48 protein-coding genes are annotated in these 53,155 nt (G+C 69.5%); 19 read left to right on the forward strand and 29 right to left on the reverse strand.

Annotated features, from left to right (window positions below; genetic code table 11):
* Positions 1 to 181 precede the first annotated feature (181 nt).
* Positions 182 to 1,498 carry an MFS transporter gene (locus HQQ88_RS18905; RefSeq protein ID WP_173171040.1) on the forward strand — a complete coding sequence of 439 codons (1,317 nt, stop codon included), beginning with the start codon at positions 182 to 184 and terminating at the stop codon, positions 1,496 to 1,498.
* Positions 1,499 to 1,508: 10 nt separating this feature from the next.
* Here the strand turns inward: HQQ88_RS18905 and HQQ88_RS18910 are convergent, their stop codons facing one another.
* Positions 1,509 to 2,852, reverse strand: a complete 1,344-nt coding sequence (locus tag HQQ88_RS18910) for an FGGY family carbohydrate kinase (protein WP_173171043.1) — start codon at positions 2,850 to 2,852, stop codon at positions 1,509 to 1,511.
* Between the two features lie 276 nt (positions 2,853 to 3,128).
* Here HQQ88_RS18910 and HQQ88_RS18915 point away from each other — a divergent pair, with 276 nt between their 5' ends.
* The 4 genes from HQQ88_RS18915 (at position 3,129) to HQQ88_RS18930 (ending at position 7,853) form a co-directional block, all read left to right on the forward strand.
* Positions 3,129 to 3,968, forward strand: coding sequence for a class II fructose-bisphosphate aldolase (locus HQQ88_RS18915; RefSeq protein WP_131921179.1), 840 nt, complete (start codon positions 3,129 to 3,131; stop codon positions 3,966 to 3,968).
* 41 nt (positions 3,969 to 4,009) lie between these two features.
* Positions 4,010 to 5,455, forward strand: coding sequence for an L-fuculokinase (locus tag HQQ88_RS18920; protein ID WP_165901031.1), 1,446 nt, complete (start codon positions 4,010 to 4,012; stop codon positions 5,453 to 5,455).
* Positions 5,456 to 5,505: 50 nt separating this feature from the next.
* On the forward strand, positions 5,506 to 6,960 hold the full coding sequence (locus HQQ88_RS18925; RefSeq protein ID WP_173171046.1) for an FGGY family carbohydrate kinase: 1,455 nt from the start codon (positions 5,506 to 5,508) through the stop codon (positions 6,958 to 6,960).
* Between the two features lie 119 nt (positions 6,961 to 7,079).
* Positions 7,080 to 7,853, forward strand: coding sequence for a GntR family transcriptional regulator (locus tag HQQ88_RS18930; protein WP_123340211.1), 774 nt, complete (start codon positions 7,080 to 7,082; stop codon positions 7,851 to 7,853).
* 58 nt (positions 7,854 to 7,911) lie between these two features.
* Here the strand turns inward: HQQ88_RS18930 and HQQ88_RS18935 are convergent, their stop codons facing one another.
* A complete protein-coding gene (locus HQQ88_RS18935; protein WP_123293791.1) occupies positions 7,912 to 8,769 on the reverse strand; it encodes an enoyl-CoA hydratase/isomerase family protein in 858 nt (285 codons plus the stop codon).
* Between the two features lie 111 nt (positions 8,770 to 8,880).
* Between HQQ88_RS18935 and HQQ88_RS18940 the strand changes: the two genes are divergently transcribed.
* Entirely contained in the window at positions 8,881 to 9,492 is a 612-nt protein-coding gene (locus HQQ88_RS18940) for a TetR family transcriptional regulator (RefSeq protein WP_123293792.1), read from the forward strand.
* A gap of 173 nt (positions 9,493 to 9,665) precedes the next feature.
* Here HQQ88_RS18940 and HQQ88_RS18945 read toward each other — a convergent pair whose 3' ends face one another.
* From HQQ88_RS18945 to HQQ88_RS18970, 6 genes are all read right to left on the reverse strand, one after another.
* A complete protein-coding gene (locus tag HQQ88_RS18945; protein ID WP_216835150.1) occupies positions 9,666 to 11,084 on the reverse strand; it encodes an amidase in 1,419 nt (472 codons plus the stop codon).
* Positions 11,081 to 11,260 (reverse strand): hypothetical protein, encoded by a 180-nt coding sequence (locus tag HQQ88_RS18950; protein WP_123293793.1) that lies wholly within the window; start codon positions 11,258 to 11,260, stop codon positions 11,081 to 11,083. The genes HQQ88_RS18945 and HQQ88_RS18950 overlap by 4 nt, the downstream gene beginning before the upstream one ends.
* A gap of 86 nt (positions 11,261 to 11,346) precedes the next feature.
* Complete coding sequence (locus tag HQQ88_RS18955) at positions 11,347 to 12,402, reverse strand: ABC transporter substrate-binding protein (protein WP_173171049.1); 1,056 nt, start codon at positions 12,400 to 12,402, stop codon at positions 11,347 to 11,349.
* Between the two features lie 69 nt (positions 12,403 to 12,471).
* Positions 12,472 to 13,308 carry an ABC transporter permease gene (locus HQQ88_RS18960; RefSeq protein WP_123340214.1) on the reverse strand — a complete coding sequence of 279 codons (837 nt, stop codon included), beginning with the start codon at positions 13,306 to 13,308 and terminating at the stop codon, positions 12,472 to 12,474.
* A complete protein-coding gene (locus tag HQQ88_RS18965) occupies positions 13,305 to 14,090 on the reverse strand; it encodes an ABC transporter ATP-binding protein (RefSeq protein ID WP_216835153.1) in 786 nt (261 codons plus the stop codon). Before HQQ88_RS18965 ends, HQQ88_RS18960 begins: the two co-directional genes overlap by 4 nt.
* Entirely contained in the window at positions 14,087 to 14,974 is an 888-nt protein-coding gene (locus HQQ88_RS18970) for a carbon-nitrogen hydrolase family protein (protein WP_123293797.1), read from the reverse strand. The genes HQQ88_RS18965 and HQQ88_RS18970 overlap by 4 nt, the downstream gene beginning before the upstream one ends.
* A gap of 235 nt (positions 14,975 to 15,209) precedes the next feature.
* Between HQQ88_RS18970 and HQQ88_RS18975 the strand changes: the two genes are divergently transcribed.
* Entirely contained in the window at positions 15,210 to 15,908 is a 699-nt protein-coding gene (locus tag HQQ88_RS18975; RefSeq protein WP_173171052.1) for a GntR family transcriptional regulator, read from the forward strand.
* A 273-nt stretch (positions 15,909 to 16,181) separates the two neighbouring features.
* Here HQQ88_RS18975 and HQQ88_RS18980 read toward each other — a convergent pair whose 3' ends face one another.
* Positions 16,182 to 16,826: a TetR/AcrR family transcriptional regulator gene (locus tag HQQ88_RS18980; protein ID WP_123671905.1), complete on the reverse strand. Its 645-nt coding sequence runs from the start codon at positions 16,824 to 16,826 to the stop codon at positions 16,182 to 16,184.
* A 169-nt stretch (positions 16,827 to 16,995) separates the two neighbouring features.
* Here HQQ88_RS18980 and HQQ88_RS18985 point away from each other — a divergent pair, with 169 nt between their 5' ends.
* The 3 genes from HQQ88_RS18985 to HQQ88_RS18995 all read left to right on the forward strand — a co-directional run bounded on the left by HQQ88_RS18985 (position 16,996) and on the right by HQQ88_RS18995 (position 21,259).
* Positions 16,996 to 18,465 (forward strand): MFS transporter, encoded by a 1,470-nt coding sequence (locus tag HQQ88_RS18985; protein WP_123340218.1) that lies wholly within the window; start codon positions 16,996 to 16,998, stop codon positions 18,463 to 18,465.
* 79 nt (positions 18,466 to 18,544) lie between these two features.
* A complete protein-coding gene (locus HQQ88_RS18990) occupies positions 18,545 to 20,572 on the forward strand; it encodes an alpha/beta hydrolase domain-containing protein (RefSeq protein ID WP_123340219.1) in 2,028 nt (675 codons plus the stop codon).
* A gap of 288 nt (positions 20,573 to 20,860) precedes the next feature.
* Entirely contained in the window at positions 20,861 to 21,259 is a 399-nt protein-coding gene (locus HQQ88_RS18995) for a hypothetical protein (protein ID WP_173171055.1), read from the forward strand.
* Here the strand turns inward: HQQ88_RS18995 and HQQ88_RS19000 are convergent.
* The 4 genes from HQQ88_RS19000 to HQQ88_RS19015 all read right to left on the reverse strand — a co-directional run bounded on the left by HQQ88_RS19000 (position 21,252) and on the right by HQQ88_RS19015 (position 25,378).
* Positions 21,252 to 22,190: an ABC transporter substrate-binding protein gene (locus HQQ88_RS19000; protein ID WP_173171058.1), complete on the reverse strand. Its 939-nt coding sequence runs from the start codon at positions 22,188 to 22,190 to the stop codon at positions 21,252 to 21,254. The two genes, HQQ88_RS18995 and HQQ88_RS19000, sit on opposite strands and share 8 nt — an antisense overlap.
* A complete protein-coding gene (locus tag HQQ88_RS19005; RefSeq protein WP_123310133.1) occupies positions 22,190 to 22,969 on the reverse strand; it encodes an ABC transporter permease in 780 nt (259 codons plus the stop codon). Before HQQ88_RS19005 ends, HQQ88_RS19000 begins: the two co-directional genes overlap by 1 nt.
* A 2-nt stretch (positions 22,970 to 22,971) precedes the next feature.
* Positions 22,972 to 23,598: an ABC transporter permease gene (locus HQQ88_RS19010; protein WP_307860918.1), complete on the reverse strand. Its 627-nt coding sequence runs from the start codon at positions 23,596 to 23,598 to the stop codon at positions 22,972 to 22,974.
* 178 nt (positions 23,599 to 23,776) lie between these two features.
* Positions 23,777 to 25,378: an alpha-L-fucosidase gene (locus tag HQQ88_RS19015; protein WP_173171060.1), complete on the reverse strand. Its 1,602-nt coding sequence runs from the start codon at positions 25,376 to 25,378 to the stop codon at positions 23,777 to 23,779.
* Positions 25,379 to 25,457: 79 nt separating this feature from the next.
* On the opposite strand from HQQ88_RS19015, the gene HQQ88_RS19020 reads away from it, so the two are divergent.
* Positions 25,458 to 26,831: an MFS transporter gene (locus tag HQQ88_RS19020; protein ID WP_216835155.1), complete on the forward strand. Its 1,374-nt coding sequence runs from the start codon at positions 25,458 to 25,460 to the stop codon at positions 26,829 to 26,831.
* 24 nt (positions 26,832 to 26,855) lie between these two features.
* On the opposite strand, the gene HQQ88_RS19025 is transcribed toward HQQ88_RS19020, so the two are convergent.
* From HQQ88_RS19025 to HQQ88_RS19040, 4 genes are all read right to left on the reverse strand, one after another.
* On the reverse strand, positions 26,856 to 27,755 hold the full coding sequence (locus HQQ88_RS19025; protein WP_173171063.1) for a helix-turn-helix transcriptional regulator: 900 nt from the start codon (positions 27,753 to 27,755) through the stop codon (positions 26,856 to 26,858).
* A gap of 128 nt (positions 27,756 to 27,883) precedes the next feature.
* Positions 27,884 to 28,258 (reverse strand): DUF2255 family protein, encoded by a 375-nt coding sequence (locus tag HQQ88_RS19030; protein WP_173171066.1) that lies wholly within the window; start codon positions 28,256 to 28,258, stop codon positions 27,884 to 27,886.
* Between the two features lie 136 nt (positions 28,259 to 28,394).
* Positions 28,395 to 28,733: a hypothetical protein gene (locus HQQ88_RS19035; RefSeq protein ID WP_173171069.1), complete on the reverse strand. Its 339-nt coding sequence runs from the start codon at positions 28,731 to 28,733 to the stop codon at positions 28,395 to 28,397.
* A gap of 28 nt (positions 28,734 to 28,761) precedes the next feature.
* Positions 28,762 to 29,709, reverse strand: a complete 948-nt coding sequence (locus tag HQQ88_RS19040) for an NADP-dependent oxidoreductase (RefSeq protein ID WP_173171072.1) — start codon at positions 29,707 to 29,709, stop codon at positions 28,762 to 28,764.
* A gap of 104 nt (positions 29,710 to 29,813) precedes the next feature.
* Between HQQ88_RS19040 and HQQ88_RS19045 the strand changes: the two genes are divergently transcribed.
* Positions 29,814 to 30,653, forward strand: a complete 840-nt coding sequence (locus HQQ88_RS19045) for a helix-turn-helix domain-containing protein (protein ID WP_173171075.1) — start codon at positions 29,814 to 29,816, stop codon at positions 30,651 to 30,653.
* Between the two features lie 46 nt (positions 30,654 to 30,699).
* Here HQQ88_RS19045 and HQQ88_RS19050 read toward each other — a convergent pair whose 3' ends face one another.
* The 4 genes from HQQ88_RS19050 to HQQ88_RS19065 all read right to left on the reverse strand — a co-directional run bounded on the left by HQQ88_RS19050 (position 30,700) and on the right by HQQ88_RS19065 (position 34,358).
* Positions 30,700 to 31,452, reverse strand: coding sequence for a CPBP family intramembrane glutamic endopeptidase (locus HQQ88_RS19050; protein WP_216835159.1), 753 nt, complete (start codon positions 31,450 to 31,452; stop codon positions 30,700 to 30,702).
* A gap of 77 nt (positions 31,453 to 31,529) precedes the next feature.
* Complete coding sequence (locus HQQ88_RS19055; protein WP_173171078.1) at positions 31,530 to 32,399, reverse strand: PrsW family glutamic-type intramembrane protease; 870 nt, start codon at positions 32,397 to 32,399, stop codon at positions 31,530 to 31,532.
* Positions 32,400 to 32,430: 31 nt separating this feature from the next.
* Positions 32,431 to 33,408 (reverse strand): SDR family NAD(P)-dependent oxidoreductase, encoded by a 978-nt coding sequence (locus HQQ88_RS19060; RefSeq protein WP_131921153.1) that lies wholly within the window; start codon positions 33,406 to 33,408, stop codon positions 32,431 to 32,433.
* Positions 33,405 to 34,358: a chlorophyllase gene (locus tag HQQ88_RS19065; RefSeq protein ID WP_173171081.1), complete on the reverse strand. Its 954-nt coding sequence runs from the start codon at positions 34,356 to 34,358 to the stop codon at positions 33,405 to 33,407. Before HQQ88_RS19065 ends, HQQ88_RS19060 begins: the two co-directional genes overlap by 4 nt.
* Positions 34,359 to 34,490: 132 nt before the next feature.
* Here HQQ88_RS19065 and HQQ88_RS19070 point away from each other — a divergent pair, with 132 nt between their 5' ends.
* On the forward strand, positions 34,491 to 35,126 hold the full coding sequence (locus HQQ88_RS19070) for a TetR/AcrR family transcriptional regulator (RefSeq protein WP_123293812.1): 636 nt from the start codon (positions 34,491 to 34,493) through the stop codon (positions 35,124 to 35,126).
* A 31-nt stretch (positions 35,127 to 35,157) separates the two neighbouring features.
* On the opposite strand, the gene HQQ88_RS19075 is transcribed toward HQQ88_RS19070, so the two are convergent.
* The 4 genes from HQQ88_RS19075 to HQQ88_RS19090 all read right to left on the reverse strand — a co-directional run bounded on the left by HQQ88_RS19075 (position 35,158) and on the right by HQQ88_RS19090 (position 37,841).
* The gene (locus HQQ88_RS19075; protein WP_173171084.1) at positions 35,158 to 35,988 is read right to left on the reverse strand and encodes an SDR family NAD(P)-dependent oxidoreductase; all 831 of its coding nucleotides are present in this window, start codon (positions 35,986 to 35,988) and stop codon (positions 35,158 to 35,160) included.
* Positions 35,989 to 36,125: 137 nt separating this feature from the next.
* A complete protein-coding gene (locus HQQ88_RS19080) occupies positions 36,126 to 36,677 on the reverse strand; it encodes a cysteine hydrolase (protein WP_173171087.1) in 552 nt (183 codons plus the stop codon).
* Between the two features lie 62 nt (positions 36,678 to 36,739).
* Positions 36,740 to 37,264, reverse strand: a complete 525-nt coding sequence (locus HQQ88_RS19085) for a hypothetical protein (RefSeq protein WP_173171090.1) — start codon at positions 37,262 to 37,264, stop codon at positions 36,740 to 36,742.
* A 16-nt stretch (positions 37,265 to 37,280) separates the two neighbouring features.
* Positions 37,281 to 37,841, reverse strand: a complete 561-nt coding sequence (locus HQQ88_RS19090; RefSeq protein WP_173171093.1) for a hypothetical protein — start codon at positions 37,839 to 37,841, stop codon at positions 37,281 to 37,283.
* Positions 37,842 to 37,987: 146 nt separating this feature from the next.
* Between HQQ88_RS19090 and HQQ88_RS19095 the strand changes: the two genes are divergently transcribed.
* Positions 37,988 to 39,166: a sensor histidine kinase gene (locus tag HQQ88_RS19095; protein ID WP_123293818.1), complete on the forward strand. Its 1,179-nt coding sequence runs from the start codon at positions 37,988 to 37,990 to the stop codon at positions 39,164 to 39,166.
* Entirely contained in the window at positions 39,163 to 39,825 is a 663-nt protein-coding gene (locus tag HQQ88_RS19100) for a response regulator transcription factor (protein WP_123293819.1), read from the forward strand. The genes HQQ88_RS19095 and HQQ88_RS19100 overlap by 4 nt, the downstream gene beginning before the upstream one ends.
* On the opposite strand, the gene HQQ88_RS19105 is transcribed toward HQQ88_RS19100, so the two are convergent.
* The 3 genes from HQQ88_RS19105 to HQQ88_RS19115 form a co-directional block, all read right to left on the reverse strand.
* The gene (locus HQQ88_RS19105) at positions 39,718 to 40,521 is read right to left on the reverse strand and encodes a hypothetical protein (RefSeq protein ID WP_173171096.1); all 804 of its coding nucleotides are present in this window, start codon (positions 40,519 to 40,521) and stop codon (positions 39,718 to 39,720) included. The genes HQQ88_RS19100 and HQQ88_RS19105 overlap by 108 nt on opposite strands.
* A complete protein-coding gene (locus tag HQQ88_RS19110) occupies positions 40,521 to 41,537 on the reverse strand; it encodes a zinc-binding dehydrogenase (protein ID WP_173171099.1) in 1,017 nt (338 codons plus the stop codon). The genes HQQ88_RS19105 and HQQ88_RS19110 overlap by 1 nt, the downstream gene beginning before the upstream one ends.
* A gap of 266 nt (positions 41,538 to 41,803) precedes the next feature.
* Entirely contained in the window at positions 41,804 to 42,904 is a 1,101-nt protein-coding gene (locus HQQ88_RS19115; RefSeq protein ID WP_173171102.1) for a VanZ family protein, read from the reverse strand.
* 74 nt (positions 42,905 to 42,978) lie between these two features.
* Here HQQ88_RS19115 and HQQ88_RS19120 point away from each other — a divergent pair, with 74 nt between their 5' ends.
* The 4 genes from HQQ88_RS19120 to HQQ88_RS19135 all read left to right on the forward strand — a co-directional run bounded on the left by HQQ88_RS19120 (position 42,979) and on the right by HQQ88_RS19135 (position 50,128).
* Complete coding sequence (locus HQQ88_RS19120; RefSeq protein ID WP_173171104.1) at positions 42,979 to 43,866, forward strand: serine hydrolase domain-containing protein; 888 nt, start codon at positions 42,979 to 42,981, stop codon at positions 43,864 to 43,866.
* A gap of 78 nt (positions 43,867 to 43,944) precedes the next feature.
* Positions 43,945 to 44,655 (forward strand): 5'-methylthioadenosine/S-adenosylhomocysteine nucleosidase, encoded by a 711-nt coding sequence (gene mtnN / locus HQQ88_RS19125; protein ID WP_173171107.1) that lies wholly within the window; start codon positions 43,945 to 43,947, stop codon positions 44,653 to 44,655.
* 181 nt (positions 44,656 to 44,836) lie between these two features.
* Positions 44,837 to 46,822, forward strand: a complete 1,986-nt coding sequence (locus tag HQQ88_RS19130) for a potassium transporter Kup (protein ID WP_173171109.1) — start codon at positions 44,837 to 44,839, stop codon at positions 46,820 to 46,822.
* A gap of 204 nt (positions 46,823 to 47,026) precedes the next feature.
* Positions 47,027 to 50,128, forward strand: a complete 3,102-nt coding sequence (locus HQQ88_RS19135) for a choice-of-anchor G family protein (RefSeq protein WP_173171112.1) — start codon at positions 47,027 to 47,029, stop codon at positions 50,126 to 50,128.
* Positions 50,129 to 50,578: 450 nt separating this feature from the next.
* On the opposite strand, the gene HQQ88_RS19140 is transcribed toward HQQ88_RS19135, so the two are convergent.
* Positions 50,579 to 53,005, reverse strand: a complete 2,427-nt coding sequence (locus tag HQQ88_RS19140; protein ID WP_173171115.1) for an excinuclease ABC subunit UvrA — start codon at positions 53,003 to 53,005, stop codon at positions 50,579 to 50,581.
* Positions 53,006 to 53,155 lie beyond the last annotated feature (150 nt).

Genomic DNA, 53,155 nt, shown 5'->3' on the forward strand with positions numbered 1-53,155 from the left:
ACTCGCTCGTGCTGCGGTCGCGCTCGAACACCATCCGCCGCATCCAGGCGGACCACCGTGCGGAGAAGTGGTTCTAGCTCTCAATACTGGCGAGTCCGATCAACCGTGACTCGTCGGGGGCCGCGCCTCCGTGGTGTCCGGCGCGGCCCCCACCCCACATCCGTTCGAAGGAGAACGCGCGATGACCAACGAGTCCATGACCGCCAGCGCAGCAGTGCCGACGGGTCGAGGGCTCCTCGACCGGCTCGGCCTGCCCGCCCCACTCGCACTCGGGTTCATCGGCGTCCTGCTGTTCATGATCGGGGACGGAGTCGAGTCGAACTACCTGTCGCCGTTTCTCGTGGACACAGAAGGCTTCAGCGAGTCCGCTGCCGCGGTGACGATCAGCGCATACGGCATCTTCGTCACCATCGGATCGTGGCTTTCTGGCACCCTCTCCTCGGTCCTCGGCCCCCGCAAGGTGATGATCATCGGCGCCGTGACTTGGGTCGTGTTCGAGGCGCTGTTCCTGACCGTCGGCGTCGGTGCTGACGTGCACTGGGTGGCCGTCGTCGCGTACTCGATTCGCGGCATCGGGTACCCGTTCTTTGCCTACGCGTTCCTGGTGTGGATCAACACCGCGACCCGACCGGAGCAGCGCGGAAGCTCCGTGGGCTGGTTCTGGTTCGTATTCGGAGCTGGACTGCCAACGCTCGGATCGCTGCTGGCCAGTTGGACGATTCCGGTCATCGGTGAAGTCGGCACCTTCTGGCTTGCGACGGGCCTCGTGGTCCTCGGGGCACTCACCGCCATCCTCGGCGTCCGAGACCGACAGCACGCCGGACCCGCGCACAACGGCGACAGCGCGATCGCTGAGCTTGCCAAGGGACTCACGATCATCTGGCGTCAGCCACGGGTCAGTGTCGGAGCACTCGTACGGCTCATCAACACGGCGCCGAACTTCGCGCTCTTCGTCGTCGCGCCGTTCTTCTTCACTGAACAGATCGGCTTCACGCAGTCTCAGTACCTGCAGATCGTGACGATCGTCTACACGGCGAACATCTTCGCCAACCTCTTCTTCGGAGTCCTCGGCGACCGGTTTGGGTGGCAACGCACAGTGCTTTGGTTCGGGTGTGTCATGAGCGCGGTCGGGGCCGCCTCGCTGTACATCGTGCCGGTGCTGGTTGGCCCGAACTTCTGGCTCACCGTCCTGTGCTGGGCGATTCTCGGAATCGGTCTGGCCGGCTTCGTACCTCTCACGGCCTTGGTCCCCTCGTTCGTCCCGGCGGAAGATCGCGGGAGCGCGCTCGCTGTGTACACGCTCGCGGCAGGCCTCTCGGCGTTCATCGGCCCGGTCCTTGTCGGTGTCCTCGGCGGAGCAGCAAACGTTCCCATCCTCATCGGCACCTTCGTGGCTATGTACGTCGTCGGGGCGCTGCTGTGTCTCGCGCTCCGAAGCGAGGAAGATCCCCGCAACCTCCGGATCGCGGCTGCGGACAGGCACGGTGACCTGCCCTAGGGACGGGGCATCACCGGGCGCTCTCGTGGCTGGTGTCGGCGCGCATCACGGTATCGGCGTCGACTACCCAGTCCAGCGCGGCCGCCGCGAGCATCGCTGCGCCGACGGCTGCGACTTCCGGCTCGTGCACGATCTGCATCCGCCGTCCGCTGACCTGTTCCTTGATCGCGAGCCAGCCGGGCGCACGTGACCATCCACCGGCCACGTACACGTGCCCTGGTGCGGGCATCAGCGCGGTGACTTCGTCGATCGCATCGGCGCCGACCCGCGCGAGGGCGCCGAGTACTGCCGCCGCCCTCGATGTCGCCTTCGCGGGAGCTCCGACGGAGTACTTCGGTCGGCCTCCGCCGCGATCGCCCGCGACGAACACGTCCGAGTCCACGTACCCGTCCGGCTTCCTTCGACCGCTCGCAATGAGTCGCAGTTCCGACGCAACCTCTGGGTCGAGCGACGCCCATTCGACGTTCCGGGTGAACTCCTCGACCGACAGGAGTGAGGTGCCGGTGTTCCGGATCCCGGGCGCGACGTCGACTCCTGTGGTTCGGTTCACCTGCTCCGGCGCCTGCGCCACGACGACTTCCGCGGTTCCCATGGAGTCGAGTACTGCTCCTTGGTCTAGCCGGTCCACTGCCCACCCGCCGATCGGATGGTCGTGGCCGCCAGCGATCGCGAGTGCGCCTGGGGCAAGCACTCCGGCCTCGTCCAAGCGCCTCGACAGGATCGGTCCGACGGCCTCACCTGCGGTGAGGACCTTCGGCAGGAGCGTCGGATCCCGCAGCGTGCTCTCCACTCGCGCCAGCACCCATGAGCGAGTTCTTCCGTCCCAGGCTGCGGTCCGCGCCGCGATCGAGTCGCTCATGAAGGCGGTGCCGGACCAAGCGCTGGCTGCGTAGTCAGTGAGTGATACCCAGCCTGCTGCGGATTCGAGCTGTCCTTGCTCACGGGCCCAGAGCCAACCGACGAGCGTTCTTGCGGCATCGTCGCCGACGCCGACTCCGTCAGCTGCAGCGAGCTGCGGGGCGACGGCGGTGAACAGCCTGGCTCGTCGTGGATCGAACCAGGCGAGCGCCGACGCCGTTGGGCGCAGTTGTGCGTCGACGGGGATGCCGTCCTCGCCGACACCGACGGCGCAGACCGCATGAACGGCGAACTCTGTCCCGCAGACCTCGAGGAGCATGTCCTCGATGAGCCGAAGCAATTGCTGCGCGTCGATGGACAGATCGGTGTCGTCGCGCGGGGTCTGTCGCTGGGCTCGGCTGACGACTCGACTGTCAGCACCCAGACCGACGACCTTCGTGTTGGTACTGCCGATGTCGACCCCGCAGACGATCGGACCCCGGTGTGCGCGCTTCACGAGCGTCATTCTGTCCCATGAGCGGGACCGCAACAGCCCGATGTGGACAATTCGCTGGACTGTACATATGGACTAGACAATCTGTACCAACCTGCCTACCATGGACGGGAACCCAGGCGGTTCGGCCGAGACGGATCTCCGTCGCAGCGACGCGATGACGCAATCATCCGCGCCGCCGCGTGCGCCCCTTGGAAGCCGCCGAGACCACCGAAGCGCTCCGAAAACACGGCGACTTGCACGTCGCGACGCCGTCGGTGCAGGCCGAAAGGAACCCTCTTGCCTCTTGTCAGCGGTATCGACGTCATCAACGAGTGCACTTCACGCGGGCTCGTCGCCGGCGCGTTCAACACCACGAACATCGAAACGACGATGGGGATCGTCGCAGCGATCGAGAAGGTCGGCGTTCCGACGTTCATCCAGGTTGCTCCGACCAACGCGGCGCTGTCAGGGTTCGAGTACATCTACGACATGGTCAGCCGCCGGTTGGCAGAGTGCGACGTCCCGGTGGCGCTGCACCTCGACCACGGGAAGTCGCTCGATGCTGTGAGGGATGCGCTTGCGGCGGACTTCACCTCGATCATGATCGACTACTCCGAGTACGACTACGACGAGAACGTGCGCGTCTCGAAGATCGCACGAGAGCTGACGCCGTCGTCGCTCGCTCTCGAAGCAGAGCTCGGCAGCATCGGCGGCAAGGAGGACGACGTCGCTCCCGAGTTCGCGGCACACACCGACCCCCAGCAGGCCGCCGAGTTCGTCGCCGCGACCGGGTGCGACATGCTCGCGGTATCGGTCGGGAACCAGCACGGGTACGTCCCGAACGCCGCGATCGACTTCGAGCTGCTCGCCGCCGTCCGCGACGCCAGCCCGGTCCCGCTCGTCATCCACGGCGGTTCCGGACTGCCCGATGAGCAGCTCGCGCAGCTACACGAGTACAACGTCGTGAAGGTCAACGTTGCCAGCGATCTCCGGAACGCGATGATCCGCTCGTTCGGCGAGGCCTACAACGCCAACCCGAAGGAGGCGTCGCTGATCCGAGTCTCCACGGACGCGGTCGCCGCCATCACCCAAGTAGTCGAGAAGCGTATCCGCACGCTGAACCCATCCGTCGCCTGACCTGTCACCGCGTTCAGCGCCGAACCGAAGGACCTCACCCCGTGCTCCCTACCATCACGGTCGACATCGGCACGACCAGCATCAAGCTGTGCCTGTTCGACGACGTGGGCGGCGTCGTCGTCTCGACGAAGCACCCGACGCCGACGACCCGGGACGCTTGGGGAGAGGTCTACCAGGTGGAGGCGCTGCTGCAGCAGATCGCCGACTTCGTCCGCGGCCTCGACGATGCGGCACGACGTTCGGTGCGTCGCATCGCGATCGCCGGTGTGGGAGAGTCCGGCGGGCTGGTCCGCCCCGATGGGTCGTTGGCATCGCCGATGATCCTCTGGCACGACCACCGTGGAGCGGACTGGCTCGAGGACTTCGATGTCTTCAGCCGCGATCGCGTGTACGCGATCACTGGACTCCCGGTGAACCCGAACTACGGCATCTCGAAAGTGGCGTGGGCCGTGGACAACGCTGGCTCGGGGGCTGCTGATGCGCAGTGGTTGAACGTGGCGGAGTTCGTAGCGGCCGAACTGACCGGCGAACGATGGTCGGAGTTCTCCCTCGCCAGCAGGACGATGGCGCTCGATCTCGCGGCCAGGACGTGGTCGGCCGAGATGTGCGACTTCTTCGATCTGGACGTCAGCCGGTTCCCCGACCTCCGCACCGCTTCCGAAGGCACGACGCTCTCGCCCGTTCGGGCCGCGGAGCTCAGACTGGACACCTCTGTCATGGTCCACGTCGCCGGCCACGATCACATGGTCGGTGCCGTCGGCGCCGACCTTGAACACAACGAGCTGCTGAATTCGACCGGGACGACCGAGGGCTTGCTGTTCCTGACCGACGCACCGACTCTCGGTCCGGCAGCAGGACGCGCGAAGCTCGCGAACGGAATCTCTTGCACCGGGTCCGACTACACGCTGTTCGCCTCGATCCCGACTGGTGGCTCGGCGTTCGCGACGTTGCAGGGACTGCTCGGTCGTTCCGCATCGGAACTCGCTGACAGCATCTCCGGCATCCACCAGGAGTACGTCGCCGGCGACGTGGCGCTCGACCGCTTGCCCGTGATCCTCCCGCAGTTCCGCGGGAGCCCCCCGCCGACGAAGAACGCTCGAACACGCGGCGCGATCGCCGGGCTGCAGACCGACACGACCGCCAACGAACTCATCCTGGGCTGCTTCCTCGGGATGGCACTGCAGTTCTCCGACGTGCTCGACCTCTTCCCAGTCACGGCGAGCCGCGTGAAGGTGATCGGGCCCGCAGGCGGGAACCCGCTCTGGCAGCAGCTGAAGGCGGACCTCCTCGGCACACCGCTCACAGCCTCCCGATTCCCGGAGGTCGTCTCCCGCGGCGCGCAAGCCCTCGCCTCCGACCAGCGGCTCAGTTGGCAGGACAGCGATCCGGAAGATGTGGACGTCGACACGGCTCGACGCGAGGCACTCGCTCAATGGCGAGCAACGATCCAGCCCCAGTGGGACTACCTCAAGGGTCTCCCCGCATGAGGCTGTTCGAACCGTCTGAGACAACTTCCGTAACCCAAAGGAGGTCGACGATGCTGATCGCAGGAATCGACTCATCCACGCAGATGTGCAAGGTCACTGTTCGAGACGCCGCGACCGGCAACCGTGTGCGGGAAGGGAAGGCGTCACACCCGTCCGGCACGATCGTCCACCCGGATCGGTGGTGGCAGGCGCTGCTCACAGCGGTTGAGCGTGCAGGCGGACTCGAAGACGTGCAAGCGATCGCGGTGAGCGGTCAACAGCACACTCCGGTCTTCCTCGACGAGGACGGCGAGGTCGTCTGCGATTCACCCCTGTGGAACGACACCGGTTCCCACGGCCAGATGGTCAGCCTGAACGAGGAACTCGGTCGAGACACGTGGATCCGCCGAACGGGCCTGCCGCTCACGCTCTCGGACACCGTCGTGAAGCTCCGCTGGCTGCGAGACACGGACCCGGCGGCAGCCGAGCGAACTGCCGCGGTGGCGATCGTCCCCGACTGGCTCACCTGGCGCCTCCTGGGGTACGGAAGCGGGCACGGCGGCCTGGATGCTCTCGTCACCGACCGATCGGACGCCGCGGCAACCGCGTACTGGTCGCCGGAGACCGGTGAGTACTGCATGGACCTCGTCGAGCATGCGTTCGGCAAGACCGTGACCCTTCCGAAGATCCTCGGACCGCTCGACCGCGCCGGTGTGACCGGTGGAGGTATCCCCGGCATCCCCGCAGGAATCGTCGTGGGCGCTGGCAGCGGTGACAACGGAGCCGCAGCCCTCGCGCTCGACGTCAGCGCCGGCGACACCGTGCTCTCTCTCGGAACCTCCGGGGTCGTCTACACGCAGTCCGAAACGCCGATCCACGACTACGCCGGATACGTCTGCAACTACGCGGACGCCACTGGCAAGTTCCAACCGCTCGTTGCGACCCTGAACGCCGGCCGGAACTTCGAACTCGGCGCCGCACTGCTCGGCTGCTCGTTCGACGAACTCTCGGACCTTGCGCTCTCTGCCCCGGCAGGTGCGAACGGTCTGACCCTGTTGCCGTACTTCGAAGGAGAGCGGACTCCGGATCTGCCCCACGCGAGAGCCTCACTGCATCAAGCGTCCCTGACCAACTTCAACCGTCCGAACTTCGCGCGGGCCATCATCGAAGGAACCCTTGCGAGCCAGGTCGAGATGCTTGAAGCGTTGGAGCGGTGCGGCATCGTCACGGAACGCGTCGTCCTCATCGGTGGTGCTGCGCAAAGTGAGGCGGTTCAGCACATCCTGACGCAGATGGTCGACGTACCTGTTGTCGTCCCCGATCCCGAGGAGTACGTCGCCAAGGGGGCGGCGATGCAGGCGCTTGCTGCGCTGCAAGGGGCGTTCCCGGTCTGGTCGACGAACGGCGACGAACTCGAGCCGCTGCGAACCGAAACGCAGATCTCGCAGCAGCATGACGCTGCGAAGGTGGCGATGGGGTACTTCGAGAAGACGGCGGCGCGATCCTCGCAACCTGCAGTCCAATAGCTGAGATCGGTCGGGAGCGGAGCACCGTGCGGTGGCTGTACGGGTTGTCCGTATGAGATGGTCATACCGTCTACGTGGTGGTGTCATGCCGCCCCGGGTGCGATGCGAGGAGAGCCAGGATGAGCGAGCAACAGGCCATTGACCGGCAGTCGCCTGTGCCGTACTACGAACAGCTCGCTGATGTGCTCCAGGTCCGCGTGGAGACCGGGGCGATCGCTGTGGGGGACCGTTTGCCGAGCGAACTGGACCTCTCCGCTGAGTACGGAATCGCCCGCGCGACCGTCCGGCAGGCCCTGCAGCTCCTTGAGAGTCGAGGACTAGCCCAGCGTGTCCCGAATCGAGGTGTCTTCGCGTCGCGGCCGTCGTCCGACCGTGGATGGATGATCCAGAACACCGAAGGGTTCCTTGAGAACGCGGTCGGACGACAGAACCGCGCCGTGACCACCACCGTCCTGCGATCGGGGAGAGCGAAGCTGCCGGACTTCGTCGCCGCCTTGCTCGAAGTCGCGGTCGGAGTCGAGGGATTCGAACTCGTCCGCCTTCGCCACCTGGACGGTGTCCCTGCCGTGTACAGCGTCAACTACAGTCCGCCAAGCGTCGCCCCGATCGTCGGCGATTCGGAAGCCGTGCTCAACGGAACTGGGTCCCTCTCCGAGCTGCTGACGCGTGCCGGCTACCCACTCCGCGGCGCGCACCGCACGATCCGTGCGCGGGCCGCGACTGCTGAAGTCGCTGAAGCTCTGGAAGTCGTGCGCGGCGAGCCGGTCATCTGCGTGCAATCCACGTCCTGGACGAAGAACGAAGAACGCTTCGACGTGTACGAGACATGGGTGCGAACCGACGTCGTCCCGCTCGAGGTGAACGTCAGCTCGGTCGACATCCCCGGCCATTGAGCTGTGAACGGTGACTGCTGGGCGCCGGTCTCGCATGGAGAAGCCGGCGCCCAAGCCGTCAGATCTCGCTGATCAGTGCCTCGAGGCGGAGTTCGCCGGCACGGGTCTGCATGCCGGCGTCGAGGAGTCGGTGAGCAAGCTCTGCCGCGTCGGCGGTGAACAACGGACCGAGAAGCGCATTCTCCGTTGCGAGGCCTCCTCGCGTCACTCCGCTCGGAACCGTGTTCACCGCCTCCTTGACGGCGAAGACGACCTCGGGCCTCAGCTCACCGATCCGACGTGCCAGTGAACCGACGTACTCATCGATCTCGTCCGCCGGCAGAGCCCGGTTCACCAGCCCGTAGCGCTCGGCGAGTTCGGCATCGACGAGCTGGGCGCCGAGGAGGATCTCGAGGGAACGAGCCCTGCCGACGAGCGAGGTCAAGTACTGCGTCCCTCCGCCACCGGCCATGATGCCCATGAGCACCTCGGGCTGGGCTTGACCGGCTTTACCGATGGCGGCAAAGCGCATGTCCAACGCCATGAGGAATTCGTTGCCACCGCCGCGGGCGAGGCCGGTCAGCTTCCCGATCGTGATCTGAGGGAGAGAGCGCACTTCCTCGTGGACAACTTGCATGAGGTTCATGTCCGCAGGAAACTCCGCATCCGGATTCGCCGCCATCGTTGCCGCGCCGGCGGCTGCCATCACCTCGGGTTCTGTGATGAACCGAGTGTCGCCGTGCGCCACGAAGATGTCGGGATCAGCGCTGTCGAAGACGATCACGCGGACGGCTTCGTCGCCACGCACCTGCGAGACGAACCGGCGCAGCGATGGTAGGAGAGTCCCGTCAGAGAGGTTCAAGGGGGGATTGTCGATGGTGACATGGGCGACCCCATCAGCTACCGAGATGTGCAGGGCGGGCAGGTCGTAGGTCATGGGTGTTCTCTCCGTATCGCATGAACATCAGCGCCTTGTTTGACACTGAGTGTCACTGTAGACACAAGAATTCGTACCTGCAACTGAAGTCAAGGCTCGTAGGATGGTCGGATGCACGGGACCAGTACGCGAGCGATCGGGCGTGCCGCCGTTCGCAACGAACTCGGTGCCGTCGGTCTGCGGAAATTCCTCGAGTCGGGTTTCGACGCCATCACCTTCGACGACCTCGCGAGAGAAGCAGGTGTCTCACGCAGCACCTTCTTGCGCTACTTCGGCAGCAAAGAGGACGTGGTCTTGCACGTCTTCGACACCGTTGGCGACCAGATGGCCGCGGTTCTCGCTACCCAGCCGTTGACCGAGGACGCCTGGTCGGCGCTCCGCGCCGCGGTTGCTCCGGCAGTGGATCTGCTGCAAGATGCGGCGGACGGCCTCGACAGGATCCGGCTCGTCTGGTCCACCCCCGCGCTCTGGGCACGCCTTCACGAGAAGCAGGCGACTTGGCGCCCAGAACTCGTTGACCTCCTGCTCAAACGCGAGCCCCGGGTCGGGACGCCGATCATCGCGGTGCGCACGCGAGTGATGGCTGCTGTCGGCTGCCTGATGGTGGCCTACGACGGTTGGGTCGAGGACAACGGCATCTCGCCGCTGGATGAGCTGACAGACGCTGCGTTCGCTGCGCTGACGCGATCGGGTGGCCTCGGCCGTCCGAGCACAGACACTTGACGTCCAACGGTGAACCGGCCGAGTTCGGCGGTCGTCGGCACGGTGACGAGTGGTCAGCCACGACACTGTTTCGTCGCGGTCGATGGGCTCCCGCCTGAGCGTGCGGAGGCTGCGACTCGACCTCTGACGTGCGGTGCGCAGTTGCTCGCGAGCACAGGCTGGCATGCGGGCGGTCAAGGAAGCTGCGGTCGCAGCAGGTGATGCGACGTGATTGCCTGATACCCGTTCCCGGCTGCGAGTGCTCGCGTCTCGTCGAACGCTCGGGAGGTGAGGAGCATCCCGATCGGGAGTCCGTCCCGGTCGAGCCCGATCGGAACGCTGAGTCCGGGGAGGCCCGCCATGCTGCCGATCGCTGTGTACCGCATGTTCCCGGCCGTGAGCGACGCCGGCCCCCCGTCGAGTTCGACGCTCTCCGCGCCGTGCGGCAGCGCCGTGAACGGCAGGGTCGGTGTCACGAGGACGTCAACGTCGCGCATCGCCTCGAGCAGCCCGTCGCGGAACCACGCTCGGAAACGCTGCGCCTGCACGTACTCGACGCCTGAGTAGCGGAGCCCGATCTCCAGATGCGTCCGGACGTCGTCGCCGTAGTCGTCCGGCCTGGTGCGCAGGAGGTCGAGGTGCATCGCGCTCGGCTCCACAGCGTCGACCACGAGTTGCGCATCCACGAGCTCGTCCACACCGGGCACGTGGATCTCGGTGACCACCGCGCCAGCGGCGACGAGCGCGTCGAGCGCGGCGCGCACGCCGGCGGTGACATCGGGTTGGTTGCCGACGAGCGCGTAGTCGGCGATCACACCGACCCGGAGGCCGCGCAGGTGGGTGGCGGGGTCGACGGCCTGGAGGCTCGGCGCGGTCGGGTGGACCGGCTCGCGTCGCGTGGTCCGGTCGCGCTGGTCCCACCCCGCGATCGCGTCGTGCACGACGGCGGTGTCCGCCGCAGTCCGGGCCAGCGGCCCGACGGTGTCCATGGTCCACGCGAGTGGGACGACACCGGCGTTGCTGACTCGACCGATGGTGGGACGCAACCCGCTGACGCCGTTGACCGACGCGGGGAGCCGCACCGAGCCTCCCGTGTCCGTCCCGAGTGCCGCGACGACCATGCCGGCCGCGACCGCGATGCCGGACCCGCCGGAGGACCCGGCGGGGACCCGATCTCGGTTCCACGGGTTCCGCGCGCGTCCGGTGTGGGGGTTGTCCGTGGTGCCGCCCCACGCGAGCTCGTGCATGTTCGTGCGGCCGACGAGCACCGCACCGGCGTCGCGCAGGCTGGTGACGACGGTGGCGTCGTGCGTGGCGGGCTCGTCGCCGAGGAGCAGGCTGCCGGCGCGGGTGTGCTGTCCGGCGACGTCGATGTTGTCCTTCACCGCGACGGGCAGGCCGTGCAGTGGACCGCGGTCGACGGCGGCGGCGAGTTCGGCGTCAGCTCGTGCTGCGGCGGCCCGGGCGCCGTCACGGTCGACGTGGACGAAGGCGGCGAGGTCCGCCTGCTCGTCGATGCGGGCGATGCTCTGCTCGACGAGTGCGACGGCGGTGGTCGTTCCGGAGCGGAGCATGCCGGCGAGTTCCGCGATCGGTCGGTGGAGGTCGGTCACGGGCGGGCTCCGTCGCGGGCGTCGGTGGTGTCCGCAGCGGCCGGTCCCGCCTGCGCGTGGTCGAAGACCGAGACGGGGACGACCTCGGGTGGGATGTTCGCGGTGACGAAGGCGGCGATGGAGCGTCCGCGAGCGGTCCACTCCTCGGTCAGAGTCTGGCGGGCGGTCGCGTCCATGGGAGCTCCTCTGGTGCGGGGAAGGCGGGGAAGGCGGGGAAGGCGGGGCCGCCGGGTGGCGGCCCCGCCTTGGGTGGTGGGGTCGATCAGTTCTTCGCGGGGTAGGACTTCTCGGCCTTGCCCGAGAAGGTGGTGTCGACGTTCGTGTCGTACGAGGTGGCGTCGGCCGGGTACTTCTTGACGTTGTCGATGTCGGCAGCGAGCTGGAGGTTGTGGTCCCAGGCTTCCTCGGTGACGGTCGCACCGTGCGGGTAGCCGTCCGCCTCGATCTCCCGCTTGACGGCGGAGGCGACCGTGGACTTGTCGAGTTTCGGGAAGTACTTCTCGGCGACCTCGATGGTGCCGGCCTCGTCTGAGTAGATGTAGTTGTAGGCCCGCTGGAATGCGTTGACGACGCCTTGCGTCGCCTCGGGGTTCGCCTTCACGTACTTCTGGGTGGAGGTGAGCGACGAGAACGCGAAGGGGTTCCACTCGTCGCCGGCGGCCGGCCATGAGTACACGACGTGCATGTCCTGCTGGTCGACGGCCTGGCTGACCGAGGGCTCCGGGACGACCGCGTAGTCGGCCTGGCCGGATGCGACGGCGGCGAGTTCGTTGCCGAGGGAGACGTTGATGAGGTCGACGTCCTTGAGGTCGTACGTGTCGATCATCTTCGTCATGAGTGCCCAGGTGGAGTCCGGTGACGGGGAGACGACGACCTTCTTGCCGTTCAGGATCGTGGGGTCGTCCTGCGCGCTCGCGTCGTCCTTGCCGACGAGGAACTCGGCGGGGGCGTTCTGTACGCCGGCGACGATGACACCCTCACCGCCCTGTTCGTGGGACTTGGCGGAGAACACCGGGTCCTGGATGGAGAACCCGGCTGAGCCGCCGAGCACCGCGGCGAATGAGGCGTTGCCGGATCCGCCGGTGTCTATCTTGACGTTCACGCCCTCGTCCTCGAAGTAGCCCTTCTCCTGGGCGACGTAGAGCGGCAGGTAGAGGAGGGTCTGAACTGCCTGGTTGATGGTGACGTCCTGGGTCGCGCCGTCGGCCGAGTCGGCCGCGCTGGAGCCGGACGCGCACCCGGTGAGTGCGACCAGTGTGGCGGCGGTCGCCGCGACGAGGGTGAGGACGCGGGCGCGTCGAGGAAGGGGAGATCGCATGGGGCACAGCCCTTTCGGTGGGAGGAGCGCAGGGAAGGAGGGTGAGGTGGGAGGGGTTTCCGCTGTGGGTCAGCGGCGATCCCACCGGAGCAGGACGCGCTCCAGCAGATCGATCAGGAGGCCGAAGACCAGGACCATCGCCATCACGACGACGACGCCGGCGAGCACCTGGTTCATGGCGAAGCTCGACGATCCGGTGACGATCATGTGACCGACACCCGCAGAGGACGAGATGAACTCCCCCACGACGGCGCCGATGATCGCGAACCCGACGTTGAGCTTGAGGCCGGCGATGACCCAGGACATCGCCCCGGGGACGATGGCCTTGGTGAACGCCTGGGTCTTGGAGCTGCCGAACGAGCGCATCAGGTCGAGGAGATCGGTGTCGACCTTCTGCGCACCGCGGTAGGCGTTCGTCAGCGAGACGATGACGCACGAGAACGCGACGATGACGACCTTCGACACCAGACCGGTGCCGAACCAGATGATCATCATCGGCGCGACGGCGAGGACAGGGATCGACCCGATCGCGGTGATGAAGGGCGCGGAGAGGTCGGCGACGAACCGCGAGTACCAGAGCAGGAGGCCGAGGAGCGACCCGCCGAGGGCTCCGATCACGAATCCGATGAGCACCTCCTGCGCGGTCACGCCGAGGTCGGTCCACAGCTCGCCGGTCCCGACGTTCTGCGCGAGCACCGTGACGATCTGCCCGGGGCTCGAGAACAGGAACGTGCTGATCCACCCCGCGGACGCCCCGAGTTGCCAGGCCGCCAGGAAGGCGACGACGATCGCGATCTGGATCGACACGAGGACGCTGCGTCGCCTCGACGACCGCGGTCGGGTGCGGCGTTCGGGTGCGGTCCGGACTGCCCCGGTGGCTGCTTCTTCGATCTGGATGGCGGTCATGCTGCGCGCTCCGTCCGGGCGCCGGTGCCGATGGAGCGCCAGATCGCCTCGTAGTAGTCGTTGAACGCCGGCGCGAGGCGGCGCTCGTTAATGGCGTGGCTGTCGGTGCCGAGGTCGATCTCGATCTCCTGCACGACCTGTCCGGGATGGGCCTTGAGGACGTAGACGCGGTCACTCAGGGTGACGGCTTCCTCGATGTCGTGCGTGACGAACACGACCGTCTTGCCCGCCGCCTTCACGGTGTCCATCAGCTCGCTCTCGAGCTGGATCTTCAGCGGGTAGTCGAGGGCCTTGTACGCCTCGTCCATCAGGATGATGTCTGGGTCGGTGACCATCGTCCGCATGAGCGCTGCACGCTGCCGCATGCCACCCGAGAGCTGGCCCGGGTAGCTGTCCTCGCGGCCGGACAGGTGGTACGTGTCGAACAGGGCCGACGCCCGCTCGCGCGCCTCGCGCCGTGGGACCCCGTGCACCTCGAGGCCGAGGACCACGTTCTGCATGATCGTCCGCCACGGCATCAACAGGTCCTTCTGCAGGACGTAGCCGATCGACCGGTTCGGGTTGCCCGTGGTGTCGTTCCCGTTGACCAGGACGCGACCCTCGGTGGGGGCGAGCAGCCCGGTGATGATGTTGAAGAGGGTGGACTTGCCACAGCCGGAGGGTCCGACGAAGGAGACGAACTCGCCGGCCTTCGCGTGGAAGTCGATGCCGTCCAGGACGAGCGGGCCGTCGCCGTAGCGCTTCCCGATGCCCTGGACCTCGATCGCATGGGACATGGTCATTCCGTTCCTGCCCCGTAGCGCCCGACTGTTGCGGGCACGGGGACGTAGTCCTTGAGGAAGTGGTAGCCGATGTAGTCGATGCCGCGGGCTCGGAGGATGGTGTCCTCGACGTCGACGGTGACGCACGCGATGCCCTCGGTCGGCCCGGTGTCGGCGCGGATGACGCCGTTCGGGTCGATGATCCGTGAGTGCCCGTGGTAGTTGAGGTTCCCCTGCTGCGCGACGACGTTCGACTCGACCATCCACGCCTGGTTCTCCAGCGCCCGGACGCGGCCGAAGAGCGTGTACTGGTCGACACGGATGTCGTCCTCAGCCGCTTCGTCGGCGTCGTCGTACGCCCACGCGGTCGGCATGACGAGGATCTCCGCGCCCTGCAGCGCGAGCGCCCGAGTCGTCTCGGGGAAGCACTTGTCGTAGCAGATGAGCATCCCGATCCGGCCGATGCCCGTCTCGAACACGGGGAACCCGACGCCCGGGTGGTAGACGTGTTTCTCGTCCCCGGGCTGGTGCACCTTGCGGTACCGGCCGATGTAGCCGTCCGGACCGGCAAGGACGACGGTGTTGTAGAGGACATCCGCGTACCGGTCGTCGCGCTCGGTCAGCCCGAACACGACGTGCAGGCTCTGCTCGACCGCGGCCTCGATCACCGCACTCACCCGCGGGCCGTTCGGCACTGTCTCGGCGTTCTGCTGCTGGTAGCGGACGTTCTCGAAGTCCAGACTGAGCGTGTCCGTGAGGTAGCCCTGCAAGGCCTGTTCCGGGAACACCACCAGGTCGGCACCGAGTTCGGCAGCATCCCGGATGCGGCCGAGCATCACGGTGAGGTTCGTGTCAGGGTCGTACACGACCGGCATCGACACGGTGGCGATGGTGGTGAGGGGCATGAGAGGAGCGTGATCCACAGGGGTTTCCGCCCCGTCACGCTCTCGTTACGCCCCTGCTAAGCCACCACTCACTCGTCCACGAATGCCTCCTGACCGGGGCTTCCGCGTTCCACCCAAGACGCAACGCCACGAAACTCCCGCCCCCTCGTGCTCCGGCGCCCGGCGTGTGCGACCCTGAGGTCCCATGCCGAAGTACCTCGAACGTCGCCATCACCGCGCACGGCTGCTGCGCGACATGCTCCGCGACGAACTGCTCCGCGGAAACGGCGGGATTGCCGCGCTGCCGTCCGAGGACGAACTGATCCGGCGACACCAGGTCGGCCGGAACGTGGTCCGCGAGGCGCTCGATCTCCTTGTGTCGGAGCGACTCATCCGACGAGTCCGCGGCCAGGGAACGGAACCTACGGCGCACGTGATCGTCCACCACCTCAACCAGCTACGCGCGATCGGCGAGCCAGGACACAGCACCGTCGAGGGCAATGCGATCCACTACCGGAAGCTCTCCTGGGAGCTCGTCCCCGCGCCGCAAGTGGTCGCGGACAACTTGGTCGTTCCAGGCGGGACTCCGGTCATCCGGTGGGAACGCATCACGGCGTCGCGTGATCCCCTTGTCTTGTGGACCAGCTACTTCAGGAGTGACCTCGGCTTGCGGGAGCCCGGGGCGGAGACACCCGGCGTGGATGCGGGTACGTGGGGGTTCCTCGAGGCGGCGGGCATCGAACTCGGTGAAGCCGCGGTGCGCACCGGGGCGGTGCCGGCCGACCCGGCGGTCGCCGAGCTGCTCGCCACCGAGCCGTCCGCGCCGCTCCTGGTGCAGCATCGGCTCCTCACGGACGCCACCGGCCGACCGATCGAGTTCGCGGTCGGGTACTACCGGGGCGACCTCATCGTGATCAGCAACACGTTGCGACGGAACCCCGGTTCAGGGTCATGAGCGGAGGTGCCTTGCGGACGAACACGCAGGCTTGCCCGTGCGAGGGGGTCGCAGCGGCTCCCTCTACCGGCGCTTTCCCTCAGCGACGAAGCCACTCGCCCGCGACTACCGTTGGTGGGATCGTGGGTTCCTCTGGACTGGCCCTCAAGGCCATTCCGAGCCCGTTCGAAGGTTCACGTCAACCAGGGGTCCAGTCGGAGACCGCGCGGCGCAACTCCGTCACGGCTGAGGCGGGGCGGGTCAAGAATCCACACGAGGTTTCGGAGACACGCCCTAGCTCGAGTTGAAGGAGGTGCCGAGAAGCTTCTGGATCTCCATGAGGTTCTGACCGATCAGCTTGGAAACAGCGTCCTCGACAGCGGCTCCGAGATCGAACGAAGGGTCGGACACCCAGAGTTGCGACAGTCCATCCCAGACGGAGATGACCTGTCGCGCCGTTAGCCACGGGTCGGCGTTGGGGTGTGCCAGGCCGGCTTTCTGGCTGTGCTCGAGCAGTCGAGCGAAGAGGTCGACGATCCGCGCGTTGCGTTGCGCGAAGTACTCCGCTGCCGGATGGCCCGCCAACGACGCAGATCCCTTCATCGAGTTCAGTAGGCGAAACCGGGGATCGTGGGGATCGGGGTCCGCAAGCCTACGAAACGCGCGAGCGTCCAAGAGCGTGTCTTCGAGCGTGACATGGGCGCGGTCCGCCTCGTCGTCCTCGATCGCCCCCAGGGCGGCAACCAGAAGGTGGTCCTTCGAGGGAAAGTGGTAGAGCACTGTCGTCTCGCTGGTCCCGGATCGTTGCGACACGAGCGCCGTCGTGACGTTCTCGTGTCCAAGCTCGTCGACGAGTTCCACCACGGCCTGCACGATCGTCTGCCGCCGCTTTGTGGTGGAGGCGTAGGGGCCGCGTTTCCCGGGCGTCGTCGTCGTCATCCGATCAGCATAGGTCAGCGAATCCAGAGTGTTCACGAAGGTTTGACACTCGCCGTCGATCAAAAAGTGTTGCCCTGGAGTCGAATGGTGTGGTTCACTCTGGTTTCGGATCCCGGTGCTGCCGGCTCCGGCCGTCTACCCAGACACCCACTTCCACCGAAGGAACCCGATGACAACGACGTCACGCCTCACCGCTCGCGCTGCTCGGAAGGTCAGCCGCCGCAGCGATCCCGACCGCCTTTCCACCGGCGCGGGACTCGCGTGGACGACCACCGGGCTCTCCGGCGCCGTCAACTACCTCTTCTTGGGGATGTGGGTCTTCTACGGCACCGACGTCCTCGGACTCAACCCCGCCGTTCTCGGTACCCTCGCTCTGGTCAGCAAGCTGCTCGAGGCCGTGGTCGTGGTCATTTCCGGCTGGCTCGTGGACCGCACCCCCGAGACTCGGTGGGGGAAAGCCCGCCCCTACGAGCTGGCGATCGTCGGCGTCTGGGTCGCGACGTACGCGCTGTTCTCGACCCCCGACTTCAACGATGTCGGCAAAACGGTCTGGCTCTTCGTGTGGCTGGTGATGGCGAACGTCGTCTTCACATCGCTCCTCGGCGCGAACGACTACCTCTACCTCGCGCGCGCCTTCAACTCGCGCGTCCTCGTCGCGAAGGTGTCGACCCGCACCGGCTTCTTCACCACCGTCGGAGTCGTCGTCTTCAACGTCGCCCTCCCCGTCTTCCTCGCCCAGGCGGGCACGAGCGCACCGGCCTGGTCGATGCTCGCGCTCTACCTCGCGATCCCCCTCGCGCTGATCGGTCTCGGCCGCTTCCTCTTCTTCAAGGAGAGGTACCAGACCGAAGCCGAGGACGCCCCGAAGGTCACCTTCCGCGACATCCGCGAGGTGCTCACCACGAACCACTACATCTGGATCATCGCCGGAATCAGCTTCGTCAGCTCTCTCGCCGGCGGCACCGGGATCGCGGTCTACTACTTCAAGTACGTCGTCGGCGATATCTCGCTGATGAGCTTCACCGGGCTGATCCCTGTCCTCATCCTGCCCTCGATGCTGTTCTTCCCCCGCCTGATGAAGAAGTTCAAGGTCAGCACCATCATCACAACCGGTGCGATCGCCGGCGTCCTCGCCGGCGCACTCATGATCGTCGCGAACGGCAACCTGATCCTGATCCTCATCTCCAGCGCTCTCAGCGGTCTGGGCATCCTCCCCATCACCTTCCTCACGCAGCTCCTCGTCATCGACAACGCGAGCTACAACCAGTGGAGCGGGCGCCGTCGACTCGAGAGCACGATGGGCGCCATCACGACGTTCTTCGTGCGGTTGGGTGCTGGGGCCGGTGGCGCCGCGACCGGTTGGGTGCTCGGCGTCGTCGGCTACGACGGGACCGCCGAGACTCAGTCTCCCTCGGCCGTCACCGGCATTGTCCTCCTTGCCGGCGCGTTCCCCGCCGTCCTCTGGATCGGCGTGGTGCTCGTGATGCGGCCGTACCGCAAGTTCGAGCAAATGCTCCCAACCATCACTCAGAGCCTGGCCGTCATCACCGCTGACGACCCGAAGGTCGACACGGTCAAGCCCGAATCTGTTCCCGGGACCGTGCGCACCTCGACCGATGAACACTCGGCCGACAAGTGAACCAGGACGTGTGCGGAGCGGCCGGCCCCGCACACCTCGTCACTCCCGCCCCCAGCTCACCACCTTCGAAGGAACACTGATGACGCTCTCCTCCTCCACCGACGAGTCCCTCGAGGACCTCGCGCTCACGCCCGACCCAGTGGATGAGGCCTTCGCTCAGCCCTATGTCGACGTCGACGAATGGCGAGAGACCCCCGCTCACCATCGCTACATCCACGGCGGATTCGCCGACAGCGACACCCGCTTTTCGCTGTACCTGCCCACGCAGGACCAGTTCGAAGGCCGGTTCTTCCAGCACGTGACCCCGGTGCCTCAGAGCGAGAACCTCGCGCAGCAGCAGCTCACTGACGAGAATCCGGTTCCGTTCACTCTCGCCAGCGGCGGTTACTACATCGAGACCAACGGCGGCGGCCCCGGAGCCGCGAACCCCATGTCCGGGATCGACCCGACCATCGGCGCCTACCGTGCCAATGCGGCGGTCGCCCGACTGTCTCGTCAGATAGCGGAGTGGATCTACGGACCGCAGCGTGTCTACGGCTACCTCTACGGAGGCAGCGGCGGCGGATATCGCACCATCGGCGCATCCGAGAACACCGACGGCGTCTGGGACGGCTACGTGCCGTACGTCATCGGCAGCCCCATGGCCATCCCGAACGTCTTCGCGGTGCGTATGCACGCGCAGCGCCTCCTCCGCCACGCGTTCCCGCGAATCGTCGACGCCTTCGACGCTGGCGGCGATCCGACCACCCTCAAGCTCAGCACGGAGGAGCAGGCTGCTCTCGACGAAGTCACCCGAATGGGCTTCCCGGTTCGTTCGTGGTTCGGCTGGCAAACCATGGGTATGCACGCGTTCAGCGTGCTGTACCCCGGCATCATGCACGCTGACCCCGCTTACGCCGAGGACTTCTGGAGCGCTGAGGGATACCTCGGAAGCGACCTGGATTCGTCCGTACACCGCGACCGCGTCCAGCTGAAGACGACCCTGGTCGAGCTCCTCACCGCCGACTCCGAGACCGCCGCGATCACCGGCGGAGTCGACGAGTCGTACAAGGCGACAGCGCGGCCGCGAACGGTCATCGGCGCGCGAATTGCCGATCGACCGGAGGGGTTCACTCTCGGCGCCGAGCTGGCGATCCTCACCGGTCCGTCGGCAGGCAAACTCCTCCGCCTGACGGGCGTGGACGGAACCACCGTCCTGTTCGAGCCCGGCGAGGGCTCGTTCGAGCTGACCCCGGGCGATGAGGTACTCGTCGACAACTCCAACTTCCTCGCCGCGCAGACCTACCACCGCCACCAGGTCCCCTCGAGCGACTACATCGTCTGGGACCAGTTCCGCACCGCCGCCGGCAGCCCCGCACCACCCCAGCGCCCAGTCCTCCTTGGGCCGCTCTTCGCCGCGGCCGCGTCCGGAACCGTTCCCACCGGTCGCATCAGCGGCCACATGATCGTCGTCGCCTCCCTCCTGGACCGCGAGGCCTTCCCCTGGCAAGCGGACTGGTACCGCTCCCGCGTCGGCGAGTTCATCGGCGACAACGTCGATGACCGGTTCCGGCTTTGGTACACCGACAACGCGCTGCACGGCGACGAGAGCGGCATCCAGGAACACGAGACGCGTACCGTCAGCTACGTCGGCGCTCTCCAGGCAGCGTTGCGCCAGCTCAGCGCTTGGGTGGAGCAGGGCACCGCCCCGGCCCCCTCCACGACGTACGCCGTACACGAGGGGCAGGTGCTCGTCGATGCCAACGACGCCGCTCGGGGTGGCGTGCAGCCCATCGTCGCCCTCACCGTCGACGGCAGCGACCGCGCCGAGGTCAGCGTCGGAGCGATCGTGACTGTGCGGATCACCGCCCACGCAACCACCCGCGCCGGCATCATCACCGACGTCGTCACCGATCTTCACGGCACCGGACACTTCGACACGACCCAGCAGGTCACCCCTGCAGGGTCCGTCGAGATCTCCGAGGCGTGCAGTTTCGAGTTCCCCGGGACCTACCTGATCGCCGTTCGCGCGACCGCTCAGGTCGGAGGCAACGCAGACGACCGGTTTGCGCGAGTCGACAACATCGCTCGAGCCCGCATCGTCGTCCGCGCCATCGACGCGACCTGATCCGCTTCTCCGATCGACACGACCCAGCCTCGCCGAGGCGGCCCGAGTGCACATCCACCAATGTGCTCGCGCAGGAGGTCCTGTCGCGCGTAGCCCTGTGGAGACACATGAGCCCCGACGATCACGACCCGACCCCGCTGCCGGCCGAGCGCCAGCCGCACAGCCTGGTCAACGGAGCTAGCAGCAAGCCGGTGGAACGCGCGACGCCTCATCGGGGACCTGATGGTCATTGCACGGCCGTCGCGCATTCGCCTCCAAGGAGGCCGGCGACCGGCTTCGCTGACGCGCATGACCTTCGACATCTACCCGCTGCCCGATACCGTGCGAAAGGTGCCTTCGCCTCACGCCGTTGCGGTGTGGGACGCCACGCGCACGGATGGTCACATCTCGGCTGCGAAGGCAAGGCTGCTTGCGCCGGAACTCGACCGAGAGAATGCAACCGCCTACCGAGTGAACAGCGAACCGCCAGTGGGGAAGATCGCGCTGTACGTCTGCATTCCCCACATCCATGGCATCCGAGCGCTTCACACCAAGCCGTCGGAAGGCAGACACCGAATGGTCCTGCGATTCCCGCTCCGCTGCGTTGGCTGCGAGACAGCCTTCACGGCGCGCGTCGGGGTCGCGCCGACCGACTTGACGCGCTTCTACCCGCCTCGCGGCACCCGACGTCGTTCCCGGGCTACTTGAGCAGCCCCTCCTTGGTCAGCCAGTCCTTCGCGGCGGCCTGGGCCTGGGCCTTCTCGCTGCCCTCGACACGGTTGCGCAGCTCGATGAGGTCATCGGTCGTCAGCTTCTCGGACAGCTTGTTCAACGTCGACGCGAGCTTCGCGCTGTAGATGTCCTTGTTCAGGAACGGCAGGATGTTCTGCGACGCGATCAGGTTCTCGGGGTCCTTCAGCACGAGCAGCTTCTTCGTCACGAGGTCGGGTGACGTCGTGTAGATGTCGGCCACCTGCACGGTGTCGTCGACGAGTGCCTTGACCGTGTCGGGCCCGCCGTAGTCCTCGATCGACTTGAACGTGACCTTGTCCACGCCGTACGTCGACTTGAGGCCGGGGATGCCGTACGGAAGGGTGCCGAACTGCGGATTGGCACCGAGCGAGAACGGCTCGATCTTGGAGAGGTCACCGATCGACGTGAGGCCGTTCTTCTCGGCCTCGGCCTGGGTCACGACGTAGGCGTCCTTGTCCTCGGCCGGAGACGGCTCGAGCACCTGGAAGTCCTTCGGGATCTCGGTCTTCAGCGCGGCGTCGACCTCCGCTGTCGTCTTCGCGGTGGCCTTGGTGTCGTAGAAGAACAGCAGGTTGCCGTTGTACTCCGGCATGAGGTTGATCGAACCGTCCTTGAGCGCGGGGATCGTGGTCTGCCGCGGGCCGAGGTTGAACTTGGTCGTCACGTCGAACCCGGCGTCCTTCAGGACGAGCGCGTACATGTTGCCCAGGATCTCGCTCTCCGGGAAGTTGAACGAACCGACCACGATCGGCGTGCTGCCGGATCCGTCGTCTCCGCCCGACGCCGGTTTCGTGGGGTCTGAGGTGGAACAACCGGAGAGTGCCACGATCGCCCCGACCGCGATCACACCCGCGAGGATGCGTGTCCTGGTGCCTGCTGTGAACATCAGTGGTCCCTTTCGTCGACGGAGAGTGCCGTCACCGCGCGGCGCCGGAGTGGCAGCGCGCGGACGTGTGTGCGGCGCCGGCGGGTCTGCCCCTCGGGGCCGCGGCGGGTGAGGTGTTGGGCGAGGGCGAACAAGCCGTCGATCACGAGGGCGAGGACCGTCACGAGCAACGCACCACCGAGGATGAGGTCGTTGTCGTTCAGGCTGATGCCCGTCGAGATGATCGCGCCGAGGCCGCCCAGCGAGATGTACGACGCGATCACGACGGTCGCGATGACCTGGAGCACCGATGCGCGGATCCCGCCGATGATCAGCGGCAGTGACAGGGGGACCTCGACCTTGAGCAGGATCTGCAACTCGGTCATGCCCACCGAGCGCGCGGCGTCCACGGTCTGCGGATCCACGGACTCCACACCGGAGTACGCCCCGGCGAGGATCGAGGGGATCGCCAGGACGACGAACGCGATGATGGACGCGATGAAGGCGGTCTGCGTGAACGGCACGGTCATCCCGATGATGACGAAGAGGGTGCCGAGCAGGCCCAGCGTCGGCAGCGCGCGCATGGAGCCACTGAAGGCGATGACGAAGCTGCGCCCGCGCCCGGTGTGACCGATGTACAAGCCCAGCGGCAGCGCGATCAGCGCGGCGATGGCGACCGAGATGAACGTGTACAGCAGGTGTTCGCCGATCCGGTCCTGGATCGGGAGCGGGGTCTGCAGGCCGGGGCGGTAGTTCGCGGGGTCGAGGAGCCAGGCGACTGCGTGGAGGAAGAACTGCACGGTCAGGCCCCCCGTTCGATCGTCGCCAACGCGGCCCGACGGCGCGACCGACGCGACCGCACCTGGATCCGTCGCGACCACGGCATCAGGACGCGCCCGAGCGCCACCAGGACGGTGTCGAAGACCAGTGCGACGAAGAGACTCGCTGCCACGCCGACCAGGATCTCCTCGAGGAACTGACGCTGTCGCCCGTCCGTGAACAGGAACCCGATGTTCGCGGACCCGACCAGGGCGCCGACCGAGACCAGGGCGACGGTGCTCGCCGAGACCACCCGCATCCCCGCGAGGAGGACGGGACCCGCCAACGGGAGCTCGACCGTCCAGAACCGCCCCCACGCGGAGTACCCCACCGAAGTGGCCGAGTCGACGACGTCCGCCGGGACGGCGGCGAACGCATCAGCTGCCAACCGCACCATGATGGCGACCGCGTACACGGACAGCCCCACCACGATGTTCACCGGATCCGTGATGCGGGTGCCGAGCAGGTAGGGCAGGATCACGAAGAGCGGCAGGGACGGGATCGTGTAGAGCAGACTGCCGCCGCCGACGATGACCGATCGGACTGCCTGCCACCGGTTCGCCACCCACCCCAACGGCACCGCCACGACGAACCCGAGGACGATGGGCACGGCCGCGAGACCCGCGTGGGTGACGGTGAGGCCCCAGACGAGACCGAAGTTCGCGATGATCCAGTTCAGGTCAGCATCCCAATCCTCGTCGGACGACCGTCCGCCTCAGAGTAGTCGCGCCGCACCGTTCTGACCGCGACGGATCGTCGCGCCGGCGTCCCCGGGCCGGCTTCCCCGGTCACTGGTGCAGGAAGTCCTGCCGCTCCTGCTCGACCACCGGCGCGAGTCGCACTCGGACCACCGGACCGGAGTCGACGCTGGTGATGCCGTCGAGCGCGACCACGAGCGCTTCGGGGCGCTGCTCCCAGTCGACCTCGCCGGAGTGGCCGAGCACGGCGACGGACCGGATGGTGCGGCCGAGCAGGCCCGAGGCCGACCCGAACGCCCGGATCCGCGCCGACCCGTCGTCGGGATCGGCCAGCAGGGTCGCGTAGACGGCGTCGCCGGTGACGTCGTGGCGCGTGGTGAACCGGACGTCCTCGGCGGTGTACTCGACCGTGTCGGCGTCGACGAACGAACCCGCGGGACGAGTGGTCGGCCCCTCGCCCGAGATCGTCCACGGCCGGGTGCCGTAGATCGCCTCGCCGTTCACCGCGAGCCACGAGCCGATGCCCCGCAGGATGCGGACCTCGTCCTCGGGCAGGGTGCCGTCGGCCTTCGGCCCGGTGTTGAGCAGCAGCACACCGTTCTTCGCGACCACGTCGACGAGTTCGGCGACCAGGTCGCGGACGGTCTTGTAGTCGTGGCCCTCGATCCAGCTCCAGGCGGTCTTCGCGATCGCGGTGTCGTTCTGCCAGACGGTCTCCGGTGTGCCGGCCATCGCTCCACGCTCGATGTCGTACACGGCGCTGCCCGGGGCGAAGGTCTCCCACTTGTAGTTGATGACGACCTCGCGGCCCCACTCGGCGGCGCGGTTGTAGTAGTAGGCCGCGAGGGTCCGGACGTACGGCTGGAACGCGGGCTGCTCGATCCACCAGTCGAACCAGAGCACCTGCGGGCGGTACTTGTCGATGAGCTCGACGGTGCGGAGCAGCCAGTCCTCCAGGAAGCGCTCGTTCGGGGCGGTCTCCTCGCGCTGCGCTGGCCCGTAGAAGTCGCTGAACCGCGGATCGAGCACGTCCGACGGGGTCTTCGTCCCGCCGTTCATGAAGAACCAGTGCTCGGCACGGTGGGACGACGCGCCACGGACCATCCATGCCTCGTCCGCGGCGACGAGGAGCTCGCCGAACACGTCACGCCCGGGCCCGAGCTGCGCGGCACTCCAGCGGGAGCGGTCGGTGTCGTACATCGCGAAGCCGTCGTGGTGCTCGGCGACCGGGACGACGAACTGCGCGCCGGCCTCGCGGAACACCCGCACCCAGTCGGCGGCGTCGAAGTGCTCCATCGTGAACGAGGGGATGAAGTCCTTGTACCCGAACGCGTCGTGCGGGCCGTAGGTCTCGACGTGGTGGGCGAACTCCGGCGTGCCGGCGCGGTACATGTCGCGGGAGTACCACTCGTTCCGGAACGCGGGGACCGAGAAGACGCCCCAGTGGACGAAGATCCCGAACTTGGCGTCCTGGTACCAGAGCGGTGCGCGGTACTGCTGCAGCGATGTCCAGGTCGCGTCGTACGGGCCCGAGCGCACGACGGCGTCGACCGCGGCCAGGGCCGCGGAGTTGTCCGAAACGTCCACGGGCTCGGGCAGCGTGGCCGGGTCCAGCGGGGTGAGCGGTTCGTGCACGACGTGCTCCGATCGGTTGCGGCGGCTCGCGACGGCGATGTCGGGAGCGTGAGACATCCTATGTCTGTTCGATCTGTCGCGAGGGGTTCCCGGTCAGGGCATCCCCCGACGAGCGCGGCCAGGAGAGCATCGAACCGTGACCGCTCCGACCACAGCCGACGTCCCGACCGATCGAGGCCCGCACCGAGCTGCGCGGCTGACGCTCGTGCTCGCCTCGCTCGGCTTCTTCCTCATCACGCTCGACATCCTCATCGTGAACGTGGCGCTGACGACGATCGGGCGGGAGCTCGGCGGCAGCACGTCGGGGCTGCAGTGGGTGATCGACGCGTACACGTTGCTGTTCGCCTCGCTGCTGCTGTTCGCGGGCAACCTGTCCGAACGGATGGGCGCGAAGCGGGCGATCGGCTGGGGCATCGCGGGGTTCCTCGTGGCGTCCGTCGCGTGTGCCCTCGCCCCGTCGCTCGGCGCGTTGATCGCGGCGCGTGCGGTCCAGGGCGCGGCCGCCGCGGTGATGCTGCCCGCGTCGATGGCGCTCATCCGCCAGGCGTTCCCCGAGGCGCGCGAGCGGGCGCACGCCCTCGGCATCTGGGCCGTCGGCGGTGCGGTCGCCGGGGCGGTCGGGCCGATCCTCGGCGGCGCGCTGACGACGCTCGACTGGCGCCTCGTGTTCGCCATCAACCTGCCGGTGTGCGCTGTGATGCTCGGCATGCTCGTCCGGGTGGCACCGTCGCCTCGACGAGCGGCCCGGTTCGACGCGGCAGGTCAGGTCCTCGCCCTGCTCGCGCTCGGCGGCCTCGTCTTCGGGCTCATCGAAGGCGGTGCGTCCGGCTTCGGCCGCTGGGACGTGGTCGTCGCACTGCTCGTCGCTGCTGCCGCGGTCGTCGGGTTCCTGCTGGTGCAGGCCCACGGTCGGAGCCCGATGATGCCGCTCGACCTGTTCCGCTCCGGTGGGATGCGGATCGCGCTCGGCGTCGGGTTCGCGTTCATGGTCGGCAACTTCGGCAGCGTCTTCGTCCTGAGCCTCTACCTGCAGCAGCACCTCGGCTTGTCGCCACTGGCAGCAGGGTTGGTGTTCCTGCCGTCCGCAGCGTTCAGCATCGTCGGCAACATCGTCAGCGGCACCCTCGTGAACCGGTTCGGCGCTCGGGTCCCCGTGGTCGCGGGACTCACCACGATGGCGATCGGCCTCGTCGTGATGATCGTGCTCGCCCCGTACGACTCCATCGCCGCGGTCGCGGTGTGCACGATCCTGACCGGCGCGGGCGGATCGGTCGCGATGCCGCCCGCGACGTCGGTCGTCCTCGCCAGCGTCCCCGCTGAACGGTCGGGGACAGCGAGTGCGGTGTTCAACACCTTCCGGCAGGTCGGTGGGGCGGTGGCGATCGCGGTCTTCGGGGCGTTCCTGGCCGACCGGTCGCAGTTCGTCGTCGGGACGCAGACCAGCTTCGTGGTGGCGGCCGCCGTGCTGGTCGTCGCGGCGCTGGCCTCGATGCGCATCCGGACCGAGTGACCGGTACGTCGTGTCGACGCAGGGTCAGCTCCGGTCGGCCGCGCCACGCCCAGCGGCGTCCACCGCGTCGCGTCGGTCGGTCGCAGCGACCGAACCGAGCAGCCGGAGCGCGTCCGCGGTCGGGGAGCCGGGCTCCGCGCTGTACAGGAGCAGACTCAGACCCGGGTCGCTCATGAGCCGCGACCCCTCGAAGTGCAGGTCGAGAGCACCGACGACGGGGTGGACGAAGTGCTTCTCGCCCGTGGCGTGCCGACGGACGTCGTGCACGCCCCACTTCGCCCGGAACTCCGGGCTGCGCGTCGAGAGCTCACCGATCAGCGCCTGCAGGTCCTCGTCGTGGGGGTCGTGGCCGGCCGCAGTGCGGAGGATCGCGACGCTCTGGTCGGCGGCGACGTCCCAGTCCGGGTGGAACGCGTCGGCCCAGTCCCGGTCCAGGAAGGCGGCGCGAGCGAGGTTCGGCCGCTCCGCCTTCCGGAACAGGTCCGCGTAGAGCGCCCGGCCGAGTGCGTTCGCACCGAGCAGGTCGAGTCGGTCGTTGCGGATGAACGCCGGCCCGCCGGTGAACGCGTCGAGCGTGTACTGCAGCCCGACGCGCAGGGTCTTCGGCGTCGCTGCACGGCGCTGTCCACGGACCGGGGAGGCGTTCGCCGCTCGTGCGAGGTCGAACAGGTGGTCGCGCTCCGCGTCGTCGAGGAGCAGCGCACCGGCGATGGCGTGCAGGACGCCGTCGGAGACGCCGGCGAGGCTGCCGCGCTCGAGCCGCGAGTAGTACTCCACACTGACGTCGGCGAGCATCGCGACCTCGCTGCGGCGGAGGCCGGCCACGCGCCGGTTGGGCCCACCGGGCAGGCCCACCTGGTCCGGGCGGACCCGGGCACGGCGGCTGACGAGGAAGTCCTTGACGTCGTCGCGGTTCGTGCTCATGAGGCGACCCTACGAGGCCGCGCCGGGGCGCGGGGTGCACTGCCAGGACACCGGACGGGAGGCACGGTGTCAGCTGGCACCGCGCCTCCCGTCCGATCTGTGGTGCGTCCAACGCGCCCCGCGCGTGATCACGCGCGCGGACTGATCCGGACGGTCGCCGAGGTGGGGCCGTCCTGCAGCATCGGAGGGAGGTACGGGCTGCCGGCGTACTTCGTCTCGTACGCGAGGTCGATCCGGCTGTTCAGGTCGGGGCCGATGGATTCGAACACCACCTCGTGCTCCGTCCCTGCGGCGCTGATCCTGCCGGCGCCCTGTTCGATCGCGGAGCGGTACCAGCGGGAACGTTGCCCGTTGTAGGCGCGGACGTAGAGGTCGTCGTCGACGACGACCGACCAGATCCAGGTCGGCGTGCCGTACGTCGTGCCGTCCGCCCGGAAGGGGCTGACGTGGAGGTCGTCGGAGGCGGCGATCGCCGCGATGGTGTCGGGGTTCCAGTCGGACATGTGCATCCTGTTCGTCGGGCCAGTGCTCTGCTCCACCACCGTACGAGGGGGTGGACGGTCGAGGGATGCCCTCGTGGAGCACCTCTCGGCGGCGCCGTACCAGCCGCAGGCACCGTTCTGGTGGTGAGCGCGACGCTCAGCGGACGCGTGTCCAGGTGCCGCTGAGCTGGATGAACTCCCCGCCGACCACGGAGCTGGCCATGCAGGTCCCGGCGTCGTAGTCCTCGATGTGGGTGACGTGGTCGCCCGCGTCGGCTTCCGTCCACCGGACGGCGTAGAGCCCGTCCCGCACCTTCGTGGTCGTGTACGGCATCGTCTCGGTCCGTCCGGCGATGGCACCGCCGGTGACGTGGAAGGTGACCTGGGTCTCCGTGTCGAAGGTGATCTCGACGGTGAAGTGTCCGAGGGGGGTGTCCGGGCCGAGGTCGGCGAGCCAGGTCTGTCCGACGGCGGGGAGGGTTGCGGTGGTGTCCATGCGGTGTTCCTTCGGGGGATCGTAGGGATCAGAATTCGAGGACGAGCCGGCCGCGCAGACCGCCCCGTTCGAGCCGTTCGTGGGCGGCGGCAGCGTCGGCAGCGGGGACGACATCGGCGACGTCGGCCGTGAGCTCGCCCCGCTCGACGGATCGGGCGAGCCGCTCGATGGCATCGTGCCGGAGGTTCGAGCGCATCACGTAGGACCCGAACACGCTGATCCCGCGGCCCGGGTCGACGTCGGTCGGCAGGTAGAACGCGACCTGCCCGCCGTCGCGAGCAGCGTCGACGACCTGGTCGGTCAGGACCGCTGGGTCCGCGACTGCGTCGGCACCGCGACCGTTCGTGGCGTCCCGGACCCCTGCGGTGAAGTCCGTGTCACGGTCGAGGACGACCGCCGCACCCAGGCCACGGACACGCTGTGCGTCGGCGGGGCGCGCATCGGCGATGACGGTGATGCCGCGCGCGGCGGCGAGCTGCACGAGGTACCCGCCGACGGCGCCGGTCGCACCGGTCACGGCGAGGGTCTGGCCGGGCTCCAGGGCGAGGTGTTCGAGGGTGATCTCCGCGGTGAGTGCGTTCGACAGGAACGCCGCCCCTCGGGCGAACGAGCCGCTCGACGGCATCCGGGTCACCGACAGGGTCGGCAGGACGATCCGTTCGGAGTAACCACCGTGGCTCCCGTCCGGTACGACGAACCCGGTGACGGAGTCGCCGACGACCAGGTCGAACCCCTCCGGTTGCTCCGGGCCGACCTCGTCGAGGACGCCGGCGACGTCGGTGCCGGGGACGACGGGTTCGGCGATCGCACGGTCGTTGCCGGCGAACCCTCCGGATCGGATGATGGCGTCGACGGGGTTCACGGCAGCGGCGCGGACCCGGACACGGACCTCGCCCGGTCCCGCGTGCTGTTCTGGCAGCTGCACCTCGCGCAGCACAGCGGGTGCTCCGTACTCGGTCAGACCGAACGCTCTCATGGTGGCTCCTTCGTGGTCGGGGATGTCCCCGACGATGCCAGCCGGCGCCCGCGCTGTGGAGGCACGGATCCCTCCCCCCTCCGGCCGGTGGCAGACTGCCCGACGTGGCGATCGACGTGCGCGCAGCAGAGCTCGGTGACTTCCTGCGTGCTCGGCGTGCGGAACTCGACCCGGCGGCGTTCGGGATCCCTGCGGACGTGAGGCGACGTGTGCCGGGCCTCCGTCGGGAGGAAGTCGCGCAGGCCGCGTCGATCAGCGTCGAGTACTACACGCGCATCGAGCAAGGCCGTATCGCGGTGTCCGCTCCGGTCCTGGCAGACCTCGCCGACGTGATGCGTCTGACGAACGAGCACCGGGCGTACTTGACCGACCTCACCGGGAAGGCTGAGGCTGCTCCGCCACTGCCGCGCGTGCAGACGGTGCAACCGGCGCTGCAACGCGCGCTGGACGACCTCGCGACGACGCCTGCGTTCGTCCTCGGACGGTTGACGCGGATCATCGGCTGGAACCGGCTCGGTGCCGCGCTCATCACCGACTTCGGGGCCATCCCGACGGCGGACCGCACGTTCATCCGGCTGTTGTTCGCGGACCCGGCCATGCGAGCCCTGTACGCCGACTGGTCAGAGGTGGTCGAGCTCGCCATCGCTCAGCTCCGGGGTGACAGCGCGCGGTACCCCGACGACGCCGAGCTCCGCCGGGTCGTCGACGGGATGTCGACTGACTTCCCGGAGTTCCGGGAGATCTGGGCTGCCCACGCCGTGGCCGGTCGCGGGACCGGGCGGAAGACCCTGCGTCACCCGGTCGTCGGTACGGTCGAGCTCGACTGGGAGATTCTGGCGTCGGCGATGGACCACGACCAGCTGATCGTGCTGTGGACAGCGGAACCTGGGTCGGTGTCCGAGGAACGGTTGCGCCAGCTCGCCGAGCGCACTCCGCACCGCTGACGCTGACGCTGACGCTGACCAGGTCAGCCGACGACCGGAGCACCGTTCAGGCGCTCGCTGTCGCCCCGATGATCGCGGCGGTGAAGAGCACCCAGTCGTTGATGATGTGCGCGCCGGTGCTGACCGCGATGTTCTTCGTGCGGATGTAGGCGAGCGTGAGGACCAGTCGTGCGATGCCGATGATCAGGAACGCCTGCGCGAAGTTCCACCCGTAGGTCGGCAGGTGCGCTGCACCGAACCAGATCGCGGTCGCGAGCCAGGCGATGAGGATGCCCTGGGTGCGGGTGAGTCCGATGCGGTGGCACAGCGCCATGACCGCCAGGAACGGCAGGATCGTGAAGAGCTCTTCGCCCAACAGCTGGATCGCGGTCCCGACGTAGAACGCGACGATCTCACCCGCGCCGTGGATGCCGTCGGTCGCGGTGTTGGCGTTGGTGCCGAAGATCGCCTTGACGATGATCCCGACCGTGAACGACACGATGAGGCTGAGGATCGCGAACACGATCATGGTGCCGAAGTCACGTGCAGTGGTGCGTTGGAAGATGCGCGCCCAGTGTCGTCTCGTGAAGGCGATGAGGACGGCGAGCATGATCGCGGTGAAGAGGAACCGTGGCACGAGCGACTGGACGTTGTCCGCCGCCGGGTAGAAGCTCAGCACGGTGATGCCGGCCACGCACGCGACGACGATGGTCACCCACTGCCATGCGGGGATCCGGATCGGGTCTCCGTCGTAGAACGGGAAGTCCCGACCGTCCTGCCGTTCGATCGCCCTGCCGTAGCGTCGAGCCCCTGTGGCCATGGTGTGTCCCCTCGTGCGTTGCATCGCCCTGTGGTGCATGTCGTCTGCACCCGAAGAGAAGGTACCGGCGGAGTCGGTCATCGGTGCACTGGTCCGTCGGCCTGCAGACGTCGTACCTGCGGCCGGAACCAGAACACGAAGACCGCGACGACGTACAGGGCCTCGAGGACGATGCTGACCGGCACGTTCCAGTCGCGGACCGGCCCGTCGATCACGGCGTCGTTGAGGCCGTGGATCGCAGCGGCACCGAAGTACGCGAGCACGCCGACGCCGATCGCCCTGCCCGTCGGCAGCGTCTTCGCGGCGAGCCAGATGATGACCGCTGCGCCGACAGTGATCAGGGGGTGCGAGACCTCGGCGATGATGCGGACGATGACGTCCATCATCATGATGAACGGCGCATCGGACGGTGCCTTCGCGCCGTCGAGGATCGGGTCGAGCGAGGTGATGATGTAGCTGATGCCCTCGAGGAACCCCAACCAGGCCGCGGCGATGAACACGAGCCACACCGCCAGTCGCGGCGACCGGTACGTGCGGGACGACAGCAGCAGGATGACGGGCACCAGGAGCTTCAGGAACTCCTCGACGAACCCCGGCCAGACATGGCCGCCGGGCAGCAGGCTCGCGATGCCGTTCAGGCTTCCGGCGAGCAGCATCGCGATGGTCCCCCAGACGAGGCCGAGCCACAGCGCCTGCACGCGGTGGGGCAGTCCGGCCAGGGAGACCTTCTGCCGGAAGTACCAGCCGATGGCCACGAGCGGGACCCCGATGCCGATGATCGCGGCGATGACCACCACCACGAGCGAGTACGGCGGCAGGCCGTCTCCGACCGTGGCCTCGCGGCCGCCGGAGAGCATCAGGGTGCCACCCCAGTACCCGAGGAGAGCACCGGCGGCAGCGCCCCCGAGGCCGACGATGAGTGGTGCGGTCCCTCGGGGTCGCGTCATGGGACCGAAGCTACCAGCGGGCACGACGGCGTCACGCGGTCAGCCGCACACTGACCTCCCACAGCCGCCGGGCGTCGTCGGCGTCGAGCATCGCCGAGTTGGCATCCGACGGGATGCTGTCCGCGGTGAGCGGCCGGACCTCGTCGTCGATCACCGCGACGTCGCTGTCCTTCAGGTAGACCCCGCCGACGCCGTCGAGCAGCGGGCTCGCGGCACCGAACACGAGGGTCGCCGCCCCCTGCTCGATCGTCTTCTTACCGCGCTCTGGATCGACGACGGTCGTACCGTCCTCGTCGACCAGCCCCTGCTCGCGGTACGAGGCGATCCGGGACTCGTCGTGCGGACCCGGGCCGATGATCACTCCGGGGTGTGCGGCGAACGACCGGATGCCCCGGTCGGCGTACCGGCGGTCCAGCTCGACCGCGAACAGCACGTTCGCCCGCTTGGCCTGCCCGTATGCCGCAGCGGCGTCGTAGCCGCTGGCGAACGCCGGGTCGTCCCACCGGATCTGCCCGAAGCGGGCGGCGCCGGACGTGACGTTCAGGACCCGCGCACCACGGGCCTCCAGAAGGGAAGGGAGGAGCGCCCGCGTGAGCCGGAAGTGCCCGAGGTGGGACGTCGAGAACGACAGCTCGTTGCCGCGGGCGTCGAGCCGCCGGTCCGGCGTGAAGAGCATCGCGGCGTTGTTGACCAGGGCGTGGAGCGGGCGCCCGGAGGCCGTCCAGTGTGCGGCGAAGGCGTCGATCGACGCCGGGTCGGTCAGGTCGAGCTGCTCGACCCGGACCCCGGGGATGCCGGCGACGGCGGCGCTCGCGCGGTCGGTGTCGCGGGACGCGACGGTGACCGTGGCGCCGGCGGCTGCGAGGGCGCGGCTGGTCTCGCGTCCGAGGCGGCCGTGACCGCCCGTGACGACGACGTCCCGGCCGGTCAGGTCGACGCCGTCGAGGACGTCGGTGGCGGTGGACGATGCGGTGAAGGGGGTGGGGAGCGGGCGCTGGTCGGTGATCACGAGTGGTTCTCCTTCGAGTCGATGTGGCCGACTGCGTCGATGTGGCCGACGGCGTCGCCGGCTTCAGCAGAGGCGATGGCATCGGCCGTCGCGGACCACGCGTCGGCGTCGAGCCCGAGCGCCGTCCGGAGGAACGCCGTCGTGGTGCGGCGGACCAGGTCCACGCGCTCCGGGCTCTCGTCGGTCGTGGCGGTGGACGCGTAGTCCTGGATGCCGCCGAGCAGGTGCTCCCCGCCGTGCACCGTCACCAGGTGCCGGGCGCCGGGGCTGTGGTGGTACACGTCGGTGAACCAGTCCGGCCCGCGCGTGGAGAGCCGGGACTGGTCGTGGTCCCCGGCGACGACGAGCGACGGGGTGCGCAGCTGGCTGAAGTCCGGGCTCATGAAGGGGAAGTGCTCCTGCGCGAACGGCGTCAGGTCGGCTCCACCGAACCCGGTGGTGGAGAGCAGGACCCCGGCCCGCACGCGGTGGTCGGTGCGGTCCTCGCCGGGCTGTCCGTCCGACCCGATCACCCGGGCGCCGAGGAGCATGCCGACGGACTGGCCGCCCCACGAGTGCCCGGCGACCGCGAGGTTCGCCTGGTCGACACGTCCCGCGAGACCGGGGACGGCGGCGACGAGGACGTCGAGGTCGTCGATGACCCGCTCGAGGTCGTCGACCCGGGTCTGCCAGATCGTCGGGTAGCGCGGGTCGTCGAGCGTCAGGCCGTACTGCGTCGAGTCGAGGAACGTGGGCTGGACGACGACGAACCCGTTGGCGGTCCAGTGGTCGACGAGGGGATCGCCGCCGGTCATCGACTGCCCGAAGCCGTGGGCGAAGACGATCACGGGAAGCTCGGTGCCCCTGATCGGGGCGGTGATCCGGACCTCGAGGTCGTGGCCGCGTGACGGCGCGGGCCGGGTGACGGGGCGCACGCTGATCACCTGGGGGAGCGGTGCTGTTGCTGGCATCGGGAGTCCTTCCGGAAGCGGTCGTCGCACGAAACGGAGCGACGTTCCGGAACGATACGGAACAGCGCTCCGGATTGCAAGCGAAACGGATCGGCGTTCCGTTCCGGGCGCAGGTCGTGCGATGATCGGGGGATGAGCACGCCGTCGAACGACACCGCGCCCTCGAACGACACCGCGCCGCCCCGGCGTCGCCGCGACGTCGAACGGAACGAGCGGACGATCCTCGACGCCGCGGCCGGTGTCTTCGCGGCGTCCGGAGTCGGTGCGCCGGTGCGCGAGGTCGCCGCCGCCGCCGGCGTGGGGGTGGGTACGCTCTACCGGCACTTCCCGACCCGCTCGGACCTGGTCGTCGCCGTGTACCGGCACCAGATCGAGGCCCTGGCCGAGGCCGGCCCCGTGCTGCTCGACTCGGCGCCGACGTCGTTCGACGCGATCCTGCGCTGGGTGCACCAGTTCGTCGACTTCCTCGGCACGAAACACGGCCTGGCGCGGGTGTGGGAGGGCGACGCCGACGGCTTCACCGCGCTGCACACGCTGTTCGTCGACGAGCTCGTCCCCGTGCTCGGCCGCATGCTCGACGCCGCTCGCGCATCGGGCGAGGTGGTCGCGTCGGTGTCGCCGTACCAGCTGCTCCGCGCCGTCGGCGACCTGGTCGCGTGGAGCCCCCAGGACCCGGACTACGACGTGCGGACGATCGTGACGCTGCTGGTCACCGGCCTGCGGCAGGCGCAGCCGCCGGTCACCCCTGCGCCGGAGACCGACGCGTAGCGCGCCGACGACCGACGCGGAGCGCGCCCGGTCAGGCCGTGTGGAGCATCGCCACGGTCCGGTCCCACAGCTCTCGGGCCAGGTCGGCGTCCTCGGCCTGCGCGTTCGGTACCGCCACCTTGCGCTTCACGTAGTACTCGCCGGTCGGGTAGTCGCGACCGGGGTTGTTGTCGGCCAGGTACACGAGTGTGTCGGCACCCTTCTCCGGGGTCGTCAGGAACACGTGGCGCAGGGGCGTGTGGTACACGAGGTACATCGGTGAGGTCTTGTCGTTCGAGAACCCGGTGCTGATCGTGCCGGGGTGGAACGCCGTCGACGTCACGCCCCGGTCGCGGTACCGGCGGTCGAGTTCCTTGGTGAACAGGATCTGTTCGAGCTTCGAGTCGCCGTAGGCCTTGGTGGCCCGGAAGTGCCGCTCGGCGTCGAGGTCGTCGATGTCGACGTGGCCGAAGAGCTTGTTCGCGACGCTCGAGGTGTTGATGACCGTTCCGCCGGACGCGACGAGCCGGTCCATCAGCAGCTCCGTGAGCAGGAACGGTGCCAGGTAGTTGACCTGGAACGTCAGCTCGTGACCGTCGACGGTGACCTGGCGGCCCGCGCTGAAGATGCCGCCGGCGTTGTTGGCCAGCACGTCGATCCGCGGGCAGCGTTCGAGCAGGTCGTCGGCGAGCCCCCGGACGGCGGACAGGTCCGAGAAGTCGGCCAGGAAGTGGTCGACGCCGAGGTCGCGGGCGACCCGCTCGGTCTTGGCAGGGTTGCGACCGACCACCACGACCTCGTTCCCGCGGCGGACGAGCTCCCGCGCAGCGGCGACGCCGATGCCGTCGCTGGCGCCGGTGATGACGATGGTCGTCGCGGCCATGGGGTGCTCCTCGGGTCGGGGCGAGCGTGCGCTCGGCTCCGTCCGTCCTACAGGGTCGGCCCTGAACGGTGCACGTGACGGACGGGAGGCAGGTGGCGGGCCCGCCACGGGCCTCCCGTCCGCCGCCCGGTCGCCGCTCAGGCCGCGCCCGGCCCCGCCAGGTCGGCTGTCTGCACGACGACGCCGAGGGCGGGGAACACCGACCGGAACCGGGCGGCGTGGGCGTCCGGGTCCGGGTCGTTGGTGGCGTCCTCGACGAGGACGACGTCGTAGCCCAGGTCGTACGCGGCCCGAGCCGTGGACTCGACGCCGAAGGTCGTCGCCTGGCCGACCACGACCACCTCGGTGACGCCGTCGGCGCGCAGCCGCTCGTCGAGGCCGGTGCCGGCGAAGGCGCTCCACCCGCCGCGGGTCAGGTTGCCGTCGGCGTCGGCCCGTTCGAGCAGCAGGGAGCCGTAGGCGACCGGAGCCGGGCGGGGGCCGCCGCCGTACTGGGTCGCGCCTGCCGGGGTCGCGGCAGGGTCGTGGCGGATGAACACCACCGTGCCGCCGCCACCACGGGTGGCGCGGGCGAGGGTCTCGACGTTGGCCACGACGGTCTCGACGGGGTGGGTGCGCTGGTACGGCGCGGTCCCGGCCTGCAGGTCGACGACGATCAGGGCGGTGCGTTCGGTGCGGGTGCGGGTCACCGGTCCAGGGTGCTCGATCGTCGGGCGCGGTGCGTACTGCGTCTGCGGTATCCCGGTCGCGGTCACCGGCCGGTCGGTGGGTGCGTGCACGCGTCGATCGCGGCGTACTCCCGGCTGAGTGCGGTCTGGTTCCGCTCGGTGCGCCACGACCGGATGCCGGGCGCAGCGGCCACGGCGGCGATCCACACGCCGGCACCGACGAGGACCGGCACGAGCGTCGGGTCCCCGCCGAGGGCGAGCAGACCGCCGAGCGCGACCGCCAGCACGGCGACCGCGGAACCCGCGGTGGCGACCACACCAGCCAACCGGGCCGGCTGCTGCTCGAGGGCGGCGATCCGGGCCAGCGCCCGCTCAGCACGACGCTCGAGGAGCGGTCGTGCCGGGTCGGGCCGGGTGCGCAGACGCTGGAGCAGCAGGGACGTCGTGCCGAGCCGTCCGCCCTGCACGGTCACCGTCCAGCCGAACTGCTCCAGGGTGTGCCGGTGGAGCGGCACGAACGCGGTCGGTGCGTACAGCACCCGGGTCTCCATGTGGCGGGGGACCGGCGCGTGCAGGACCGCGTCTTCCCGGGCGATGGTGTTCGTCATCGGGCTCGGCCCGCGCTCAGGCGGTCCGGCGGCGACTGGCCGCCTCGCACGCGCCGTAGACGACGTCGAACTGGCGGTCGACGGCCGGACGGATCCGCTTGGTGCGCGCCGCGCGGACGAGCTGGAAGGCCACGGGAGCGATCGCCCAGTTGACCAGCCCACCAGCCCCGACGAGGAACACCGTGACCGGGTCGAGCCCGCCGAGCAGGTCGGGGACCGTCACGGTGTCCTGCACGGCGAACACCGAAGCGGCCAGCAGGACGCTGCCGATCGCGCCGAGCGCGTACGCGACCACCGACGCCGCGGTCGTGCGGGAGCGTTCGAGCGCGTCGATCGTGGCCAGGGCGGTCTCGGCGTTCTGCTGGAGCTCGGTCAGTTCGACGGAGCGGACGGCACGGTCGCGGCGGAGGCCGAGGGTGCGCCGGCGGTTCAGTGCGCCCGTCCGGTCCGAGCCGTCGGACGTCCAGCCGAAGTTGCGGTAGGTGTCCGCGTACAGGGCGTCCTTGCCGCGCGGGACGTCGACCGTGCAGTAGTCGTACGTGGTGGCAGCGGGAGCGGCGGTGTTCGTCAGCATCATGGTGGGTCCTCCGGTCGGTGCCGGATCGTTCCGGCCTGGTGTCGATCGTCCCGGGGACGGGCCGCGGGCAGGTCCCCGATCGGTGGTACCCCCGACTACTGCGTTCGCAGTAGCCGGACCGCTGACCCGCACGACAGGATGAGTGCATGCGGCGACTGCGAGCGATCTGGGGTTCGTGGCGTCCGGACGACCGCTGGGTGTTCCGCGGCACCGCCGCCGTCGTCCTGCTCGCGTGCGCGATCGAGTCGGGCCGGGTGATCGCGGCCGATGCCGGCCCGGGTCCTGGCATCGCGGTCGCCGCGACCGTGCTCGCCGTCGTCGCGGCGCCGTGGACACCGTGGACGGCGCTCGGCCTCGCCACGGTCGCGCCGGTGCTCGGTGGCCTGTCCGGGTGGTCGCCGATCGTGACCTGGAGCTGCGCGGTGCTGCTGCTGTTCGCGGTGTCCTCGCGGCAGGGGCACCCGGTCCGCGCCGCGGCGATCGTCGCTCCCGGCGTGGTCATCGGCACGCTCCTCGCGCCGGGGGAGGGCGGTGCGGTACCGACCGCCCTCGGCGCCCTCATCTCCGTCGTCGCCGCGGCGGCCATCGGCTCGGGGCTGCGGGTACAGCACCAGTACCGGGCGTCGTTGGAACAGCGCGCCGCCGATGCCGTCGCCACGCGGGAACTCGAGGCCGAGCGCCGCGTGGCCGAGGAACGCGTCCGGATCGCGCGGGACCTGCACGACGTCATCGGGCACGAGATCGCGGTGGTCAGCATGCAGCTCGGGGTCGCCGAGGTCACCCTGCCCGCCGGGGCCGACGAGGCCCGGCGTGCGCTGGATGCCGCCCGGGACGGCGTGCGGAACGTCCTGACGGAGACCCAGCACGTCCTGACGGTGCTCCGTTCGGCGTCGGGCAGCGGCGCCGACCTCGACGACCCGACGGCTCCGGCCCCCGGCATCGAGCAGCTCCCCGGACTCATCGCGTCGTACGAACGGATCGGCCTCGACGTCGATGCCCGACTGGACGACGTCGGCCCGGTCTCCGTGCCGATCGGTGTGACGGTCTACCGGGTGGTGCAGGAGTCGCTCACCAACGCCCACCGGCACGGCGAGGGCCGGACGACCGTCACACTCGCCCGCGCCGGTGACGACCTGGTCCTCGAGGTCCGCAACCCCCGCCGGCGGACCCCGGCGAGCGACCCCGTCGCAGGCCGGAGCAGCGGGCTCGGTCTAGTCGGCATGCGCGAGCGCGTCGCCGCCGTCGGAGGGTCCGTCCAGGCCGCGGCGGACGGCGTCCTGTTCGTCGTCCGCGTCCGCCTGCCCACCGCGAACGGAGCACGATGACCACACGAGTGATCCTGGTCGACGACCAGGACATGATCCGACTGGGGCTCCGTGCGATCCTCGACCGCCAGGACGGCATCGAGGTCGTCGGCGAGGCCGGGGACGGGCTCGTCGCGGTGCAGACGGCGCTGTCGGTCCCGGCGGACGTCATCATGATGGACATCCGGATGCCGGGCATCGACGGGGTCGAGGCGACCCGACGGATCCGCGCCGAGCGCACCGCCGAGCAGGTGCGCATCGTCATGCTGACGACCTTCGACCAGGACGAACTCGTCTTCGCGGCGCTGCGTGCCGGGGCGAACGGGTTCCTCAGCAAGGCCGCGGGACCCGCAGAACTCGTCGCCGCGATCGAGGAGGTGGCAGCGGGCGGAGGGGCGCTGTCCGCGGCGGCCGCAGCGGCGCTCATCGGACAGGTCGCCCGCACCCCCGCGTCCTCCGTCGACCCGGAGATGACCCGGCGCTTCGAGGCCCTCACCGCTCGCGAGCGCGACGTCGTGGTGATGGTCAGCCGAGGTCAGGGCATCGACGCCATCAGCGCCGAGCTCTTCCTCTCACCACTCACGGTCAAGACCCACGTGAACCGGGCCATGGCGAAGGTCGACGCCCGCGACCGGGCCCAACTCGTGGCGTTCGCGTTCCAGGCCGGCCTGGTCGACTGAGGTCGCCGCGGGCCGAACCCTCGCCGCCGGCGCTTCCGGGAACCGTCGCAGCGCCATCGCGAGCCCGATCACCGCAGCCACGCCGCCGAGGAACACCCCGCTCGCACCCGTGGACGCAGCAGCGTCCTCGGTGCTGCCCGCGAACGAGAGCAGGGCCGACTGGGTCAGCACGAGCAGGATCACCGCGGCGGCGACGTTCACGAGCTTCGTCGCCTCGACGAGTGGTTCCCCGTCCTTGCGCGCGGTTACCGCACCCCAGACCCCGATGCCCAGCTCCGCGAACGTCGCCGCCGCGATGACGATCGCCACCCACTGGTCGTAGTGCACGGGGTGCGCCCGCCCGACGAGCATCGGCACGCTGCACCCGACGAACACGACCGACATCGCGGTCACCGCACCCCCGATCCACCGGTGTCCGGCCTGCCGGAACCGCATCCGGTCGCCGCTCGCCGCATCGAACGCGAACGACAGCCGGTGCCGACGGACGGCCCAGACCTTCGCGGCCGCGACCCCGAGCGTGAAGACCACTGTCGCGGCGAGGAACAACGAGGGGGCCGCGCAGAACAGGACGACCTTCCACCCCGCCATCACGAGGCTGCTCGGCACCGACAGCACGGCGAGCACGAGCCCGCGGCGCGGCCGATCCCGCCACACCGTGACGGCGTACTGCACGGCGACCTTCCTGGTCACCGGCATCAGTCGAACGTGACGACGACCTTGTCGGCCGCCCCGGGGGTCGCAGCCACCCGGAGGGCCTCGAGCACGTCGCTCGCCGGGAAGACGTCGCTGACGATCTGCGCGTACGCCTCGGGGTTCGCGATGATGTGCTCGGTGACGTCGAAGATCTCGGTCGGGTACCCCATCGCGGTCACGATCGTCGGCTCGACGGCCAGCAGGTCACCGAAGTCGACCTCCACGGGCCGCTTGTGCACGGCCACGACGCCGATCGTCGCGCGGTGCTTCGCCAGGCGCAGCGCCGTCTGCACGGTGGCCGGCACCCCGGCGGCGTCGAGCCAGACGTCGGTGCCGGACTTCCCGCCGTGCCCCACGCCGTCCCGTGCTTCGCCGTGCAGGGCGATCAGGCGCTCGTCGAGTGGCTCGTCCGCCGAGTTCACGACGGCATCGGCTCCGACGAGCAGGGCCTTCTCGAGCCGCGACGCGATCACGTCGACGACGACCACGTGCCCGACGCCGAGCGCCTTGTAGCTGATCACGGCGCCCAGCCCGATCGGGCCGGCACCGAACACGACGACCGTGTCGCCCGGCTGCGGCGCGGTCCGGTTCACGGCGTGCAGGGCGACCGCCATCGGCTCGTTGAGCGCGGCCACCTGCCAGGGCAGTTCCTTCGGGACCAGGGCGATGCTGGTGCCGAGCACGGCCTGCTCGACGAGCAGGAACTCGGAGAGCCCGCCGGTGGGGCCGCCGTTGCCGATGATCCCGCGTGGGTCGCCCATCGGGTTCACCACCACGTGGTCCCCGACGGAGATGCCCTCGACCGCGTCGCCGACGACGGCCACCTCTCCGGCGACCTCGTGCCCGAGGGACGTGTGCCCCTCACGCGGCGGGATGCCGCCGCGCGCGGCGTAGAAGGCGTCGGAGCCGCAGACCCCGCACGCCTTGACGGCGATCAGGACGTCGGCGGGGCCGACCTCGGGGACGGGCTCGTCGCGGATCTCGACGGATCCGGGGCCGGTGACGACGACGGTGCGCATGGTGCTCCTCACGTCACGAGCACGGGCGGCTCGGGACGGAACCATCTGACCAAGACGGCGACCTGCGCACGTACTGCGATCGCAGTAGCGCCGGGTCATCGGACGGGAGGCCCGTGGCGGGCCCGCCATGTGCCTCCCGTCCGCTCTGGTCGACGGATCGTGGCCGCCGTCAATGGCCCTCGGGGCCACCACAAGGGGCGCATGCGTTCATCCCTGCTCTCGTTGGTAACAGTTACGACCGAAACAGAACCAAGGCCACGGACCTTCTACCGCTCCTCACTTGCTCTTGTCGGCTCGATGCGCTCGTCCACCACGTCCACCCGCGCCAGTACGTTGGCGAACCCGCGCCGCCCTCGGGTGGCGAACAGCCCGATGACGGCTGCGACGGCGAGGGCGAACGCCAGCAGGCCGGTGAAGGGCAGCGCGGCGGCGCTTGCCGTCGCCCACCCGCCGGAGCCCGCGGCCCACCGCACCAGGCGCTGCCAGGCCGTCGGCCGGGGCTCCGGCCGGAGCCGGACGACCGCCTCGCCGAGCGTGCGCCCGGACGCGAGCACCACGATCAACTGGATCGCCGGTGCGACGAAGGGGAACGTGGCGAGCAGGACCTTCGCGAGCGTGGAGTTCAGGTCCTGTCCGGCGAGGGCGAACGACAGGCTCGTGATCGACACCAGCGCGCCGGTGGTCAGCACCATGGCGAGCAGGTCGCAGAACATCCCGAACCCGCGGCGCCAGATCGTCACCCGGCGGGGCAGATCCGACGACGGCTCGCCCCGGTGCCGGACGAGCACCCAGAGCACGGGGGAGACCAGCGTGCCGACGAGTGCTCCGGTGGTGTTCGCGAGCAGGTCGTCGACGTCGAACAGCCGGTACGAGCACGGGTACAGGAACCAGTCGCCCGTCAGCTGCGTGCACTCGATGAGCAGCGACACCAGGAACCCAGCGACGGTCCCGACGACCACCCCGGCCAGGAACCGTCCGTGCAGGAACACGTGCCGGACGAGCATGCCGAGGGGCACGAACAGGATGACGTTGAAGACCACCTGCGCCGCGGCCGGGTTCGCGAGCAGCGACCGGGGGCCGGAGAGCCCGCCCTCCTTCGCGATGTCCCCGACGAACGCGAACGGCGTCAGCTGCGGTCCGGAGGCGGCGCGGCAGATCGCCGCGACCTCGCTGGTGTCGGGCAGGGGCAGGAGCGTGTACGTGACGAGGGCGAGCCCGTAGACGACCGTGGCGAACGCCAGCACCGCGTTGCCGACGCCGAGGGTGCCCCGGCGTCGGTACTGCAGCGCTGCCCACGGCACCAGTCCGGCGATCGCGATCGCGGACCCGACGAGCAGCGCGATGACGGCAGGGGTCGCGGAGGTCATCCCTCGACCCTAGGGATCCCGTGGGACACGCGTCCGGCTGCCGGTCGTGCCGCGACCCGCGAGAGGATGGCGGTGTGACCACCGCGACCAGCATCCTCGACGCGATCGTCCGGCACGTCGACGACACCGGCTTCGGCGCCCACGGCCTGCACGTCCGGACTGCCGACGACGACGTCGCCGAGCACCGATGGACGCCCGACGTGCGCGAGGAGATCCACTCCGCGGCGAAGGGCGTCTGCGTCCTCGCCACAGGGATCGCCGCCGACGAGGGTCTGGTGGACGTCGACGAACCGATCGCCGCTTCGCTGCCCGGGTTCGAGTTCGGGGACGGCGCGGACCAGGTCACCCTCCGGCACCTGCTCACGATGACGAGCGGGATCGACATGCCCTGGTCGGCGACGGAGCTGACCGACTGGCCGGACCTGGCGGCCGAGTTCCTGCGGCGGCCTTCGCGGGGTCGCGTGTTCCAGTACGCCAACGTCAGCACCTACACCGCCATGCGCGTGCTCGAGACCCGCGTCGGCGACGTCGGCGCGTTCGTGTCTCGACGGCTGTTCGACCCGCTCGGCATCGAGGACGTGGAGTGGCTGCGCTGCCCGAACGGGTACGTCGCCGCCGGCGAGGGACTGGCGCTCCGGACCGAGGAACTCGCGCGCCTCGGTCGGCTCATCCGCGACGGCGGCGTGGTCGACGGGCAGCGCATCGTCAGCGCCCGCTGGTGCGACGCGATGCACTCCGACTGGGTCGAGCGCGAGGGGACCGGGCCCGGGTACCACCGCTACGCGATGGCCGGCTGGGGCGGTCCGGGGCAGCTGTGGCGGCTGCACGGCGCGTACGGGCAGATGCTGCTGTTCGACGACCACCCCGACGGCGACACCGTGGTCACGATCACCGCCGACGACCACTTCGGCGCCGACGCGATGGCCGCGTTCGTCGCCGAGGAGCTCGCCCGGCAGCGGTAGCCGGCAGCGGTAACCGGCAGCGGTAACCGGCAGCCGTCGCTGGCAGCGGTCGCTTCCTCGCCGTGCGAGGATCGATCAGTGCAGGAACAGACGCCCGTCGCGATCATCATCGCGGCCATAAGCGAAGAGGTCTCCGCCTTCGCCGACCTGTTCGGCGGGGTCCCGATCCTCGACGGCCCCGTCGGAGGCCACGATCCGCACCAGCTCCTCGACATCGGCGGCGCCACCGTGGCCGTCCGCCGCAGCGGCATCGGCTTCACGAACGCGACAGCCGCCGTGGCACACGGCTTCCACGACTTCGGACCCGGCATCCCCGTGATCAGCGTCGGGACCGCCGGCGGCCTCATGCACGGCATCGCGATCGGTGACGTCGTCGTCGGCGACCGGTACGTCAACCTCAACGCGGACGCCACCGCGTTCGGCTACGCCCTCGGCCAGGTGCCCGGCATGCCGACCGGGTACGCCCCGGACGCCCGACTGGTCGAGCTGGCGATGGCCGCCGACATCGCCTGGCCGCTGCGCTCGGCGACGATCGGCTCGAGCGAGGTCTTCGTCACCGAGGGGCGCGCCCGGACACTCCGCGACGCCTTCCCCGACGTGGCCGCGGTCGACATGGAGTCGGCCGCCATCGCCCAGTTCGCCCACGTGCACGACATGCCGTTCGTGTCGGTCCGCTGCATCAGCGACCTCTGCGCGCCCGACGGTGCCGAGTTCCGCGAGCACCTGGACGGCGCCGCGGCGCGCGCCGCCCGCGTGGTCCACGACCTGGTGCGCGGCCTGCGTCCCTGAGACCCGGCCGCCGTCGGACGGGAGGCGCGGTGCGGACCCGCCACGGGCCTCCCGTCCGCCCCCGGCGCACGTCGAGAGCCACGGTGCGCACGCATGTGCGCCACCTGCGAGCGCATCCCGCGCACGGTGCGATGATGAGCGGCGGCCGTCGCCCGGACGGCCGGAGACGGAAGTGCCGAGCGTGACCGAGACCCGCTCCGAGACCCCGACGGAACCGTCGAAGCCGACGGACCACACCACCCCCACGACCGAGGCCACCGACGACGGTGGCCACGGCCCGCGCAAGGGCGTCGCCGTCCTGGCGCTCGCCGCACTCGGCGTCGTGTTCGGCGACATCGGGACGAGTCCGCTCTACGCCCTGCGCACCGTGTTCACGATCGACGACGGCCTGGTGAAGGCGAACCAGGAAGACGTCTACGGCGTCATCTCGATGATGTTCTGGAGCATCACGATCATCGTCTCGATCAAGTACGTGCTGATCCTGATGCGCGCCGACAACGACGGCGAGGGCGGGGTGATGGCGCTCGCCGCCCTGGCCCGCCGGCTCTACGCCAAGCGTCGCGGTGGTGCGGTGATCTTCCTGGTGATCGGCATCGTCGGCGTCTCGCTCTTCTACGGCGACTCCGTGATCACCCCGGCCGTGTCGGTGCTGTCCGCGGTCGAGGGGCTCGGTACCGCGGCGCCGTCCGTCGATCACCTGATCGTGCCGATCGCCGCAGTCATCCTGGTCGTGCTGTTCGCGGTGCAGCGCTTCGGCACCGGCAAGGTCGGCAACCTGTTCGGCCCGGTGATGCTGCTCTGGTTCGTCGTGATCGCCGCCGCCGGCGTCCCGCACATCCTCGAGCACCCCGGCGTCCTGCAGGGGCTCTCGCCGACGTGGGCGATCTCGTTCGCCTTCGCGCACCCGTACATCACGTTCGTGGCGATGGGTGCGGTGGTGCTCGTCATCACCGGTGCCGAGGCGCTCTACGCCGACATGGGGCACTTCGGACGGTCGCCGATCCTCAAGGCGTGGTTCTTCGTGGTGTTCCCGGCGCTCGTCCTCAACTACCTCGGGCAGGCGTCGCTGGTGCTGCGCGACCCGTCGGCGGCGAAGGACCCGTTCTTCCTGCTGTTCCCGGACGCGTTGCGACTGCCCGTGGTGGTGCTGGCGACGCTCGCGACGGTGATCGCGAGCCAGGCCGTCATCTCCGGGGCGTTCTCGCTCACCCGGCAGGCGGTCCAGCTCGGGCTGCTGCCGCCGCTCACGATCCGGCAGACGTCACGGCGGGAGAGCGGGCAGATCTACCTGCCCGCGGTGAACCTGCTGCTGTTCATCGGCGTGCTCGCGATCATGCTCGCGTTCCGGTCGTCGGCGAACCTGGCCACCGCGTACGGGGTGTCCGTCACCGGAGCCCTGGTCGTCGACACGCTCCTGCTCCTGCTCGTCGTCCGCCCGCTGTGGAAGTGGGCGACCTGGAAGCTCGTGGTCGCGGCGGTGGCGTTCGGCGGCCTCGAGCTGACCTTCCTCGCCGGCAACCTGTCGAAGATCATCCACGGTGGTTGGGTGCCGCTCCTCATCGCCCTGGCGGTGATCACGGTGATGACGACGTGGCGCCGTGGCCGGGCGCTCGTGCAGGAGGAACGCAAGGAGCGCGAAGGGTCGCTCGCCGACTTCATCGACCGCATCAACCACGAGCACATCCCGCGGGTGCCCGGGGTGGCGGTCTTCCCGCACCCGAACAAGGAGACGACGCCGCTGGCGCTCCGGGCCAACGTCGAGCACAACCACGTGGTGCACCGGACCGTCCTGATCGTCTCGGTGCTCACCGCCAACGTGCCGCACGTCCCGCACGCGAAGGCGTTCTTCCGCGACGACCTCGGCTACGAGGACGACGGCATCGACCACATCACGGTGAAGTTCGGGTTCTCGGACGACCAGGACCTGCCGAAGGCCCTGCACGCCGCCTGCCTGGCCGAGGTCCTGGACATCGACCCGGAGGAAGTGCTCCGGGCGTCCTACTTCATCTCCCGCGGGGCCCTCCGTCCGATGCCCGGCAACCGGGGGATGGTGGCCTGGCGGAAGAAGCTCTTCGTCGGCCTCGCCCACAACGCCGCCGACCCCGCGGCACGCTTCGGTCTCCCGGCGCAGCGCACCGTGACGATGGGCAGCGACGTCGAGATCTGACCGCGCCGTCGAGATCTGACCGCGTCGTGCACCGGCGTTCTGCATCGGCATCCGCATCGGCATCCGCATCCGTAGAGCGCAGGCCCCCGTTCGGGGGTGATGGTCTTGTGCACCCGTTCAGGGTTACGCTCATCGGAACCACACCACAGCTGCAGGCAGCATCACCAACTGCCGGACCAGCACCAGGATCAGGAGCGAAGCCACATGAGGCTTGGAGTACTCGAGCGCGCCCAGAAAGACCCAGGGGCGTCCACTTCCACCCGATGGTCAGGCCGGAGCAAGGGCGTCGCGATCGTCACCGCAGCCCTCCTCGGCGCCGGCGGCAGCATCCTCGCCGCCGCCCCCGCGACGGCAGCGCCCGTCGCGTCGACCGGGCAGGGGCGCTTCCTCAGCGGCTCCGCGCTCGGGTTGAACCTCGACGACATCCTCACCGTGACCCCGGCGGACGCGGTCAACACCGGTGGGGCCACGGACACCGACGTCCACCCGCTCGACGTCACCGCACTCAACGCGGTCAACGTCAACCTGGGCGGGGGCCTCAACCTGCTCGGGAACAACGGCATCCTCACCCTCGGTGCCGTCAACCAGTACGCCGCCGCCAACGCCGACGGCAGCTCCGTCGCCGCGTCCGGTGCGGTGACGAACACCGGCGGGATCGGCGTCGGCGGACAGGACGGCGTCCCGCAGTCCAACGCCACGCTCGACCTGTCGGGTCTCATCGGAGCCGACCTGGCAGGCGCCCTCGCGAACGCCCAGCTCGAGGTCGGCGCCGTCTCGGCCACCGCTGCGCAGGCAGCCGGCCCGGACGGTGCGCAGACGGGCGACTACGGCATCGCCGGACTCGACCTGTCGCTGACGAGCCCCGCACTCGGCACCACGGTGTCCGGCCTCCGCACCACGCTCGGCACGCTCCAGCCGACGGTCGACGGCGTCGAGGACACCCTGAACGCGCTCGGCCCGCTCGTGCAGGTCCAGGGCCTGCCCGACCTCGTCACGGTGCTCGACTCGGCCACCGGCGACGTCACCAGCGCCGACGGCTCGATCACGGCGAACCTGCAGACCGGTGCGATCACGGTCGACGTCGCCGCAGTGCTGACGAACGCCGGCCTGGACATCAACAACCTGCCGGCGAACACCGAGCTGCTGCCGTACATCACGGACGCACTCACGACCCAGCTCCTGCCGGCGGTCACCACCGCGCTGCAGGGCGTCGTGACCCAGCTCACCCAGTCGCTCCGCGGGCTGACCGTCACGGTGGCGGGTCTCCCGCTGCCGATCGGTCAGCTCCTCGACGTCGTGAACCCCGTCATCGCGCAGGTCGTCGCCCCGATCAACCAGGTCGTCGCCGGCCTCGGTGAGACGGTCATCACGCCGCTCGCCAACGCCCTGACGACCGTCGTGTCGTTGCAGGCCAACGTGCAGGAGACCAGCGCCGACGGCGTCTTCACCCAGCGTGCCCTGCGCGTCGCACTGGTGCCGGCCGCCGGCACCGCCGTCGTCAACCTCGCCTCGGCTGCGGTCGGCCCGAACGCCGGTCCGCTCGCGGTCCCGACCGTCACGACGCTCGACCCGGACAACGGGCCGGTCGCCGGTGGCACGGTCGTCACCGTCACCGGGACGGGCTTCACGGACGACGCCACGGTGTCGGTCGACGGTTCCGACCCGATCGCGGCGGACTCCGTCTCGGACGACGGCACCGAGCTGACCTTCACGACGCCGGCGCACGTCGTCGGGACGGTCGACGTCACCGTCACGACGCCCGCCGGTGAATCCGACCCGCTCGACTTCACCTACACCGACGACGCGGCCGCGGTCCCGACCATCACGACGCTCGACCCGGACAACGGGCCGGTCGCCGGTGGCACGGTCGTCACCGTCACGGGGACGGGCTTCACGGACGACGCCACGGTGTCGGTCGACGGTTCCGACCCGATCGCGGCGGACTCCGTCTCGGACGACGGCACCGAGCTGACCTTCACGACGCCGGCGCACGACGCCGGGACGGTCGACGTCACGGTCACCACGCCCGCCGGTGAATCCGACCCGCTCGACTACACGTACAACCCGGCTCCCGCAGCGGTGCCCACGCTCACGACGCTCGACCCCGACAACGGGCCGGTCGGCGGAGGCACGCTCGTCACCGTCACGGGCACCGGGTTCACCGACGACGCGACCGTCTCGGTCGACGGATCCGACCCGATCGACCCGGAGTCGGTCTCCGACGACGGCACCGAGCTGACGTTCACGACCCCGGCGCACGTCGCCGGTCCCGTCGACGTGACGGTCACGACCGATGCCGGGACCTCGGACCCGCTCACGTACACCTACAACCCGGCACCCGCCGGGGCTCCGACGCTGACGGCGCTGGACCCCGACAACGGTCCGGTCACCGGTGGCACGGTCGTCACGGTCTCCGGCACGGGCTTCACCGACGACTCGACGGTCTCGGTGGACGGTTCCGACCCGATCACGCCGGACAGCGTGTCGGACGACGGCACCGAGCTGACGTTCACGACGCCGGCGCACACCGCCGGTGCGGTCCCCGTGACCGTCACCAACGGTTCCGGCACCTCGGCGCCGCTGCCGTACACGTACAACCCGGCCCCGGCCGCGGTCCCGACGATCTCCGCGCTGGACCCTGACAACGGTCCGGCCGCGGGTGGCACGGTCGTGACCGTCACGGGCACCGGTTTCACCGACGACTCCACGGTCTCGGTGGACGGCTCCGACCCGATCACGCCGGACAGCGTGTCGGCGGACGGCACGACGCTCACCTTCACGACCCCGGCGCACGCTGCCGGTGACGTCGAGGTCACGGTGACGACCCCGGGTGGCACGTCCGACCCGCTGGTCTACACCTACAACCCCGCGTCGACCACGACGACCCCGCCGCCGGTGATCACCTCGCCGACGGACGGTGGCACCGTCACGACGCCCAACCCGCCGATCACCGGCACCGGTCAGCCCGGCGCGACCGTCACGGTCACCGACGGCACGGTCGTCGTCTGCACCGCGGTCGTCGCGGCGGACGGCACCTGGAAGTGCACCCCGATCGTCGGCTTCGGCCCGGGAACGGTGACCATCACCGCCACCCAGACCGGCGCAGACGGCACCTCGGCGGCGTCCGACCCGGTGACGTTCACCGTCCGTCTCGCGACCGCCGGCACCGGTGGCGCGGGTGGTACCGGCCCGAACGGGACGCTCGCCTACACCGGTAGCGACCCGGCGCCGGTGATCGCCTTCGCGATCCTGCTGATGCTCGCGGGCGTCGGGCTCACCATCGCCCGCCGCTTCCGTCGGGCCTAGTCCGCACCACCAGCAGCGCCCGTCGGGATCCGTCCCGGCGGGCGCTGCTGCGCGCGTGCACGGTGCGGGTTTCGTCGGCTGGTGCAGGGCGGGCCCGCCGCGGTGCGTGGCGTGCACGGTGCGGGTTTCGTCGGCTGGTGCGGGGGCGGCCGCGTGGTGCGGCTCTGCTGCGCCGCACGGTGCGTGGAAGCGTGCACGGGGTGGCATGGTCCGCACGGTGCGGACGGGAGGCCCGGTGCGGGGCCGTCCCGGGCCTCCCGTCCACGGGTGCGTACGCGGGTCGGGCACGGTGCGGGTTTCGTCGGCTGGGGCGGTGTTGGCTGCGTGGTGCGTGTCTGCTGCGCTGCACGGTGCGTGGAAGCGGGCACGGGGTGGCATGGTCCGCACGGTGCGGACGGGAGGCGCGGTGCGGGCCCGCCACAGGCCCCGTCCGTCCGCGGGTGGGCGCGATCAGAGCCCGAGCTGCTCCCGCAAGTACGGCGCGGTCCGGCTCTCGGCGGACGCCGCGACCTGGGCGGGGGTGCCGGTGGCGACGACGCGGCCGCCCTCCTCGCCCCCGGAGGGCCCCATGTCGATGACGTGGTCCGCACTCGCGACGACGTCCATGGCGTGCTCGACCACGACGACGGTGTTGCCGGCGTCGGTGAGGCGTGCGAGCTGTGCGGTCAGCAGCTCGACGTCGGCGGGGTGCAGGCCCGTCGTCGGTTCGTCGAGCAGGTAGAGCGTGTGCCCGGTGCGCGCGCGTTGCAGTTCGGTCGCGAGCTTGATGCGCTGGGCCTCGCCACCGGACAGTTCCGGTGCAGGCTGCCCGAGCCGCAGGTAGCCGAGGCCCACCTGGCGCAGGGCCTCGAGGCCGCGGGCAGCGGCCGGCAGCGACGCCAGGAAGGGGGCAGCCTGGTCGACGGTCATGCCCAGGACGTCGGCGATCGACGCCCCGTCCCACTGCACCTCGAGCGTCTCGTCGTTGTAGCGCGCACCGTGGCACTCCGGGCAGGGCGCCCAGCTGCCCGGCAGGAACAGGAGCTCGACCGACACTGAGCCCTCGCCCTGGCACACCTCGCACCGGCCGCTGGCCACGTTGAACGAGAAGCGGCTGGCGGTCCAGCCGCGGGCCTTCGCGTCGTCGGTCGCGGCGAACGCGGCACGCACGGCGTCGAAGAGCCCGGTGTAGGTCGCGAGGTTCGAACGTGGGGTGCGGCCGATCGGCTTCTGGTCGACCTGCACGACGCGGTCGACGAGCGGGTGCGACGTCGCGACGCCGGGCAGGACCCCGCCGACGAGCGACGACTTGCCGGAGCCGCTGACGCCGGTGACCGCGGTGAGCACCCCGAGCGGCAGGTCGACGTCCAGGTCCTGCAGGTTGTGCAGGGTGAGGTCGCGCAGTTCGAGGGTCCCGACGGGGGTCCGGACGGTGCGCTCACCGTCGGCACGGTCGCGCGGGTGCAGGAACCGTCGGGTGACCGACGCCTCGACGTCGGCGAGACCGTCGACGGGGCCGCTGTACAGGACGGTGCCCCCGCCGGATCCGGCACCCGGGCCGACGTCGACGATCCAGTCCGCCCGCCGCACGATGCTCATGTCGTGCTCGACGACGAAGACGCTGTTGCCGCCGGCACGCAGGTCGTCGAGGACCTCGACCAGGGACTCGGCGTCGGCCGGGTGCAGGCCGGCGCTCGGTTCGTCGAGCACGTAGACGACACCGAACAGGCCGGAGCGCAGTTGCGTCGCGATGCGCAGGCGCTGCGTCTCGCCGGGGGAGAGCGTCGGAGTGGCCCGGTCGAGCGCGAGGTACCCGAGGCCCAGGCCGACGAGCACCTCGACCCGGGTGAGCAGGTCGCGGGAGATCGCGACGGCGACCTCGGTGTGCTCGCCGGACGAGGCGCGTGAGGTGGCAGCGCTGGCGTCCGTGATGGTGGCGATCGGGCGCAGGACGTCGGCCAGCGCCGTGAGCGGCAGCCCGTTCAGGTCGGCGATCGAGTGACCACCGACCGTCACCGCGAGCGCGGCCCGGGTCAGGCCGGTGCCGCCGCAGAGGCCGCACGGACCCGACTCGACGAACTGCAGCACCTTGGTCCGCTGCGTCTCGCTCTGCGAGTCGGCGAGGGTGTGCATCACGAACTGGCGTGCGCTCCAGAACCGCCCCTTGTACGGCTTCGCGACGCGGTCGCGCTTCGGGTGGACCTGGACGACGGGCTGCTCCTCGGTGAACAGCAACCAGTCGCGGTCCTGTCGGGAGAGCTCACGCCACGGCACGTCGATGTCGTAGCCGAGCACCGCCGTGACGTCGCGCAGGTTCTTGCCCTGCCACGCCCCGGGCCACGCGGTGATCGCGCCGTCGCGGATGCTCAACGACGGGTCGTGGACGGCCGAGGCCTCGGTGACCTCGTGGGCGATGCCGAGCCCGTGGCAGCGCGGGCATGCTCCGGCGACGGTGTTCGGCGAGAACGAGTCGGACTCGAGCCGGTCGACGCCAGACGGGTACGTGCCGGCGCGGGAGAACAGCATGCGCATCGAGTTCGACAGGGTCGTCAGCGTGCCGACGGTCGACCGGCTGCTCGGGGCACCGCGGCGCTGCTGCAGGGCCACGGCGGGTGGCAAGCCGGTGATCGATTCGACGTGCGGCGTCGAGCCCTGCGCGATGAGCCGTCGGGCGTAGGGAGCGACGGACTCGAGGAAGCGGCGCTGCGCCTCGGCGAACACCGTGCCGAACGCGAGCGAGGACTTGCCGGAGCCGGAGACGCCGGTGAAGGCGACGATGCGGTTGCGCGGGATGTCCACGTCGACGTCCTGCAGGTTGTGCTCACGGGCGCCGCGGACGCGGATGAAGTCGTCGGGCCCCGGTTGGTCGTCGGTCACGGTCGAGCGGGGAGCGGGCATCTGCTCGATGGTAGGCGGGTGCTGCTGAACGTGGTGAAGGGCCGTCCCGGTTGCCCGGGGCGGCCCTTCACGAGTGGTGCGGTGGTGCGTGTGGTGCGGGGTGTTACTTGATCTGTGCGGTGATGGTGGCGGTGCCGACGAGGAGGCCGC

This window comes from Curtobacterium sp. VKM Ac-2861 (assembly GCF_013204965.1).
Lineage (GTDB): Bacteria > Actinomycetota > Actinomycetes > Actinomycetales > Microbacteriaceae > Curtobacterium.

Bases quoted from the DNA above. Each gene is read 5' to 3' on its own strand.
- HQQ88_RS19070 (WP_123293812.1), top strand. From the start codon at position 34,491: ATGAGCACGCCGTCGAACGACACCGCGCCCTCGAACGACACCGCGCCG.
- HQQ88_RS18905 (WP_173171040.1), top strand. From the start codon at position 182: ATGACCAACGAGTCCATGACCGCCAGCGCAGCAGTGCCGACGGGTCGA.
- HQQ88_RS19135 (WP_173171112.1), top strand. From the start codon at position 47,027: ATGAGGCTTGGAGTACTCGAGCGCGCCCAGAAAGACCCAGGGGCGTCC.
- HQQ88_RS18995 (WP_173171055.1), top strand. From the start codon at position 20,861: ATGACCTTCGACATCTACCCGCTGCCCGATACCGTGCGAAAGGTGCCT.
- HQQ88_RS18935 (WP_123293791.1), bottom strand. From the start codon at position 8,769: ATGACCTACGACCTGCCCGCCCTGCACATCTCGGTAGCTGATGGGGTC.
- HQQ88_RS19040 (WP_173171072.1), bottom strand. From the start codon at position 29,709: ATGAGAGCGTTCGGTCTGACCGAGTACGGAGCACCCGCTGTGCTGCGC.
- HQQ88_RS19050 (WP_216835159.1), bottom strand. From the start codon at position 31,452: ATGGCCACAGGGGCTCGACGCTACGGCAGGGCGATCGAACGGCAGGAC.
- HQQ88_RS18990 (WP_123340219.1), top strand. From the start codon at position 18,545: ATGACGCTCTCCTCCTCCACCGACGAGTCCCTCGAGGACCTCGCGCTC.
- HQQ88_RS18930 (WP_123340211.1), top strand. From the start codon at position 7,080: ATGAGCGAGCAACAGGCCATTGACCGGCAGTCGCCTGTGCCGTACTAC.
- HQQ88_RS18965 (WP_216835153.1), bottom strand. From the start codon at position 14,090: ATGACCATGTCCCATGCGATCGAGGTCCAGGGCATCGGGAAGCGCTAC.
- HQQ88_RS19085 (WP_173171090.1), bottom strand. From the start codon at position 37,264: ATGACGAACACCATCGCCCGGGAAGACGCGGTCCTGCACGCGCCGGTC.
- HQQ88_RS19105 (WP_173171096.1), bottom strand. From the start codon at position 40,521: ATGCCGGTGACCAGGAAGGTCGCCGTGCAGTACGCCGTCACGGTGTGG.
- HQQ88_RS19140 (WP_173171115.1), bottom strand. From the start codon at position 53,005: ATGCCCGCTCCCCGCTCGACCGTGACCGACGACCAACCGGGGCCCGAC.
- HQQ88_RS18985 (WP_123340218.1), top strand. From the start codon at position 16,996: ATGACAACGACGTCACGCCTCACCGCTCGCGCTGCTCGGAAGGTCAGC.
- HQQ88_RS19030 (WP_173171066.1), bottom strand. From the start codon at position 28,258: ATGTCCGACTGGAACCCCGACACCATCGCGGCGATCGCCGCCTCCGAC.
- HQQ88_RS19115 (WP_173171102.1), bottom strand. From the start codon at position 42,904: ATGACCTCCGCGACCCCTGCCGTCATCGCGCTGCTCGTCGGGTCCGCG.
- HQQ88_RS19055 (WP_173171078.1), bottom strand. From the start codon at position 32,399: ATGACGCGACCCCGAGGGACCGCACCACTCATCGTCGGCCTCGGGGGC.
- HQQ88_RS19015 (WP_173171060.1), bottom strand. From the start codon at position 25,378: ATGTCTCACGCTCCCGACATCGCCGTCGCGAGCCGCCGCAACCGATCG.
- HQQ88_RS18940 (WP_123293792.1), top strand. From the start codon at position 8,881: ATGCACGGGACCAGTACGCGAGCGATCGGGCGTGCCGCCGTTCGCAAC.
- HQQ88_RS18975 (WP_173171052.1), top strand. From the start codon at position 15,210: ATGCTCCGCGACGAACTGCTCCGCGGAAACGGCGGGATTGCCGCGCTG.
- HQQ88_RS18970 (WP_123293797.1), bottom strand. From the start codon at position 14,974: ATGCCCCTCACCACCATCGCCACCGTGTCGATGCCGGTCGTGTACGAC.
- HQQ88_RS19100 (WP_123293819.1), top strand. From the start codon at position 39,163: ATGACCACACGAGTGATCCTGGTCGACGACCAGGACATGATCCGACTG.
- HQQ88_RS19095 (WP_123293818.1), top strand. From the start codon at position 37,988: ATGCGGCGACTGCGAGCGATCTGGGGTTCGTGGCGTCCGGACGACCGC.
- HQQ88_RS19110 (WP_173171099.1), bottom strand. From the start codon at position 41,537: ATGCGCACCGTCGTCGTCACCGGCCCCGGATCCGTCGAGATCCGCGAC.
- HQQ88_RS18980 (WP_123671905.1), bottom strand. From the start codon at position 16,826: ATGACGACGACGACGCCCGGGAAACGCGGCCCCTACGCCTCCACCACA.
- HQQ88_RS18955 (WP_173171049.1), bottom strand. From the start codon at position 12,402: ATGCGATCTCCCCTTCCTCGACGCGCCCGCGTCCTCACCCTCGTCGCG.
- HQQ88_RS18950 (WP_123293793.1), bottom strand. From the start codon at position 11,260: ATGGACGCGACCGCCCGCCAGACTCTGACCGAGGAGTGGACCGCTCGC.
- HQQ88_RS18925 (WP_173171046.1), top strand. From the start codon at position 5,506: ATGCTGATCGCAGGAATCGACTCATCCACGCAGATGTGCAAGGTCACT.
- HQQ88_RS19035 (WP_173171069.1), bottom strand. From the start codon at position 28,733: ATGGACACCACCGCAACCCTCCCCGCCGTCGGACAGACCTGGCTCGCC.
- HQQ88_RS19075 (WP_173171084.1), bottom strand. From the start codon at position 35,988: ATGGCCGCGACGACCATCGTCATCACCGGCGCCAGCGACGGCATCGGC.
- HQQ88_RS18960 (WP_123340214.1), bottom strand. From the start codon at position 13,308: ATGACCGCCATCCAGATCGAAGAAGCAGCCACCGGGGCAGTCCGGACC.
- HQQ88_RS19065 (WP_173171081.1), bottom strand. From the start codon at position 34,358: ATGCCAGCAACAGCACCGCTCCCCCAGGTGATCAGCGTGCGCCCCGTC.
- HQQ88_RS19025 (WP_173171063.1), bottom strand. From the start codon at position 27,755: ATGAGCACGAACCGCGACGACGTCAAGGACTTCCTCGTCAGCCGCCGT.
- HQQ88_RS19090 (WP_173171093.1), bottom strand. From the start codon at position 37,841: ATGATGCTGACGAACACCGCCGCTCCCGCTGCCACCACGTACGACTAC.
- HQQ88_RS19000 (WP_173171058.1), bottom strand. From the start codon at position 22,190: ATGTTCACAGCAGGCACCAGGACACGCATCCTCGCGGGTGTGATCGCG.